At 64.3% G+C, this 53,685-nt stretch carries 61 protein-coding genes, 2 tRNA genes and 1 pseudogene (2 of these 64 only partly in view); 28 read left to right on the plus strand and 36 right to left on the minus strand.

The annotated features are described in order from the left end of the window. The 19 genes in view from NATOC_RS16545 to NATOC_RS16635 are tightly spaced (at most 11 nt apart) and all read right to left on the minus strand, a layout consistent with a single transcriptional unit that may run on beyond the window. Positions 1 to 422, minus strand: partial view of a 50S ribosomal protein L32e gene (locus NATOC_RS16545; protein WP_015322626.1) — the 5' portion only. Its footprint begins 340 nt before the window's first position; 422 of the gene's 762 nt are visible here — the first part of the coding sequence; it begins with the start codon at positions 420 to 422; its stop codon lies beyond the left edge, outside the window. A 3-nt stretch (positions 423 to 425) separates the two neighbouring features. Further along, entirely contained in the window at positions 426 to 959 is a 534-nt protein-coding gene (locus NATOC_RS16550) for a 50S ribosomal protein L6 (RefSeq protein ID WP_015322627.1), read from the minus strand. Positions 960 to 961: 2 nt separating this feature from the next. After that, the gene (locus NATOC_RS16555; protein ID WP_015322628.1) at positions 962 to 1,354 is read right to left on the minus strand and encodes a 30S ribosomal protein S8; all 393 of its coding nucleotides are present in this window, start codon (positions 1,352 to 1,354) and stop codon (positions 962 to 964) included. 1 nt (position 1,355) lies between these two features. Continuing rightward, positions 1,356 to 1,544 (minus strand): 30S ribosomal protein S14, encoded by a 189-nt coding sequence (locus NATOC_RS16560; protein ID WP_015322629.1) that lies wholly within the window; start codon positions 1,542 to 1,544, stop codon positions 1,356 to 1,358. Continuing rightward, a complete protein-coding gene (locus tag NATOC_RS16565) occupies positions 1,537 to 2,076 on the minus strand; it encodes a 50S ribosomal protein L5 (RefSeq protein WP_049888956.1) in 540 nt (179 codons plus the stop codon). Before NATOC_RS16565 ends, NATOC_RS16560 begins: the two co-directional genes overlap by 8 nt. Next, positions 2,069 to 2,806 (minus strand): 30S ribosomal protein S4e, encoded by a 738-nt coding sequence (locus NATOC_RS16570; RefSeq protein WP_015322631.1) that lies wholly within the window; start codon positions 2,804 to 2,806, stop codon positions 2,069 to 2,071. The genes NATOC_RS16565 and NATOC_RS16570 overlap by 8 nt, the downstream gene beginning before the upstream one ends. Then, positions 2,803 to 3,180: a 50S ribosomal protein L24 gene (gene rplX, locus NATOC_RS16575; protein ID WP_015322632.1), complete on the minus strand. Its 378-nt coding sequence runs from the start codon at positions 3,178 to 3,180 to the stop codon at positions 2,803 to 2,805. The genes NATOC_RS16570 and rplX overlap by 4 nt, the downstream gene beginning before the upstream one ends. Before the next feature lie 2 nt (positions 3,181 to 3,182). Next, positions 3,183 to 3,581 carry a 50S ribosomal protein L14 gene (locus NATOC_RS16580; RefSeq protein WP_005559258.1) on the minus strand — a complete coding sequence of 133 codons (399 nt, stop codon included), beginning with the start codon at positions 3,579 to 3,581 and terminating at the stop codon, positions 3,183 to 3,185. Further along, positions 3,581 to 4,030, minus strand: a complete 450-nt coding sequence (locus tag NATOC_RS16585) for a 30S ribosomal protein S17 (protein ID WP_015322633.1) — start codon at positions 4,028 to 4,030, stop codon at positions 3,581 to 3,583. Before NATOC_RS16585 ends, NATOC_RS16580 begins: the two co-directional genes overlap by 1 nt. Further along, on the minus strand, positions 4,021 to 4,536 hold the full coding sequence (locus tag NATOC_RS16590) for a ribonuclease P protein component 1 (protein WP_015322634.1): 516 nt from the start codon (positions 4,534 to 4,536) through the stop codon (positions 4,021 to 4,023). Before NATOC_RS16590 ends, NATOC_RS16585 begins: the two co-directional genes overlap by 10 nt. Positions 4,537 to 4,546: 10 nt before the next feature. After that, positions 4,547 to 4,786, minus strand: coding sequence for a 50S ribosomal protein L29 (gene rpmC / locus NATOC_RS16595; protein WP_015322635.1), 240 nt, complete (start codon positions 4,784 to 4,786; stop codon positions 4,547 to 4,549). Next, complete coding sequence (locus NATOC_RS16600; RefSeq protein ID WP_015322636.1) at positions 4,786 to 5,766, minus strand: 30S ribosomal protein S3; 981 nt, start codon at positions 5,764 to 5,766, stop codon at positions 4,786 to 4,788. Before NATOC_RS16600 ends, rpmC begins: the two co-directional genes overlap by 1 nt. Then, entirely contained in the window at positions 5,766 to 6,245 is a 480-nt protein-coding gene (locus tag NATOC_RS16605; RefSeq protein WP_015322637.1) for a 50S ribosomal protein L22, read from the minus strand. Before NATOC_RS16605 ends, NATOC_RS16600 begins: the two co-directional genes overlap by 1 nt. 7 nt (positions 6,246 to 6,252) lie before the next feature. Next, the gene (locus NATOC_RS16610; RefSeq protein ID WP_015322638.1) at positions 6,253 to 6,675 is read right to left on the minus strand and encodes a 30S ribosomal protein S19; all 423 of its coding nucleotides are present in this window, start codon (positions 6,673 to 6,675) and stop codon (positions 6,253 to 6,255) included. Further along, positions 6,672 to 7,394 carry a 50S ribosomal protein L2 gene (locus NATOC_RS16615; RefSeq protein WP_015322639.1) on the minus strand — a complete coding sequence of 241 codons (723 nt, stop codon included), beginning with the start codon at positions 7,392 to 7,394 and terminating at the stop codon, positions 6,672 to 6,674. Before NATOC_RS16615 ends, NATOC_RS16610 begins: the two co-directional genes overlap by 4 nt. Before the next feature lie 3 nt (positions 7,395 to 7,397). Continuing rightward, positions 7,398 to 7,652: a 50S ribosomal protein L23 gene (locus NATOC_RS16620; RefSeq protein ID WP_015322640.1), complete on the minus strand. Its 255-nt coding sequence runs from the start codon at positions 7,650 to 7,652 to the stop codon at positions 7,398 to 7,400. After that, positions 7,649 to 8,401: a 50S ribosomal protein L4 gene (rpl4p, locus tag NATOC_RS16625; protein WP_015322641.1), complete on the minus strand. Its 753-nt coding sequence runs from the start codon at positions 8,399 to 8,401 to the stop codon at positions 7,649 to 7,651. The genes NATOC_RS16620 and rpl4p overlap by 4 nt, the downstream gene beginning before the upstream one ends. 11 nt (positions 8,402 to 8,412) lie before the next feature. After that, entirely contained in the window at positions 8,413 to 9,432 is a 1,020-nt protein-coding gene (locus NATOC_RS16630; RefSeq protein ID WP_015322642.1) for a 50S ribosomal protein L3, read from the minus strand. A 4-nt stretch (positions 9,433 to 9,436) separates the two neighbouring features. Then, positions 9,437 to 10,312, minus strand: a complete 876-nt coding sequence (locus NATOC_RS16635; RefSeq protein WP_015322643.1) for a putative RNA uridine N3 methyltransferase — start codon at positions 10,310 to 10,312, stop codon at positions 9,437 to 9,439. 277 nt (positions 10,313 to 10,589) lie between these two features. Between NATOC_RS16635 and NATOC_RS16640 the strand changes: the two genes are divergently transcribed. The 6 genes from NATOC_RS16640 (at position 10,590) to NATOC_RS16665 (ending at position 12,896) form a co-directional block, all read left to right on the plus strand. After that, a tRNA-Gly gene (locus NATOC_RS16640) sits at positions 10,590 to 10,660 on the plus strand. A 180-nt stretch (positions 10,661 to 10,840) separates the two neighbouring features. Continuing rightward, the gene (locus tag NATOC_RS16645; RefSeq protein WP_049888821.1) at positions 10,841 to 11,032 is read left to right on the plus strand and encodes a hypothetical protein; all 192 of its coding nucleotides are present in this window, start codon (positions 10,841 to 10,843) and stop codon (positions 11,030 to 11,032) included. Between the two features lie 69 nt (positions 11,033 to 11,101). Further along, a tRNA-Gly gene (locus NATOC_RS16650) sits at positions 11,102 to 11,172 on the plus strand. Between the two features lie 467 nt (positions 11,173 to 11,639). Further along, positions 11,640 to 11,966 (plus strand): DUF5789 family protein, encoded by a 327-nt coding sequence (locus NATOC_RS16655; RefSeq protein ID WP_015322644.1) that lies wholly within the window; start codon positions 11,640 to 11,642, stop codon positions 11,964 to 11,966. Between the two features lie 162 nt (positions 11,967 to 12,128). Then, positions 12,129 to 12,482 carry a HalOD1 output domain-containing protein gene (locus NATOC_RS16660; protein ID WP_015322645.1) on the plus strand — a complete coding sequence of 118 codons (354 nt, stop codon included), beginning with the start codon at positions 12,129 to 12,131 and terminating at the stop codon, positions 12,480 to 12,482. Positions 12,483 to 12,581: 99 nt separating this feature from the next. Next, positions 12,582 to 12,896 (plus strand): MTH1187 family thiamine-binding protein, encoded by a 315-nt coding sequence (locus NATOC_RS16665; protein ID WP_015322646.1) that lies wholly within the window; start codon positions 12,582 to 12,584, stop codon positions 12,894 to 12,896. A 22-nt stretch (positions 12,897 to 12,918) separates the two neighbouring features. Here NATOC_RS16665 and NATOC_RS16670 read toward each other — a convergent pair whose 3' ends face one another. Next, entirely contained in the window at positions 12,919 to 13,353 is a 435-nt protein-coding gene (locus tag NATOC_RS16670; protein ID WP_015322647.1) for a universal stress protein, read from the minus strand. Between the two features lie 99 nt (positions 13,354 to 13,452). Here NATOC_RS16670 and NATOC_RS16675 point away from each other — a divergent pair, with 99 nt between their 5' ends. From NATOC_RS16675 to NATOC_RS16685, 3 genes are all read left to right on the plus strand, one after another. Further along, positions 13,453 to 13,659 (plus strand): heavy-metal-associated domain-containing protein, encoded by a 207-nt coding sequence (locus tag NATOC_RS16675; RefSeq protein WP_015322648.1) that lies wholly within the window; start codon positions 13,453 to 13,455, stop codon positions 13,657 to 13,659. 74 nt (positions 13,660 to 13,733) lie between these two features. Continuing rightward, complete coding sequence (mch, locus tag NATOC_RS16680) at positions 13,734 to 14,666, plus strand: methenyltetrahydromethanopterin cyclohydrolase (RefSeq protein WP_015322649.1); 933 nt, start codon at positions 13,734 to 13,736, stop codon at positions 14,664 to 14,666. After that, positions 14,667 to 15,347, plus strand: a complete 681-nt coding sequence (locus NATOC_RS16685) for an HAD family hydrolase (protein WP_015322650.1) — start codon at positions 14,667 to 14,669, stop codon at positions 15,345 to 15,347. A gap of 11 nt (positions 15,348 to 15,358) precedes the next feature. On the opposite strand, the gene NATOC_RS16690 is transcribed toward NATOC_RS16685, so the two are convergent. Then, positions 15,359 to 16,978, minus strand: a complete 1,620-nt coding sequence (locus tag NATOC_RS16690) for a GTPBP1 family GTP-binding protein (RefSeq protein WP_015322651.1) — start codon at positions 16,976 to 16,978, stop codon at positions 15,359 to 15,361. A gap of 240 nt (positions 16,979 to 17,218) precedes the next feature. Here NATOC_RS16690 and NATOC_RS22480 point away from each other — a divergent pair, with 240 nt between their 5' ends. Next, entirely contained in the window at positions 17,219 to 17,368 is a 150-nt protein-coding gene (locus NATOC_RS22480; RefSeq protein WP_015322652.1) for a DUF7503 family protein, read from the plus strand. 6 nt (positions 17,369 to 17,374) lie between these two features. Here NATOC_RS22480 and NATOC_RS16695 read toward each other — a convergent pair whose 3' ends face one another. Together NATOC_RS16695 and NATOC_RS16700 are read right to left on the minus strand one after the other, a co-directional pair. Next, positions 17,375 to 19,447 (minus strand): hypothetical protein, encoded by a 2,073-nt coding sequence (locus NATOC_RS16695; protein WP_015322653.1) that lies wholly within the window; start codon positions 19,445 to 19,447, stop codon positions 17,375 to 17,377. Continuing rightward, on the minus strand, positions 19,444 to 20,667 hold the full coding sequence (locus NATOC_RS16700) for a DUF7504 family protein (protein WP_015322654.1): 1,224 nt from the start codon (positions 20,665 to 20,667) through the stop codon (positions 19,444 to 19,446). The genes NATOC_RS16695 and NATOC_RS16700 overlap by 4 nt, the downstream gene beginning before the upstream one ends. 186 nt (positions 20,668 to 20,853) lie before the next feature. On the opposite strand from NATOC_RS16700, the gene NATOC_RS16705 reads away from it, so the two are divergent. The 3 genes from NATOC_RS16705 (at position 20,854) to NATOC_RS16715 (ending at position 21,809) form a co-directional block, all read left to right on the plus strand. Continuing rightward, complete coding sequence (locus NATOC_RS16705) at positions 20,854 to 21,264, plus strand: DUF7344 domain-containing protein (protein WP_015322655.1); 411 nt, start codon at positions 20,854 to 20,856, stop codon at positions 21,262 to 21,264. A 79-nt stretch (positions 21,265 to 21,343) separates the two neighbouring features. Further along, the gene (locus NATOC_RS16710; protein ID WP_015322656.1) at positions 21,344 to 21,523 is read left to right on the plus strand and encodes a hypothetical protein; all 180 of its coding nucleotides are present in this window, start codon (positions 21,344 to 21,346) and stop codon (positions 21,521 to 21,523) included. A 1-nt stretch (position 21,524) separates the two neighbouring features. Next, positions 21,525 to 21,809: a hypothetical protein gene (locus NATOC_RS16715; protein WP_049888822.1), complete on the plus strand. Its 285-nt coding sequence runs from the start codon at positions 21,525 to 21,527 to the stop codon at positions 21,807 to 21,809. A gap of 64 nt (positions 21,810 to 21,873) precedes the next feature. Here NATOC_RS16715 and pyrF read toward each other — a convergent pair whose 3' ends face one another. Further along, positions 21,874 to 22,710: an orotidine-5'-phosphate decarboxylase gene (gene pyrF / locus NATOC_RS16720; RefSeq protein ID WP_015322657.1), complete on the minus strand. Its 837-nt coding sequence runs from the start codon at positions 22,708 to 22,710 to the stop codon at positions 21,874 to 21,876. Between the two features lie 163 nt (positions 22,711 to 22,873). Between pyrF and NATOC_RS16725 the strand changes: the two genes are divergently transcribed. Then, complete coding sequence (locus NATOC_RS16725) at positions 22,874 to 23,440, plus strand: DoxX family protein (protein ID WP_015322658.1); 567 nt, start codon at positions 22,874 to 22,876, stop codon at positions 23,438 to 23,440. 11 nt (positions 23,441 to 23,451) lie between these two features. Here NATOC_RS16725 and NATOC_RS16730 read toward each other — a convergent pair whose 3' ends face one another. Continuing rightward, positions 23,452 to 23,871 (minus strand): VOC family protein, encoded by a 420-nt coding sequence (locus NATOC_RS16730; protein ID WP_015322659.1) that lies wholly within the window; start codon positions 23,869 to 23,871, stop codon positions 23,452 to 23,454. Between the two features lie 77 nt (positions 23,872 to 23,948). Here NATOC_RS16730 and NATOC_RS16735 point away from each other — a divergent pair, with 77 nt between their 5' ends. The 3 genes from NATOC_RS16735 to NATOC_RS16745 all read left to right on the plus strand — a co-directional run bounded on the left by NATOC_RS16735 (position 23,949) and on the right by NATOC_RS16745 (position 27,880). Beyond that, positions 23,949 to 24,317, plus strand: coding sequence for a methylglyoxal synthase (locus tag NATOC_RS16735; RefSeq protein ID WP_015322660.1), 369 nt, complete (start codon positions 23,949 to 23,951; stop codon positions 24,315 to 24,317). A gap of 142 nt (positions 24,318 to 24,459) precedes the next feature. Then, a complete protein-coding gene (locus NATOC_RS16740) occupies positions 24,460 to 26,190 on the plus strand; it encodes a cation:proton antiporter (protein WP_015322661.1) in 1,731 nt (576 codons plus the stop codon). Beyond that, positions 26,183 to 27,880, plus strand: coding sequence for a cation:proton antiporter (locus tag NATOC_RS16745; protein ID WP_015322662.1), 1,698 nt, complete (start codon positions 26,183 to 26,185; stop codon positions 27,878 to 27,880). The genes NATOC_RS16740 and NATOC_RS16745 overlap by 8 nt, the downstream gene beginning before the upstream one ends. A 29-nt stretch (positions 27,881 to 27,909) precedes the next feature. Here the strand turns inward: NATOC_RS16745 and NATOC_RS16750 are convergent, their stop codons facing one another. From NATOC_RS16750 to NATOC_RS16760, 3 genes are all read right to left on the minus strand, one after another. Continuing rightward, the gene (locus tag NATOC_RS16750; RefSeq protein ID WP_015322663.1) at positions 27,910 to 28,104 is read right to left on the minus strand and encodes a hypothetical protein; all 195 of its coding nucleotides are present in this window, start codon (positions 28,102 to 28,104) and stop codon (positions 27,910 to 27,912) included. A 91-nt stretch (positions 28,105 to 28,195) separates the two neighbouring features. Continuing rightward, a complete protein-coding gene (locus NATOC_RS16755; RefSeq protein WP_015322664.1) occupies positions 28,196 to 29,887 on the minus strand; it encodes a cation:proton antiporter in 1,692 nt (563 codons plus the stop codon). Then, a complete protein-coding gene (locus tag NATOC_RS16760; RefSeq protein WP_015322665.1) occupies positions 29,880 to 31,634 on the minus strand; it encodes a cation:proton antiporter in 1,755 nt (584 codons plus the stop codon). Before NATOC_RS16760 ends, NATOC_RS16755 begins: the two co-directional genes overlap by 8 nt. A 122-nt stretch (positions 31,635 to 31,756) precedes the next feature. On the opposite strand from NATOC_RS16760, the gene NATOC_RS16765 reads away from it, so the two are divergent. Then, the gene (locus tag NATOC_RS16765) at positions 31,757 to 32,434 is read left to right on the plus strand and encodes an HAD family hydrolase (RefSeq protein ID WP_015322666.1); all 678 of its coding nucleotides are present in this window, start codon (positions 31,757 to 31,759) and stop codon (positions 32,432 to 32,434) included. 100 nt (positions 32,435 to 32,534) lie between these two features. Here NATOC_RS16765 and NATOC_RS16770 read toward each other — a convergent pair whose 3' ends face one another. The 3 genes from NATOC_RS16770 to NATOC_RS16780 are packed head-to-tail and all read right to left on the minus strand — an operon-like array spanning position 32,535 to position 34,072. Then, positions 32,535 to 32,909, minus strand: coding sequence for a hypothetical protein (locus tag NATOC_RS16770; protein ID WP_015322667.1), 375 nt, complete (start codon positions 32,907 to 32,909; stop codon positions 32,535 to 32,537). A gap of 23 nt (positions 32,910 to 32,932) precedes the next feature. Then, complete coding sequence (locus NATOC_RS16775; protein WP_015322668.1) at positions 32,933 to 33,385, minus strand: DUF2240 family protein; 453 nt, start codon at positions 33,383 to 33,385, stop codon at positions 32,933 to 32,935. A 48-nt stretch (positions 33,386 to 33,433) separates the two neighbouring features. Continuing rightward, the gene (locus NATOC_RS16780; protein WP_015322669.1) at positions 33,434 to 34,072 is read right to left on the minus strand and encodes a ribonuclease H family protein; all 639 of its coding nucleotides are present in this window, start codon (positions 34,070 to 34,072) and stop codon (positions 33,434 to 33,436) included. 198 nt (positions 34,073 to 34,270) lie between these two features. On the opposite strand from NATOC_RS16780, the gene NATOC_RS16785 reads away from it, so the two are divergent. The 7 genes from NATOC_RS16785 (at position 34,271) to NATOC_RS16815 (ending at position 42,265) form a co-directional block, all read left to right on the plus strand. Continuing rightward, a complete protein-coding gene (locus NATOC_RS16785; protein WP_015322670.1) occupies positions 34,271 to 35,845 on the plus strand; it encodes an ABC transporter substrate-binding protein in 1,575 nt (524 codons plus the stop codon). Positions 35,846 to 35,957: 112 nt separating this feature from the next. Further along, on the plus strand, positions 35,958 to 36,947 hold the full coding sequence (locus tag NATOC_RS16790; protein WP_015322671.1) for an ABC transporter permease: 990 nt from the start codon (positions 35,958 to 35,960) through the stop codon (positions 36,945 to 36,947). Beyond that, the gene (locus tag NATOC_RS16795; RefSeq protein WP_015322672.1) at positions 36,944 to 37,942 is read left to right on the plus strand and encodes an ABC transporter permease; all 999 of its coding nucleotides are present in this window, start codon (positions 36,944 to 36,946) and stop codon (positions 37,940 to 37,942) included. Before NATOC_RS16790 ends, NATOC_RS16795 begins: the two co-directional genes overlap by 4 nt. Positions 37,943 to 37,944: 2 nt before the next feature. Then, entirely contained in the window at positions 37,945 to 39,222 is a 1,278-nt protein-coding gene (locus tag NATOC_RS16800; protein WP_015322673.1) for an ABC transporter ATP-binding protein, read from the plus strand. Next, the gene (locus tag NATOC_RS16805; protein WP_015322674.1) at positions 39,219 to 40,823 is read left to right on the plus strand and encodes an ABC transporter ATP-binding protein; all 1,605 of its coding nucleotides are present in this window, start codon (positions 39,219 to 39,221) and stop codon (positions 40,821 to 40,823) included. Before NATOC_RS16800 ends, NATOC_RS16805 begins: the two co-directional genes overlap by 4 nt. 123 nt (positions 40,824 to 40,946) lie before the next feature. Continuing rightward, entirely contained in the window at positions 40,947 to 41,285 is a 339-nt protein-coding gene (locus NATOC_RS16810) for a DUF7344 domain-containing protein (protein ID WP_394296427.1), read from the plus strand. A gap of 38 nt (positions 41,286 to 41,323) precedes the next feature. Beyond that, positions 41,324 to 42,265: a DMT family transporter gene (locus tag NATOC_RS16815; protein ID WP_015322676.1), complete on the plus strand. Its 942-nt coding sequence runs from the start codon at positions 41,324 to 41,326 to the stop codon at positions 42,263 to 42,265. Here the strand turns inward: NATOC_RS16815 and NATOC_RS16820 are convergent. Together NATOC_RS16820 and NATOC_RS16825 are read right to left on the minus strand one after the other, a co-directional pair. After that, complete coding sequence (locus NATOC_RS16820) at positions 42,253 to 42,522, minus strand: hypothetical protein (protein WP_015322677.1); 270 nt, start codon at positions 42,520 to 42,522, stop codon at positions 42,253 to 42,255. The two genes, NATOC_RS16815 and NATOC_RS16820, sit on opposite strands and share 13 nt — an antisense overlap. A gap of 342 nt (positions 42,523 to 42,864) precedes the next feature. After that, complete coding sequence (locus NATOC_RS16825; protein WP_015322678.1) at positions 42,865 to 45,093, minus strand: CDC48 family AAA ATPase; 2,229 nt, start codon at positions 45,091 to 45,093, stop codon at positions 42,865 to 42,867. Positions 45,094 to 45,285: 192 nt separating this feature from the next. Between NATOC_RS16825 and larC the strand changes: the two genes are divergently transcribed. Continuing rightward, on the plus strand, positions 45,286 to 46,638 hold the full coding sequence (gene larC / locus NATOC_RS16830; RefSeq protein WP_015322679.1) for a nickel pincer cofactor biosynthesis protein LarC: 1,353 nt from the start codon (positions 45,286 to 45,288) through the stop codon (positions 46,636 to 46,638). A 129-nt stretch (positions 46,639 to 46,767) separates the two neighbouring features. On the opposite strand, the gene NATOC_RS16835 is transcribed toward larC, so the two are convergent. Beyond that, positions 46,768 to 47,313, minus strand: coding sequence for a hypothetical protein (locus NATOC_RS16835; RefSeq protein WP_015322680.1), 546 nt, complete (start codon positions 47,311 to 47,313; stop codon positions 46,768 to 46,770). Between the two features lie 1,647 nt (positions 47,314 to 48,960). Between NATOC_RS16835 and NATOC_RS16840 the strand changes: the two are divergent. Next, positions 48,961 to 49,841 (plus strand): annotated as a pseudogene (locus tag NATOC_RS16840) (IS1595 family transposase). 120 nt (positions 49,842 to 49,961) lie between these two features. Here the strand turns inward: NATOC_RS16840 and NATOC_RS16845 are convergent. Together NATOC_RS16845 and NATOC_RS16850 are read right to left on the minus strand one after the other, a co-directional pair. Beyond that, complete coding sequence (locus NATOC_RS16845; protein ID WP_015322681.1) at positions 49,962 to 50,285, minus strand: hypothetical protein; 324 nt, start codon at positions 50,283 to 50,285, stop codon at positions 49,962 to 49,964. A 1,183-nt stretch (positions 50,286 to 51,468) separates the two neighbouring features. Next, positions 51,469 to 51,792, minus strand: coding sequence for a hypothetical protein (locus tag NATOC_RS16850; protein ID WP_015322682.1), 324 nt, complete (start codon positions 51,790 to 51,792; stop codon positions 51,469 to 51,471). A gap of 1,423 nt (positions 51,793 to 53,215) precedes the next feature. Here NATOC_RS16850 and NATOC_RS16855 point away from each other — a divergent pair. Further along, on the plus strand, positions 53,216 to 53,685 hold the start of the coding sequence (locus NATOC_RS16855; protein WP_015322683.1) for a Gfo/Idh/MocA family protein. 517 nt of this gene lie beyond the right edge of the window; the window shows 470 of its 987 coding nt (coding positions 1-470); its start codon is at positions 53,216 to 53,218; the stop codon falls past the right edge of the window.

A 53,685-nucleotide genomic window follows, 5' to 3' on the forward strand; every position in this document is an offset into this window, starting at 1 on the left:
CGCTTGAACTGCGGCTTGCCCGCCTGCTTGCGTCGGGTGAGCAGGCGCTGTTCCTCCTCGGAGAGCTCGGGCGTCTTCTCGGTCAGCCCGCGGGGCTGCAGTTCGGTCTCGACGTCCTCTTCGGGCTCTTCTTCCGCTTCCTCGACGCCCTCGTCTTCGATCTCGGCCTCGGTCTCCTCGGTTACCTCGAGGTCGCCGACGTCGGCCTTGATACGGGCCGCGAGCGCGTTTCCGACGCCGTCGGCCTCCGCCAGGTCGTCCTGGTCGGCCTCCTTGACGTCGTCGATCGTCTCGAAGCCGGCGTCGCGCAGCGCGTCGGCCTTGCTGGCGCCGACACCGCTGATGTCCTCGAGATCCTGCGGACCCTCTTCGGCTTCGGCTTCGGCCGCGGCGTCCTCGGTCTCTGGTTCGTCGTCAGCCATCTATCAGGCACCTCCTTTCGCGGGTTTCTCGGTGATGTAGACCCCGTCCTGGAAGACGCGGGTGTCCTTGCCGCTGACGCGTGTCAGCTGCTCGATGTCCGCCGCCGTCTGGCCGACGTCCTCCTTGTTTGGACCGGAGAGGACGAGCCGTTCGTCGTCGACGGAGACGTCGGTCTCACCGTGGATAGTCGTTCGTCGCGGTGCCTTTTCGCCGAGGAAGTTCTCGATGACGACCTCCTCGCCTTCCACGCGGACCTGCATCGGGAAGTGAGAGTAGAAGACTTCCATCTTGTACTCCCAGCCCTCGGTGACGCCGTGGAAGGCGTTTTTCAGGTGGCTCTCGAAGGTGCCGACGGTCGCGTTCGTTTTCGCGTCCTCGGCCGCGCTTTCGATGACTACCTGGTCGTCTTCGGTTTCGACGGTCACGTCGGGGTACCAGAGACGCCGGGTCACGGCGCCCTCGGGTCCGTCGACGGTCACGTCGAGATGATCGACCTCGACAGATACGTTTTCGGGTATTTCCAGTTCGACTCGCATTGTTAGTAGACGTATGCGATCACCTGGCCGCCGATCCCCTGCTCGCGCGCTTCGTAGTGGCTCATGATGCCACTGCTCGTCGTGACGACGAGCGCGCCGAAGTCTCGAGCCGGGAGATAGCGCTTCTCCCACTTCTCGAACTCGTCGGCGCCGGCTGCGTAGCGGGGCTTAACGGGGCCACACTCGTTGATCGCTCCTTTCAGTTCGACTTCGAACTGACCGGCCTTACCGTCGTCGACGAACTCGAAGCCGTCGATGTACCCGCGGTCGTAGAAGACCTCGAGTACGCTGCCGATCTCGTTCGAAGCGGGCGTTACCTCGTGGCTCAGTTTCCCGACGCTCTCGGCGTTGTCGATCCCCGAGAGCGCGTTGCTGAGTGGGTCGTTTCCGGTCATGTTATCGGTACTTCCTGAATCCCATGTCGCGGGCGATCTCTCGGAAACACTGTCGACAGAGGTTGATGTCGTACTTGCCGACCAGTCCCTGTTTGCGGCCACAGCGCTGGCACTCCTCGATCTGGCCGGTGCGCTTTGCCGCGTGCTCGCCCGTTCGGTCGTTTTCTACGTCGCTTTCGCTTTCACTCATCCGTGGCCTCCGATACGGTGACGTCGAAGTTCGCCTCGAGGAACTGAATCGCGTCCTCGGGGGTGAGTCGGTGCTTCGACGGGATCGATCGGGTCACCTTATCGCGCTTGGCGATGCGGTAGCCCGGTCGCACCAGGTTAACGGTGACGTCCATCCCGTAGATACCGACGTTCGGGTCGTACTCCTGGCTCGGGAACTCCGTGTGTTCCTCGATTCCGAAGCTGAAGTTGCCCGTGTCGTCGAACTGGTTTTCAGCCAGCGACGCAAGCGGGAGTGCGGTCTCGAGGAACTCGGCTGCGTCCTCGCCCCGGAGGGTGACCTTCGTACCGATCGGGTCGCCCTGTCGGATCCCGAAGTCGGGCTCGGTCCGTTTGGCCTGGGTCCGGACGCTCTGCTGGTCCGTGACCTCCTCGATGATGTCCTCGGCCTTGCCGAGCTCGCGGCCACCGCGACCGACGCCCATGTGGACGACGACCTTCTCGACGTGGGGCTCGCGCATCTCGTGGAACTCGCTTTCGGCTTCACTACTCATCGTCATCACCTTCGCTCACGGCCTCACCGTTCTCCGAGTCCTCGCTGGTGAAGTTCTCGTCGATCACGACGACGTACTCCTCGACGGTCTCGAACAGCTCGTCGTCGGTTTCGACCGTGACGATGTTCGAACCGCTGCCGGGCGTGACGTCGATCTCGGTGACCTCGCCGATCTTACCGCCGTGATTACCACGGACGGCTGTGACGAGTGCTCCCTCCTCGTAGGGGAAGTGTGCAACGACCGACTTGTCGTCGTTGTCGACGACGATCGAGTCGTTCGTGTCGTACTCGTCGTCCTCGGCGAGGATGTTCGTCCCGTCGTGCAGCGTCAGCTGCGTATCGCCGCCGGGAACCTGGCGTTTGCCCTCGATCTTGCCGAGGCGGCTATCGGCCGCGTCGGCGTCGATCGCGGTCAGCGCGAGGCGGCCACCCTCGTCGGGGAAGACCCGGTAGTACTCCTCGCGACCGGGGAACGCGACGATGTCGAACATGCCGATGGGACGCTGTTCGTCGTTGATCGGCTCCCCGTTGACGAGGATCGAATCCTGCGAGAGGGCGTACCGCGCTTCTTTCTTCGAGTCGACGTAACCAAGTACGTCCCGGAGCAGGACGACGAGCGGGACGCCGTCCTCACCGTGCGGGCCGGCGTCGGCCTTGACGGTAAAGACGTCGGTCTTGCGCTCGACCGGCCAGGACTTCGGGACTGACAGTCGTTTCTGGTGTTTCGTCATTCGCTATCACCTTCGGTGTCGTCTGCGTCGCCTTCGAGGCGTGCCTCGCGACGCTCGTCCTCGAGGTCCAGCTCCGTGATCCGGACGTTCGAGGGCTCGAGGGCCCGGGGAACCTCCTCCCCGTCGGCCGTCTCGACGGTCACGTCCTCGACGTGGATCGTGCCGTCCTCGAGGATCGCGCGAACGACCTCGCCAGTTTCGCCGGCGTGATCGCCACGCATGACCTCGACGGTGTCGCCCGCGTTGACGCGGGTCCGTCGCGTGTCGTACTCCTCGCGGAGCTCGTCGGAGAGCGTCGCGTGAAGCTGCTTCTGTCGCTTGTGCAGCGGCGCACGCTCCGTCTGGTTTCGCTGTTTGTGTGGTTGCTTGCTCATACTCAGACGATCATCGTTGCGGTCGAGGCGATCGCGCCGAAGCGTTCGGCAACTTCGCGCGCGATCGGGCCCTTGATCTCCGTCCCGCGGGGCTCTTCGTTCTCGTCGATGATGACCGCCGCGTTGTCCTCGAACTTCACGCGCGTCCCGTCGGGCCGGCGGATCGACTTCCGCTGGCGGACGATGACGGCTTCGAGGACCTGGCGGCGCATCTCCGGGGTACCCTTGGTGACCGAGACGGTCACCTTGTCACCCAGACCCGCCTTCGGCTGACGGTTCTTGGTGCCCTGGTAGCCCGAAACGCTGATGACCTTCAGCTCGCGGGCGCCGGTGTTGTCGGCGCACGTGACCAGCGACCCCTTCTTGAGTCCCTGGGTGACGTCGGCTTTCATCGCCTCCATCACTGATCACCCTGCGTCGCTTCGGGTTCGGCATCCTCGGTGACGTCGCCGCTGGAAAGCTCCCGGTCAGGTTCGGACTGACGGGTGAGCGCAGCGATGTCCTCCGCGGTTGCCTCCTCGGTTACTTCGACGACCACGTGCGATTTCGTCTTCGACAGTGGTCGGGTCTCTGCGATCTTGACCGTGTCACCGACCGAGAGCGGCTCGAGCACGCCCGGTACGTGGGCCGGGATGCGCGAGCGACGCTTCATGTGGCGATCGTACTTCGGAACCGCCACGTCGTACTCTCGTTCGACGACCACGGTCTTGTCCATGTCCGTCGAAATGACGGTCCCCTCGAGGATCTGACCTCGAACGGAGAGCTCGCCGTAGAACGGACACTTCTCGTAGTCGTATTCCTCCGGGTTCTCTGGTTCCGGAGGGGTTTCAACGTCTAATCCTATTGCCATGGTGAGTCACCATTCGTTTCCGTGCGTCGGGCGGGTTGTGAGAGCAGTCGCGAGCCATCGACCGTAACGTAGGCCACGTCCTCGCCGGCAGCGTGGCGGCGATTCCGTGAAGAATCGTCGCCACGACAGTCGGCGGCATCGCCGCCGACTCGGTCTGCGAGGACGGACGAATCGTCCGCCCCTGCAGGTTGAGTGTCGGCCAGTTTGGACGCGGTCCCCGACTCCTTCGCGAAGTCGGCGGCGTCATCTGTGATCGCGAACTCGAACGTCGAGCCCGACTTCGGCACCATCACGACCCGAGACGTGCCCTCGCCGCACTCGGCGGCGTCGCCGCCTCGGTCACGTTCCGCCTCCGGCGGAACGCAAACCTCTACGGAGAGCGTGTTGGTCGTCTCGATGACGACCCGTCCCTCGAGACCGACCCGCGAGGCGTCGTCACTCTCGACGACGCGGACGGGCAGGCCGTTGAGTTCGTGTCGGGGCAGCGTTTCGGGTGTCAGTGCCATTGTCTGTCTGTTATTCGTCGTCTCGAGACGTCTCCGACGTCTCGTTCTCGAAGTCGCCTTCCTCTCGCTGGATCGTCTTGATCCGGGCGATGGTGCGACTCAGTTCGCCGATACGACCCGGGTTCTCCGGGGCGCCACCGGCCGCGAGGACGGACTTCTGGTTGAGCAGCTCTGTCTCGAGCTCCTCGAGTTCGGCCTCGCGCTCGGCGGCGGTCATGTCGCGGATCTCTTCGACGTGGAGGATCGCCATCAGGCGTCACCTCCCTCGTCGTCTTCGTCGTCAGCTCGCGGCTCGTCGCCGCTCGCGTCTTCCGAGGCGCCTTGCGCCTCGCTGTCCATCTCGGCCATCAGCTCTTCGGCTTCGGCCTCGACGTCCTCCTCGAGCTCGTCGAGATCCTCTTCGATCGGGGCCTCGTCGGGGACGTCGACGTCGTCGTCCTCGGCGGCGTCGACTTCCTCTTCGATGACCTCCTCGATGTCTTCTTCCTCGGGCTCGGGCTCGACGGCGTCGTCGGCGGGGGCTTCGGCACCCTCCTCGGCGGCTTCGGCCGCTTCGGGCTCGCCCTCGAGCAGCTCCTCGACACCCTCGGCCTCGTTGGCTTCGACGGCGTCGGGGACGACCTCTTCGGGGTCCATCTCGTCGTGGACCTGGAAGTCGTCGGGGAGTTCGGCTCCCGGCGGGATGATCTTGACGTCAACGCCGATCGTCCCGAGCTTCATGACGGCCGTCGCCTGGCCGTGGTCGACGACCTCCTCGGCGGGCTGACCGTTGTGCTTGATGTAGCCGCGGTTGAACTTCTCGACGCGCGAGCGGGCACCGGTGACCTTCCCGGAGAGGACGATCTCGGCACCCAGTGCGCCCGACTCCATGATCCGGTCGATCGTCGTGTGACCGGCCTTCCGGAAGTACCAGCCCCGTTCGAGGGCGTTGGCCAGACGGTCTGCGACGATCCGTGCGTTGAGGTCGGGTTCGTCGACCTCCTGGACGTCGATTTGGGGGTCCTCGAGGTTGAACTTCTCCTCGAGGGCCGTCGTGACCTTCCGGATGTTCTCGCCGCCCTTACCGATGACCATCCCGGGCTTCTCGGCCTTGAGAACGATCTGGGTGCCCATCGGCGTCTTGGCGACGTCCATACCACCGTAGCCCGCGCGGCCGAGCTCTTCTTCGAAGAACTCGTCGATCTGAGACCGCTGCAGGCCGTTTTCGATGAATTGATGTTCGTCAGCCATTAGTTCTCACCCTCCTCGTTCTCGTCGACTTCCTCGACGACGATCTCGACGTCCACTTCCGGCGTGTTCCAGGCGGTCGCACGCCCCATCGCGCGGGGTTTGCGACCGACGGACTCGCCGACCTTGTGTGCGGCGATGTGGACGATCTCCATCGAGGCACCGTCGAAGCCCTGGTGGTCGGCGTTGGACTCGACGTTCTCGAGCAGGTCGAGGTACTCCTCCGAGACCTTCTCGGGGTACTTGCCGGCGTCCCAGCCCTCGACGTCGGAGCGGTGGCCCGCTCCAGTGTTGTGGGACTTGAACGGCACGGACTGTTCCTCGTCGATTACGTCCTGGAGGTACGCCCGGGCGTCCGCGACGGTACGGCCCTTGATCTCGCGGGCGACCTCCTTGCTGTGCTTGTGGCTCATGTGACGCTCCCGGAGCATCGCTTTCGCGGTCGTGTCCGGATCCGCGTCGACTGAGTAGTTGATTCCCATGCGGTGATCACTTCAGTGGGACGAACTTCGAGGATCGAGTCGCACCGATCCCGGCCTGTCCGTGCTCGACGGACGTTCGGGTCAGCTGGAACTCGCCGAGATAGTGTCCGATCATCTCGGGTTCGACGCGAACGCGCTCGAAGGACTGTCCGTTGTACACGGAGAAGGTCAGTCCGACGAACTCCGGCAGCACCGGCATGTCTCGCAGGTGCGTTCGGATCGGCGCGTTGGCGGTCTCTTCCTCGCCTTTCTCGCGGGCCTTCTCGAGCAGTTTCTCCTGCTCGACGGAGAGGCCGCGCGTGATACTTCGCCGCTTGCGAGCGGGCAGCAGTTCCGCAACTTCCTCGAGCTCCATCTCCTGCAGCTCGTCGAGCGTGTAGCCGCGGTAGGTGAACTCACCTTCGCGACCGGTTCTGTACTCCTGACTCATTTGTTTCCACCTCGTCCGGTTCGGCGCGAGGAGATGTCACCGACCTTCCGTCCCGGCGGGGCGTCCCGCGAGACGGACTTCGGTTTACCCGGGTGCTGTCGGCCGCCGCCACCGAACGGGTGATCGACGGCGTTCATCGCAACACCGCGGACGCGGGGCCACTTGCCACCGCGAGCTTTCATCTTGTGGTGCTTGTTCCCTGCCTTGACCATCGGCTTCTCGGTGCGACCGCCACCGGCAACGACGCCGATGGTGGCACGGCACTGCGGATCGAGGCGCTTGACCTCGCCGCTTGGCAGCTGGATGACCGCAGCGTTGCGGTCGTGGGTGATCAGATCGGCGTTGACGCCCGACGCGCGGGCGAATCGGCCGCCGTCACCGGGGTTGGCCTCGATGTTACAGACCGGAACACCCTCCGGAATCTCCGCGAGCGGGAGCGTGTTCCCCGGCTTGATCTCGGCGCTGACGCCGACCTGGATCTCCTCGCCGACGGCGACGCCTTCCGGCACGAGGACGAGACGCTGGTCGCCGTCCTCGAACTCGACGGCCGCGACGGGCGCCGAGCGGGCAGGGTCGTGCTCGATGTCGACGACCTCTCCGCGGACGACGTCGTCGTCCTCCTCTTTCTTGTGGTCGAGCTTCGCCTTGTATCGGTGCGACGGGGCACGGAACGTGGAGGTCCCGCGACCGCGTCGTTGTCCGAGAATGCGTCGTCCCATCGGTTAGAACACCCCGATACGCGAGGCGACTTCCTGGGCGTCGTCGTCCTCGGACAGCTTGACGGTTGCTTTCTTCTTCCCTTTCATGGTCACTTGCGTGTTGACGTCGTCGACCGTGACCTCGAAGCGCTCCTCGACCTCGTCGCGAATCTCGGGTTTGGTCGCGTCGGGATTGACGACGAACTGGAGCTTGTTCTCGAAGTCCATGTCGTTCATCGCCTTCTCGGTGACGAGCGGGTGCTCGATCTGGTGGCTCATCGGTCGGCCACCTCCTCGAGTGCGCTCTCGGTCCAGACGGTCAGTCGACCGGGCTGGGCGCCCGGCGCGAGATCCTCGGCGTTGACCTCCGCGGCCGTCGTGACGTCCGCGCCGGCGAGGTTTCGGGCCGCACGCGACGGGCCGGTCTCGCTCGAGGTCACGAAGAGGATCGACTTGGGCTGTTTGTACTTCCGTCCGCGGGTCGTCCCGCGACCCGAACGGACGCTTCGGCCCTCGTCAGCGCGCTCGACGTCGGCCGCGAGGCCAGCGTCCTCGAGGAACTCGACGACCTCCTTGGTCTTCTGGAGTTCCTCGAACTCGTCGCTGACGACGACCGGCGTCTCGACGTCCTCGTCGAACTCGTGGCCGCGCTCGGCGACGAGTTCGGGGTCGGTCGTCGCAGCGATCGCGCTGCGGACGGCCAGCTTCTTCTCTTTCGTGTTGATCGATTCGGTCCAGTCCTTCTCGGCTTTCGGCGGGTGTGCCTTGCGTCCCGAAACCGTCTGGGGAACGCGTCGACCGCGTCCGTTCTGTCGGGGGACGTGGGCCATCCCGCGGCCGCTACCGAACGATTCGGCCGGCGTTCGAAGGCCGGCGAACTCGTCGGCGCCGTAGTCCTGTTTTCGGTTGGCCTGGGCGGCGCGGACGGCGCGTGCGATCAGGTCCGGACGGTACTGGGTCTCGAAGACCGCCGGAAGCTCGATCGAGTCTGCGTCCGAGCCGTCCAGGTTGCGTACTGTTGCTTCCATCGTTAGCTAGTTCAACCCTGGTTGGATGCGGTGGAGACGAACCGAACCTCGGGATCGAGGCGCGGCTGGTCTCCGGGTCGGATCGCCGGGCGGAAGCGCAGCAGGCGCTTGTCCGGCCCGGGGAGCGAGCCCTTGATCAGCGCGTGCGGTCCGTCGACCTCGCCGTAGTTGACGAAGCCACCGTCGACCGTCGCGTCTGCGCCGTCGCCGATGTCGACGAGGCGCTTGTTCAGTTCCGTCCGCTGGTGGTAGCCGGTCTGGCCCTGTTGGGGGACCGTCGAGCGGACGCGGGAGGGGTTCCAGGGGCCGAGGTTGCCGATGCGGCGTCGCCAGCCCTGTCGGGCGTGTTTGCCCTTGCGCTTCTGGACGCCCCAGCGCTTGACGGGACCCTGGGTCCCTTTCCCTTTCGTGACGCCGCTCGCGTCGAGATACTCGCCGGCGCGGAACACGTCGTTCATGACGTGCTCGCCGCCGTCGGCCAGCAGCTCGAGAGCGAAGTCGACGCGCTCCTCGACGGAGCCACCGCCGACGCGGGTCTCCATCACGTCCGGTTTCTTCTTCGGGATCGAAGGGACCTCCGAAGGGACCGTGTGCGTGATGACCCGAACGTCAGCGATGCGGCCGTCCTCGAGGTAGCCTCGAAGTTCGTCTTCGGCCGCGTCGGCGTCGTAGTCGTCACCGGGCAGGTCCAGCACGCGATCGAGTTCGGGAACGAACTCGCCGGTCCAGACCTCGGTGAGCGGTTTCTTTCCGTACGGTGTGTCCTCGTACGCACGCAGGGCAACGGCGCGCATCGGCGGCGTCTCCACGATCGTGACGGGGACGGTCTCCTCCATCCCCTCGGTCGGCGAGTTCGCTTCGTCGTCGACCATCACGACGTGGGTCATGCCGGCCTTGTAGCCCGCGAAACCCTGGAGCGTCGGCTGTCCGTCGTCGTCCGGCCACGAGTTAAAGCGCGGAACCTCCGAGGAGGCGCGCTGTCGTGGGCCGAACCCGAGTGAGCCTTTGCGTGGTGCGTTTGGTTGTGGCATGCTTTCACTCTTTGAGCGAGAGGGAAGCGAGCGTGGCGAACAGAGCCTCTTCCGTTCGCACGACGTCGCTTCCCTGGTCCGGAACCGTATTCAGCCAGAGGTCGAACCCCGGATCGCTCGTGGGTTCGACTCCGCCACCGTCGACGCCGTCCCAGCGGGACAGCGCGTCGACGGTCTCCTCGTCCATTCCGAGGATGGCCGGCAGCCCTCTCTCGGGTGCCCCGAAGGCGACGGTCATCCCGTCGCGCTCGCGGCGTCCGGCCAGCGTCCCCAGCCGCCCGACGGTGAGTTCGGCACCGAATCGGGAGGCCGCAATGCGGACGCCGGCGTCCTCACGGCCGAGCGCTGCCTCGAGGTCCGTCCACTCGACGTCGATCCCCGGGAGGGAGTCGTCGACGAGCTTCGCCCGGACCGGTCGTCGCGAAGAGATCCTGACGGTCACGCGCTCCCCCTCTTCGAGCTCCATCGAGGGAGGCACGTTGAGGGAGATCGGGTGTTGCAAGCCGCAATTGACCCGCACGCGTTGATCAGGTCCGACCTCGGTCACGATTCCTTGTCTTGACGACCCCGAATCGTTCGATTCGGAGCCGGTCCGTGACACGGCACGGAGCGGGGGCAGGATGCCCGCGTACTCGAGTTCGTCGCGCATCCCCCAGACCTCGTTTCGGAGGTACGGGGGCGTCGTCGCGTACCGCAAGACGGTGTCGACGAACTCGCCGTCGAATCGCCCGCGTTCGCCCTCCCGGTCGGGGAAGACGACGAGCCGATCCGCCCGAAACACGGTCGCCGCGCGGGCGACGTATCCGAGCTTGCGAGTTGCCTCGCGTTTGTCCTCGGCTTCGCGGGTGAGCGACGACGGCACGAGCACGCTAGCGGTCATGCCCACGCTTCGGCGCCGCGTCACTAGACTGTAGCGATGTCTTGCCGACAAAGTCTTAAAAGGGTAGCGGATTCGATTCCGGCTGTGAACGGCTCACAGGTGAGAATTCGACGCATACGGCTCCCCGAACGGAACTGTCGTCACTACTAACGTGTTTCCCCCGAGGACGGACGGGAACCGACGAAAAGGATCGGGACGTGGTACGGCTGAACGGCCCATACACGCCCCGATTCGCAATCCTTATACAGCTACCAGAGATAGGTGGAACTGTAACGGGGCGCTGGTAGTGTAGTGGTATCACGTGACCTTGCCATGGTCACAACCTGGGTTCAAATCCCAGCCAGCGCATTGCTGTCGCGAACAAATCCGTGAGCGGAAGCAATCGTTCTGGGTTTGAAGCAGGCCAGTCACGCGCAGCGCTGCGAGCATGTCTGGCCGTGGTTCAAATCCCAGCCAGCGCAGTTCTCGCGGGACCGATCCACGAGGACGCCCCCTTTCTGAAACCGAGTCCGAAGGGTCGCGCCGGCGGTGGTCGTCGCTCGTGGGACGTCCCGGCAGCCGTACTCGACGGTGACCGGCGTCCAGAAGGGCGATCGCTGTGGCGTCCGGAACGGTCGGCGAACGTTCCCGGCCGAGGACGCCGACCGCGATCGCAAGAACGCCGTGGACGGGGAACGCCCGGTCGCGTCCTCGTGGTCAGTGCTCGCAAGCAGACCGTGAGCGTTCCACTCGGATCGACCGATTCGTAACCCTTATCAATTCACTCGAGAGACGTAGAACTGTAACGGGGCGCTGGTAGTGTAGTGGTATCACGTGACCTTGCCATGGTCACAACCTGGGTTCAAATCCCAGCCAGCGCATTGCTGTCACGAACAAATTCGTGAGCGACAGCAATCGACTCTGGGTTTGAAGCAGGCCAGTCACGCGCAGCCCTGTGAGCATGTCTGGCCGTGGTTCAAATCCCAGCCAGCGCATTCCTATCACGAACAAATTCGTGAGCGACAGCAATCGATTCTGGAGTTGAATGAGAGACAGCCCGCGAAGCGAACGACGCGAGCGAGCAGGACCGTCTTCGCGTGGTTCAAATCCCAGCCAGCGCAGTTCTACGGCAAGGTGCTTCGATGACCACCACGAGGACGCGAACACGAACCCATTGTTCGTGGGGGAGCCGCGAGCGACCGCGGTCCGAACGGAGTGTCGACGCCTCGGGTGCGGATCCCAACCAGGAGTTGACTCGAGTAACGCGGGGTAAACCGGGTTCGCACGCAGCGCCACCGCGAAACCACTGTCGGGCTTTATCCGGCTCGGCGGCGGCGCAGTACTCACAATGACCGACTCAGCACCCGACCGAACCCGAGAGCTCGGTGTCGATTTCGGTTCGCTCGCTCGCGACCTCGAGGCCCACCAGTATCCGGCGACGAGCGACGAGCTGATCGAGCAGTACGGGGACGCGGTGCTCACCCTCCCGAACGGGCAACAGCGGCTCCGCGACCTGCTCGAGCTGGTTCCAGACGAGGAGTTCGACTCCGCTGCGGACGCCCGCGCTGCGATCTTCAACACCGTCGGTGACGCCGCGATCGGGCGCAAGGGGTACAGCGATCGGACCCCGCCAGCGCTGGGCGAGCGCGAGGAGTGGCCCCACGAGTCGTTCTGAGGAGGGCGTCCTCGGGGCTCTCGGCTGGAGCGACCGGTTTCCCGGCCACGGCCCGGCGGATCGCCGAGGACGGCTATCGGTCGCATGCAGTAGTGCCGCCTGCGAGGAGCTTATATACTCCGGAGCGATACCCACCAGCGAACAGTCGATCGAACAGCTCCCATGCAACCCCAGTCTACATCCAGAGACGAGGCGGACGAACTCCAGTACGACCAGGACAACGACCGATACGTCTTCCACCACGAGGACGACGACACCGCGACGCTGACCGCGACGATCGTTCACGCGCTCGCGGAGATCGCCGACACGGACGTCTCGCAGGGCGAGTTCTCCCTGTACGACAGCATCGATCCCGACGCGCTCGATCGGATCTTCCGGCCGAAGGCCGACGGCACCGAGCGCACCGGCGGCCACATCGCGTTTACGGCCCTCGAACACGAGGTCTACGTCTACGCCGACGGCGAGATCATCATCTACCCGCCCGGCGCCGCCCCCGATCCGCGCTCCGTCCGGTGAGGACGGGACGGCCGTTCTGTCGCGGGGGTCCAAACGGCGCCGTCGGGAAGTCGAGTGCAGGGTTCGGATTTAGGTGCGACGATCCCGACAGTGACTCCCATGACAGTCGTCGCGCTACTCAGCGTCGCACCGATGACCGAGAAAAGCATGGCCGAGGAGGTCGCGACAGCCGTCGAGGCTCTCGAGGAGTACGACGTCGCCTACGAGACGAATCCGATGGGGACGGTGATCGAGGCCGACTCGACCGACGAGCTGTTCGCAGCCGCGCAGGCGGCCCACGACGCCGTCGACGGCGACCGCGTGAGCACCGTGTTGAAAATCGACGACAAGCGGGACCGCGAGACGGCCGCCGACGAGAAGGTCGAGGCCGTCGAGGAGGCGCTGGGTCGACCGCCCTCGAGCGACCGGGAGTAACGAGCGTGCGATCGAGACGTTCTCAGACGATCATTACCGGGCGCTCTGCCTCGAGGAGCACCGACTGAGCGACGCTGCCGAAGACGGCCTTTCCCACGGGCGACCGGCGGCGCGCACCCAGCACGAGCTGGTCCGCGTCGAACCGGTCGGCCGCGTCGAGGATCGCCGGCTCGGGTCGGCCGGTCGCCGCGTGGACGCTCGTTTCGACGCCCGCACTCCGGAGCTCGGCGACGAGCGTCGCGGCCGTTTCAGGGAGTGTCGCGAGATCGTCGAGTTCCTCTTCGAACGTGCCGACCGCGACGTCGTCGACGTCCTCGGCCGAGAAGTCGAGCTCCTCCCTGGCGTGTACCACGTCGACGGCGATAGGGTCGTCTCCCGCCGCGAGCTCGAGGACGACCTCGAGCTGGGCGGCGACGCGGTCGTCGTCGCCGTCGATCGGAACCAGAACCCTGTACATACCCGAACCGAGCGCGGGAACACATATCAAACCCCGAGTCGGTCCGGGCCGGCCGATCCAGGCGGAAGACCGAACACCCTCGAGTCGGTACGGGCGCGTATGGAACGAACGACGCTCGACGTTACCGGGATGTCCTGTGGCGGCTGCGAGGAGAACGTCACCGACGCCCTCGAGGCGCTCGAGGGCGTCTCGTCGGCGACGGCGAACCACGAAGCCGACGAGGTCCGGGTCGAACACGACGAGGGAACGTCCGTCGAGGGGATCCGTAGCGCGGTCGAAAACGCGGGCTACGAACCCCGCGCCTGAGCCGGTCGCAAAGCGTCGACGCCCGAACGGCGCCGACTGACAAACTGTTTTACGCGGGACGCTAGAGGAGGGGTATGGAGAGTCTCAACCGAATGGCGATCGAGCTGGTCGACGAAGCCCTCGACTACGCGGAGGAGCTCAACGTCGGCGGGTTCGATCTCGAGAACGAGGCAACCGTGCTGGACTTCGGCGTCGAGTTCGACGGCGGCATCGAGGCCGGCCTACTGCTGACCGAGATCCAGACCGCGGGAATGGCCACGCCGAGCCACCAGCTCGGCGAGATCGACGGGACGCCGATCCCCTACGTCGAACTGAGCTCCGATCAGCCGGCGCTGTCGCTGCTTTGCTCCCAGAAGGCGGGCTGGGAGCTGGCGACGGAGGACTTCGAGGGGCTCGGCAGCGGTCCCGCACGCGCGCTCGTCGCGCGCGAAGAGGAATTCAGACAGGTCGGCTACACCGACGCGTTCGATCTGACCGCGCTGGCCGTCGAGAGCGACGAGCTGCCGACGGCAGCGGCCGCAGAGCAGGTCGCGGAGCTCGCGGAGGTCGAGCCCAGCAGCGTCTTTCTGCTTGCCTACCGGACGGCGAGTCTCGCGGGCAGCATCACGTCTGCGGCGCGGGCGGCCGAGCTCGCGACCTACCGGCTGACGGAGCTGGGGTACGATCCCAACGATATCGTCTCGGCGACGGGTCGGGCCCCGGTCGCGCCGGTCGCGGCCGACGAGGACGACGCGATCGCCCGGACGAACGACGCGCTGGCCTACGGCGGCCGCGCCCACCTGACGGTCCGCGAGGACGCGGACGTCTTCGACTCGATCCCCTCGACGGCGGCCGAGGCCCACGGCCGTCCGTTCGCGGCGATCTTCGACGACCTGGACTGGCAGTTCGAGGAGGTGCCCGCAGACCTGTTCGCGCCCGCAGCGGTCACCGTCGACGTCCTCGGCGGACCGACCGAGAGCTACGGGGAGACCGACGAGGAGCTGCTCGCGGAGTCGTTCGACCTCTAGATGGCCGCCCCGATTGACACCGTGCTCTTCGATCTCGACGACACGCTCTGTCGGTACCGCCGCAGCGCGGCCGACGTCCTCGAGATCGCGTTCGAGCGCGCCGGCGTCGGCTCCGTCTTCGAGCCGGGCGCCTACTACGATCGCTACCGGGAGTACCTCGAGCGAGCCACGAGACCCGTTGACCTCCACGAGCAGTGTTTCGGCGATCTGGCGGTCGAGTCGGGGTACGATCGTGCCGACGGCCTCGCGGTCGCGCGTGCGTTCCGCGAGGAGCGCGACCAGCGAAACGTCGAGGCGCTGCCGGGGGCGACGGCGACGGTGGAGGCGCTGGCCGAGGAGTACACGCTCGGACTGGTCACGAACGGCCTCTCGGCGATGCAACGCCAGAAACTCGAGGCGACGGGACTCGAGGACGCCTTCGAGACGACCGTCTACGCGGGCGAGGACGCCGCGCCCAAGCCCGATCCGGAGCCGTTCGATCTCGCCCTCGACGAACTCGGCTCGGTGGCCGAGCGGACGGTGTACGTCGGCAACTCCCTCTCTGCTGACATTGCGGGTGCCCGGGCCGCGGGGCTTGCGTCGGCGTGGCTCCCGGCGGAGACGGCCCCGGTGGAGCCGGAGCCGAGCCCGGACTACGTCCTCGAGTCGCTGGCCGACCTGCGGTCTCCGCCATGGCGCTGACGCCGGGAGTGTTACTCGGCGGGGCGGACGTCGGTGACGGTGCCGACGCCCTTGCTTCGCCCTTCCCGGAAGACGAACTTCTGTCCCTCCTCGACGAGGTACGGACGGAATTTGAACCGGACGGTGGTTCGTCCCGTATCGCCCGGCAGCAGTCGACCGTTCTCCGGGGAGAAGGCTGCGGCCTCGCCGATCGTCTCGAGATGGACGACGGGCTCGTAGCCGTCCCCGATCCGGGTGGGATGGTTGAGCACCATTACCTCGGCCTCGAACTCCCGGACCGGTTCGGGATCGGCGTCGCGGGGAACCAACACCATTCCGCGCTCGATGGCGCTTTCCTTGACGCCCTTGAGCGCGATGCCGACGATACGGCCGGCCCGGGCGCGATCGACCCGGTGGTAGTGCATCTCGATCGACCGGACCTCGACCTCCTGGAACCGGCCGTCGGGCATTGGCCCGAGCAGGAGTTCGTCGCCGGCCTCGACCTCACCGGCCATGATGGTTCCCGAGGCGACCGCGCCGACGCCGGTGACCGAGTAGCTGCGATCGACGTACATCCGGAACTCGCCGGCGTCCCGGGAGGTCTTCGGGAGTCGATCGAATAGCTCGTCGAGCGTGTCGAGCCCCTCCATCGTGAGTGCGCTCGTCGTCACGATCGGGACGACGCGGTCGCCGATCTCTTCGACTGCGGCGTCGACTCCGTGTCTGGCGACCCGCAGCGGGGATTTCTCGACGTCCCGGAGCAGTCGCTCGACCTCGCGTTCGACCTCCTGAACCCGCTCGTCGGAGACGGCGTCGCGTTTCGTGATCGCGACGATCGTCGGCAGCTCCGTCGCCAGCAACACGCCGAGGTGTTCGCGGGTGGTTCGGGTCGGGCCGTCGTCGGCGGCGACGACGAGCAGCCCGTAGTCGAGTTTCTGTCCGACGAGTCCGCGGATCGTCGTCCGTAACCACGGCTCGTGGCCGACGGTGTCGACGAACGAGACGAGTCGGTCGGCCTCCTCGACGACCTCGGCGCGGTCGGCCTTGCGATCCGGGTTCCGAACCCGGACGGGTCCGTCGTCGTCGAACCCGTAGACGGCGTAGGAGAGATCGGCGGAGAGTCCGCGTTCGACCTCGTGGGGCTGGACGTCGAGATACGCCCGCGTCGCGCCGTCGCCGTCGTCGGCGGTTCCGGTGACGAGCGATCCGATGAGGGTGCTTTTTCCGTGGTCGACGTGGCCGGCCGTCCCGACAACGAGGTGTTCGTCGTCGGTCTCGAGCATCGAACCGTCACGAACCTGCGCGACCCCGACCAGCCCTCTCGAAGAGCTGTCCTCGTCCCCGACGCCCCAGGTCTGGACGTCCTCGATGTGGGCGTCGGCCTCCTCGGCCAGCAGGGAGAGGACGTCCATCGACTCGGAGAAGGTGTCGTGATCGATACCGGCGAGGCCGCCGTCGTCGGTGACGCCGACGACGTAGGTCGCTTCCCCGTCGCCGGACAGCAGTCGGTGACGGAGCTGGGCGGCCAGACTCTCCCGGCGTCCGCCCTCGAGGTGAACGTCCCGGAGCAGTCGTTCCTTGAACTCGACGCTTCCGCCGTCCTGTTCGCCACGTTCCAGGGCCCGGTCGAGGAGGGCCCGGTCACGGCTCATGGCAGGCAGTAACTGGCGAACCGATAAAAGCTTCCCGGCAGAGGATGTTGTTAGCATGGAACAGGAGCGTTCGGCGGTCACGAGGACGTCGTCACTCGCCGATCGCAATCGTCCATTACCGGCGGTCCCGATCCAGTAATGGTTTCCTACGGTCGGATCAGTCGCGGGAATAGCCGATTACTCTGCTGTCGTATTTCTTGAGAAAATGATATTACCGTCGGTCGTGTTACTCCAAGCGCCATGTCATCGAACGACAAGACACTACGAACGTTCCTCACGGAGCATCCGCGGCTGCTGGGCGTCCTGTTCGCTGGCTGTCTCCTGCTGTCGCAGGTCGGGACGGCCGCGGCCGACCTCGGCATCGCGGGCAACGGCGGAGGAACCTGGTAATCGACCCTACAGCTCGGTGAACCGGTCGTCGGTCGACCAGTATCTATCGCCGTCGTAGCGAACGGGAATCTCCGCGAGGCGGAGGAATCGGGCGAGCGAACCACCCGAGAGCTCGATCGGCGGGAGCTCGGTCCCCGCGAGGAAGTGTCGGTCGACGCCGTCGATGTAGGGGATGTACTGGGCCCCGACCCCGCTGTCGACGTGGTAGAGCTGCAGGTGAAGCCGGTAGCGACCGTCGTCGAGGGGTTCGATCCGGCAGCCGTTGGGAACGCCGCTTCCAGCCTGTCCGACCGTAACGCTCCCGTCGCCGACGACGAGATACTGGTTGCCGACGAGGTGGGTCTCCCGGGCGAGTGCGGCCGCGTCCCGGATCGTGAACCCGTTGTTCAACAGCCGCACGACGAACCGTCCGACGGCGATCGCGTCGCGGTTGCCGACGTCGCTGAGCGTGACGATTCCGCTCACTCCGCCCTGCTCGATCACGCGGCGGCCGACGTCGTACGACCGACAGCCGTTGATCAGAACGGCGTCGACTCCGACTGCCGGCAGCTTGCCGGCCTCGAGGACGTCCTCCTTACAGACGAACGCGCCGTCCTCGACGTGGCCGACGTAGTGGAGGAAATCGAGATCGGCCGCGAACAGCTCACGGAGCCGATCGGTCGTGACGTTTCTGTGGACCGCGACCTCGAAGGGGAGCTTCTCGCGTTCGCCGTAGAGAGTGCTGTCGCCAGCGTCGAACTCCGCCGCCATCGCTGGATCGTTACAGACGACCGCTACCTCGGCGGTGCCGTCGGACGGCGAGCGCTCGAGTCCGTTCTCGTAGGCGGTTCGGAACAGCTTGTTCGCTCCGATCGGAACACCGCTCCCGAGCCACGCCTGTCCGAACGCGTCGGCGTCCGGCGGAGAGACGTACGACCTGTCGTCCTCGGAGTCCGGCGCCCCGGTCGATCGGGTAAACTCGTCGATCGCGAGCGCGGTCAGCGGTGCCGGCTCGTCGTCGGTCCGTGCTTCGGGTGCGGGACGAACGATCGACAGCTCGTTGACGAGGAAGGGAAGGACCGTCGCGTTCGTCGGTTCGTCGGTCGCGTGCGTCACGAGGTTCCACCGCGGGAGGAGATCCGCGATCCGTTCGTGCGGGATCGAAAGCGCCGTTTCGATCCGCTCGCCGAGCTCGGCCTCGTAGAACTCGTCGATGGCGAAATCGAGACGAGCATCGAGTTCGTCGCGCTCGTGGAGTTCGACGGGGTAGAGCCCCTCCGTTCGGGCCACACAATCGAAAAAGAACGCGTGCTCGAGGACGCGCCCGATGGTCCTGGCGACCGACTCCTCGTCGTTCCCGAGAGGGTACGCGAACCCGCTGTCGGTTTCGAGACGAGGATCCGAGCCGACTTCGACGCTCGCCGCGAGGTAGTGTGCGAGGGGGCTGGCGGCGTAGATCGTCGCTCTGTCCGGGGGGACGACGAGCCGGACGCCGGTGTCAGGCGGCGTGGCGGCGTCGGGGATCTGCAGCTCGGAGCCGAGCTCGAGACACGGTGGGTGGCCCCGAAACGACGGGAGCGAGCGATCACACTCGCGGGTCTTCAGCGCCGAGCCGAACGTCGAGACAGCTCTGGCCAGATCCGCCGGTTCGGCGGTCGTCGTAACCGTTGTGGCGGGGCGTTCGTGCCGGGAGCGGGCCCCAAGCCGAATCTCCGTCGACTCGCCGAAATCGAACGCCAGGCGGTCGTCGGCCGACGCGATCGTCACCGCGCTCGTCGCGCGCACGTAGAGTTTGATCGGTGCCATCAGCTCGAACACGTACTCTCCCGCCGGGAGCCGCTCGTAAGCGCAGTGTTCGGCCTCGAGGACGACCTCACCGCTCGGATCGCGCGCGTACACCGGGACGACGTACGGGAAGATCAGCTCCGCGACCGTCAGCTCGACGGCGCCGTCGACGGGAAAGGAAAAGCCGGTGGGCTCGACCGGTCGAAGCGAGATCCGTCGATCGGTCCGGAACGGACACCGTCTGTTCTCGATCGGGTCGACGACGGTGAGCCCGTGTCCGTCGTCGAGCGGTTCGAATCTCGGTTCGGCGGTCATCGCTCGTCGGATCGGCCGAGTCCGATCCAGTCGGTCGTGTACCCGCTCTCGTGGAGGTGCCACCGCTGCTGGGGGCCACAGTCGCCGGCGCGAAGCTCGACCGTCGCGTCGAACGACGGTTCGAGACGCTCCACGACCGGGCTCTCGCGACCGACTGGAAGCACGAAGTGGCCCAGCCCCGAGACGTCCCGTACCGCCTCACGGATCGGTTCGAGGAGAGCGACGGTCCCCTCGGCTCCCCGCTCGTCGATGATCGGGCGCAGCGAGTCGACACAGAGCCGCAGATCCCCGGGCTCCGAGAGGGACGCCCCGGTTTCGAACGCGCGGACACGAGTGGCGACGGTCGCGGCGAACTCGTCGAGATCCGTCGGCTCGTCGACCACGTGCCCTCCCTCGCCGACGGGCGTTCCCGTCGTGGCGACCGAGCGCGCGCTTATCGCGTAGTCGACGATCCGGGCCGATCCGGCGCTCGTCGGTCCGAGCCGATCGGTAACGACGCCGGGGTTGCGATCGAGCAACGCGAAAAGGCGTCGCCGGTTCCGGTCGGGATCGCCGAGGAGGTTCGTGCTGGCGACGTCGACCAGGTCGTCGGGCACGCCACCAACGATCAACACGTTTCCGCCAGTGCGTTTCAGCCGACCGAGCGTGGAACCGAGGCTGATCGTCCCTCCGGCGTCGACGACGACGTCGTAGCCGAGAACGGAGAACAACACCGTCGCACCGGGTCGTGGCACGCCGTTCTCGCGCCGTCGGTTCAGCTGGGTCAGCGCGTCCGGATCAGCGATCTCCGCGAGGGCCGTCCGAACTCGGCTTCGTTCCCACCCCGAGCGGTCGGCGATCGCCGAGACGAGCCGCACCGCGAGAGGGCGATCGTCGGGCTCCTCGACGACCGAGACGTGTGTCCACTCGTCGACGACCGAGATGCCGTCCTCGTCCGGATCCGTGACCTCGATCTCCCCGTCGGCTCCGACCCGTACCCGGTAGTCGACGTACCGAAAGACGAGCGTCGGCCACGGACGGTCCGGATCGCCGTCCTCGAGGAGTCGGTCGAGGGCGTCGACGTCGACCGTCTCGTTGAGTGGCGGCAACTCGAGCGGGGAGATTCCGGTCTCGTTCGCGACCCGTTTGATAATCGCAATGCTCGGACGCGACCGAATCCCGGCGGCTGTCCCGTCGCTCTCGTCGACTCCGGTCTCGTCCCGGGATCGGTCGGTCGTCATCCGTCACGGGGTACGACCGACGCTTAGGAAAAGCTCGCGGATACCATACGTCTCACCTGTATAAAAATAACTCCGAAAGTAACAAATATATTCACTCTTCCTGAACGATCTCTGTATTGCTTTCGGACGCGCCGTGGTAGTACCGCCCTAGCAAGCTTATTAACAGGGATCGTGAGCCTACAGTATATGGCCGATTACCGCTCGGAAGATACGGAAGACCACGTCACGGCGACTGAACAGGGAGTCGAGCGACCCGTCATCGGCGGGCGACGGGCGACGATCGACGAGTCCCTCTCCCTTCTCAGCAACCGCCGACGCCGGGACGTACTCTACCGGCTCTCCGAAGCGGACGTCACGAGCGTCGACTCGCTGGCGGCGACGATCGCCGCCCGCGAGGCGTCGGTTCCCGCCGAACAGCTCTCCGCGGACGACCGAGAGCGCGTTCGGATCGAGCTCTATCACACGCACCTGCCGAAGCTGGCGGATCGGGGACTGATCGAGTACGACGACCGCAGCGGAACCGTCCGATGGACGGCGCCGACCGACGTCCTCGAGTCGCTGCTGGAGTGTTGCTACGAACTCGAGACCGAGACGTAGTTCGGACCGCGACGCACCGGTCGGACGGGCGGGCGCTGCCGGGATCCCTTTCAAGCCACTCGAGATCGTATGCGTTCCTATGAGTGTCAGCGGCCTCTGTCAGATCTGTGAGTCCAAGCCCGCCCAGGAGCGGTGTGCGAACTGCGGGACGCTCGCGTGTGAACAGCACTACGAGCCGGGTCCGGGGCTGTGTACCGACTGCGTCGCGCAGGGCCAGCCCGACCGCGGGTCCGACGACGTCGACATCAACCGGTTCTGAGATGACCACGATCCGTGATCTGCTGGGCGAATCGCTCGCGGTCGGCGAGCGGTTCTGTCTCGAACTCGAGCAACGAGACGAGATCCTCGTCGCCGCCCACCCCCACGACGCCAGTCCGATGGACATCGCCGTCGTTGAGGGACTGGACGTCCTCGAGGACCGACCGCCCCGGGAGCCCGTCGAGATCGAGATCGTCGGCCAGGTCGTCAACGGACTGGTCGCGGGACGGGTCGTCTCGCCGATCTGCGAGGACGGCGAGGCCGGCGGGCGAACGGAGTACGTATAGTAACCACTGAAAGTCAGTGCGCACCCGATCGCACGACTGCTGGGCGATCGGTGTGCGAACCGTTTCAGTTGTTACTACAGCTGTCGCGGTACCGGTTCAGCCGCTTTTTGAGCTGCTTTGCCGCCTGGCCGCTGGCTTTCGCGAACTCGTCGTCTCCGTTTCGCGACTGGGCCCCGACGTCCTCGCCCGCGAAGATGATCCCCCGCGAGGAGTTGACCAGGCCGACGCCGTCGGCGAGCCCGTACTCGACGGCGGCCTCGGCGTCCCCGCCCTGGGCGCCGATCCCTGGAACGAGAAACGGGAGGTCGGGAACCTGCTCGCGCAGCTCCGCGAGCTCCTCGGGCTTGGTTGCGCCGACGACCAGTCCGACGTTGTCGTTCTCGTTCCACAGCTCCGCGAGCGCGGCCACCCGCTCGTAGACGGCCTCGCCGCTCGCCAGTTCGAGATCCTGGAGGTCCGCGCCGCCGGGGTTGGAGGTCCGACAGAGGACGAAGACGCCCGCCTCCTCGTCGTCGAGAAACGGCTGTAGCGAGTCTCGGCCCATGTAAGGGTTGACGGTGATCGCGTCGGCCTGCTCGAGCAACTGGGCGTACTGGCGGGTCGTGTTGCCGATGTCGGCTCGTTTGGCGTCGAGCAGTACTGGAACGTCCTTTCCATGAGCGTAGGCGATCGTTTCCGCCAGGGCGCGCCAGCCGTCCGCGTCCTCGTAGAAGGCGGCGTTCGGCTTGTAGACCGCGGCGTGTTCGTGGGTGGCGTCGATGATCCGGCGGTTGAACGCCCACCGCGGGAGCTCGCGGTCCTGCAGGTGGTCGGGAATCCGAGCGGGGTCGGGGTCGAGTCCGACCGAGACGACGCTGTCGACCGTTCGAATGCGGTCGCGCAGGCGATCGAAGAAGTTCATGCCGGGACGTGGTTCGGGTCGGTCGAAAAGGTTGCTATCCGGTCACTGGCGAGGCGAATCTGAAAACAACTCCAAACTCTCGGTTCGTTTCCTGCGCGGTAGGAACCGAGTTCCCAATATATGAGGGTCGGGGGTCTACGATCAACTGTAACGGTGACCGACAATGTCTACAACAACTCGAAACCGGCTCGAAAGCCGATACGGGGGGATCGACCTCGTCGGCGAACCCCACGCGCTTAGCGCGTGGTTCGTCGTCGCACTACGAGCCGTCATGGGGGGAATGATGCTGTTTGCCGGACTCGGGAAGTTCGCGGTCGTCAGCGGCGAGGCGTTCGACGCCAGCGGCTTCCTGCTCCACGGCGTCGACCCCGCCAGCCCCGTCAGCGGCCTGTACGCCGCGATGGCGGGCAACGCGATGTTGCTCGAGGTTATCAACGTCGTCGTCCCGGTCACGCAGGTGCTGATCGGTGTGGCCCTGATCGCCGGCGCGTTCGTCCGGCTGGCCGCTCTGGGCGGTGCCATCCAGATGAGCATGTTCTTCCTCGGCGGCTGGGAGGGCGCCTGGCTCGCGCTGTTCGACTACACGCTGATCTACGCCGTCGTCTTCCTGGCGCTGGCGGCCTTCGGCGCGGGGCGGATCCTCGGGCTGGACCGCTACATCGCGCAGCTCCAGGTCGGCGGGCAGGCGCTCGTCGAGCGCTTCCCGAAGCTCCGGTACCTGCTGAGCTAACCCCTTTTTCACTACGGTTCCAGTATTTCGACGAGATTCCCCTCCGGATCCCGCAAGAAACAGATCGACGTCCCGCTCTCGGTGGTCCGAGGCTCGCTGATTGTCGGCACCTCGTCGGGCAGGTCGGCGTAGAACGCATCGAGGTCCGCGACCGCGAGCCCGACGTGGGTCGCGCCGGGCTCGTTGAGCCCCGGCGTCGGTCGGGGATCGGCTTCGGGGTCGTACTCGACGAGTTCGAGGCGAACGCCGTTCGCGTCGAGATGTACGAAGCTGGCGCCCGCGCCGTCGACGCCGACGGCGTCGGCGAAGTCCTCTCCCTCGACGGAGAACCGATCGAGGACGTCGAGCCCCAGCCTGTCACGGTAGAACGGCAGGATGTCCTCGAGGTCCTCGACGGTGATCCCGACGTGGTGTGCGCTGTGTTCGGTCATGCTATCGTTCGCGCGATCGGGTTCCAAAAGCGCTTCCGTTCGGCCACCGTTATGAGCCCCTGCGACGATATCGACCTATGACGCGCGTCGCGCTTATCGCCCACGACGAGAAGAAGGACGACCTGATCGAGTTCGCACAGACCCACGAGGCCCAGCTCCGGGAGTACGAGCTGATCGCGACCGGAACGACCGGAAAGCGCCTGATGGAAGAGACCGACCTCGAGATCGAGCGCAAGCAGTCGGGTCCGCTCGGCGGGGACCTGATGATCGGCTCGGAGGTCGCCGAGGACAGGCTCGACGGGATCGTCTTTCTCCGTGATCCGCTCCGGGCCCAGCCCCACGAACCCGACATCTCCGCGCTGTTGCGGATCTGTGACGTCCACGACACGGCGCTGGCGACGAACCTCGCGTCGGCGGAGTTTCTCATCGAGGGGCTCGCCGACTGAGACGATCCTGACGAGCGAGTAGTGAGCGGACCCACTTGACTCCGAGGACGTCTCGGTCGCCCGTCCGTGCTTCGGCGATCACAGGAACACAAACGTATTTAGATCGAATCCCCAAACCGCTCGATATGATCCGGGTTCACCGATGAGTCAGATCGCCCTCGCCGCCGATTTCGCGATTATTATCGTCGTCGCGACAGTTATCGGTATCATCATTAGACAGCTGGGGCAGCCAACGATCATCGCCTACATCGCCGCAGGGGTCATCCTCGGCCCGGTCGCGTTCGACATCGTCACCGACGAAGGGCTGGTCTATCTAATGTCCGAGCTCGGACTTGGGTTCCTGCTGTTTCTGCTCGGGATGAAGATGCGGTTTTCGGATATCAGAGAGATCCTTCGCCCGGTGACGAACGTCGCCGTCGGCCAGACGGTGCTCCAGACGGCACTTGCCTTCCTGGTCGCGCTGGCGCTCGGGTTCGGGACGATGGAGGTCATCGTCATCTCGCTGGCGACGGTGTTCGGCGCGACACCGATCATCGTCAAGGTCCTCTCTGACAAGGACGAGATCACCACGCTTCCTGGCAAGATCGACGTCGGCGTCCTCATCGTTCAGGACATCTATCTCGTCGTCGTCCTCGCGATGTTCAGCGCGGAGTCGCTCGACAACGCGGGCGAGATCCTCCAGACACTGGGTGTCGTGTTCGCGATGATGGCCTTTATCGGTATCTTCTCGATCGCGTCCTCGAAGTATCTCCTCCCACGGCTGTTCCGTCGCGTCGCGGACAACAAGGACGTGTTCCTCATCGTCGCGATCGCCTGGGCGTTCCTGTTTATCGCCGCCGCTGAGAGTCAGTTCGACGGCGGCATCGAGATCGGGGCGTTCCTGGCGGGACTCAGCCTCGCACAGCTGCCCTACAGCAAGGAACTCGAGGATCGGATCACGCCGATCACTGACTTCTTCATCCTCGTTTTCTTCGCGAGTATCGGGCTCCAGATCGAGGGCGGTGCCGCGAGCCTCTTTGCCTACTGGCAGGAAGCAATCATCGCCTCGATCGTCCTGATGGTCGGGAACTTCTGGATCATGTTCTATCTCATCGACCGGGAAGGGTTCGGCGTCGAACCGACGTTTCTCGCCTCGATCAACATGGTTCAGGTCAGCGAGTTCTCACTGATCGTCGGCGCGCTGGCCATCCAGCAGGGCTACATCGGTCCCGAGATCCTCGGCTATCTCACTCTGATGGCGCTGCTGACGATGACCGTCTCGACGTACATCGTCGCCAACAACCACGCGATTTACGACCGCGTCGAGCCGTGGTTCCGCCGATTCGAGTCTGCAGACGAACGCGACGCGGAGATCGCCACGTACGACGATCACGCGATCGCGATCGGCCGGGACGACATCACCGAGCGACTCCTGCCGCTGTTGGCCGACCGGTACGACGACGTCGTTCTCATCGATCGCAAGGCAGGACACGTCGAGGACGACACTGACGAACCGTACGACTATATCTTCGGAGACTTTCGCCACTCCGAGATCCGAAAGGAGGCGAATCTCGCGGAGGCGAGCTTCGTATTGAGCTCGAGCGTCGAGCGCGAAGTTAACGAGGCACTGCTCGAGGAGGTCGACGCCGACGCCGACGTCTTCGTCGAAGCCGAGCGGATCGACGACGCCCGCGCACTCTACGACCGCGGTGCGACCTACGTTATCATGAGCACGCACCTAACCGCAGAAATGCTCGCCGAGTACCTCGAACGGTATCTCGAGGACCGCTCGGCGTTCGACGAGACGGTCAACGACGACCTCGAGCGACTCAGACGGCGTGGCCACGATCCGATCGACGAGATGGTCGGCGACGGGGGTGAGACCGATGGTTGAGGCGCTGATCGTCGACCTCGGCATCATCTTCGTTGCAGCCGGCGCACTACTGTTCGTCGCCAACCAGTTCCGACTTCCGACGATCCCGTTTTATCTTCTCGCCGGGCTCGCCGTCGGGTGGACTATTGGGCTCGACGAGCTGCTGGTGTTGGCCCAGTGGGGGATCGCGTTTCTCGTCTTCGTCTTCGGAATCCGACTCGATTTCGGCGACGTCCAGTCGGTACTCAGAGACGGCGAGATCGCCGCGATCACCCAGCTGGTGGTCGTCGCACCGATCGCGTTCGGCGCCGGGTACGTCCTCAGTACTCTCTTTGGCTTCGTCGATCCGCTCAGACACGCCGTCTACTTCAGCGCCGCCGTCACCCTGAGTTCGACGCTGGTGGGCGCCGGAATGCTCGAGACCGAGATCCGCGACAACCTCGTCCACGGCCGACTCGCGTCCTCGATTCACTTCTTCGACGATCTGGTCGCAATCGCGCTGCTCTTGATCCTCAGTACGGAGGTCGTGACCGCCGACGCCGTCGCGTCGAAGATCGGATACGGCGTCGTACTGATCGTCGCCGGACTCGTGATCTACCGCCACGGCTTTCCGCTGTTGGTTCGGGCCGCCGACGGCTCGGACGAGCTCGTGTTGATGGGGAGCGTCTCTATTCTGGTTGCGTTTCTCGCGGCCGCCGAGTATGTCGGCATCTCGATCGTCGTCGGCGCCTTCGCCGCCGGGCTCGCGATCAGAAACGACGGGACGCAGTCGCTGGCGGTCGGGAACGGAATCGACTCGATCAGGGACTTCTTCGTCACCATCTTCTTTGTCACCGTCGGTGCGCTGGTCTCGATCCCGACCCTCGAGACGGCGACGATCGCACTGGTACTCGTGACACTGGTGTCGGTTGTCAACCCAGTCGTCTTGCTGCTGGCGTTCGTCTACGAAGGGTACGACGTCCGAACAGCGTTTTTCGCCACGACCGGCCTCAACCAGGTCAGCGAATTCTCGCTGGTTATTGCAATCCAAGCATTTCTTATGGGGACGATCAGCGAAGCGATGTTCGATGCGATCATCCTCGCCGCGGCGGTGACGATGCTGCTCACTGCGACTGCCAGACGCACCGAGGAGGAGATGTATTCGGCGGTAGTCTCACGGTTCTTTACCGAGCAGCGAACGCGGAAGGTCGACCAGTACAGCCGTGTCGAGGGCGATCTTTCCGATCACGTCGTGATCGTCGGCTACGGTCGCCAGGGTCGCCGTCTCGTCGAGACCCTCGAGGACCTCGATCGGAGCTACGTCGTCGTCGAGAACGATCCCGCGCTGTACGACCGGCTCGAGGCCGAATGTCGAAACTACGTCTTCGGTGACGCGATGTCGACCTACCCGTGGCAGAAGGCAGGCCTCGAGGACGCCGCACTCGTCGTCTCGACGGTCGACCACCCCCCGGTCTCCGAGCACCTGCTCGAACTCGAGACCGACGCCGATATCGTCCTTCGATCCAATGACCCCGAGCGGGCCACCGAACTCGTCGAGGCCGGCGCGACGTATGTCACCGTGCCGGACATCCTGGCTGGCAAACAGCTGACCGAAGTCGTCGACGTGTTGCTCGAGGACGAGACGGATGCGGAGACGCTCGCCACGAACCACCTCGATCGGCTGAGCGAGCTCGAACGGTACGGGTTCACTGTCCAGCGTGAGCAGTACTGATCACACCGAAGTTTCGCAGCCGTCGCTGCTCAGAATGGCCCACCGAGATACTCGTGGACCGCCAGAACGGCTGCAAGCCCGAGAACGAGCAACGATCCGGCGAGGACGACCGGAAGGTCGATCACGTCGATCAGCCCGATCGCGCCTGCGATCGCAGCGAGAACCGCCACGGTGTAGATGCCCAGGTTTCGAAGGAGACGACCCGGCTCGGCTGAGTCGAACATCGGTATCGGGACCGTAGCGAGGGCAGCGGCAAAACAGTTGTGTGCTACTCTCGTCCGGTCTCGAAACCGGAAGAACCGCTCGGACGCCTCGTTAGCGGAGCGGTTTGTAGACGGGGTCGGCGCGGCTCTTCAGTTCGGCTCGCTGTTGGTCCCGAAGCTCCGCAGGCGTTACCTCGTCGTCGAACAGCGCCCGAAGCTGCTGGGCGAGTCGCTGTCCGGCGAGCAGCTCCGAATGGCTGACGTACAGCGCACCCGCGTCGAGCAGTTCCAGTGCGCTCTCCCGGTCGCCCGATCGGAGGGTGAGGTCGGCCTCGAACTCGAACGAGAGGAGCCGCCTGGAGACGAGTTCGGACTTCACTGTCGAGACGACGATCCGTGCGTCCTCGACGTTTGCCTTCTGCCAAGTGTACCGTTCCATCGCATCGCCGAAGACGTAGGCGTCACACTCGGCGGCAACCGAATCCCTGCGGGACGGGTCGTTCTCGATGACGACGTACGGCCGGTCGAGCTCCTCGCAGGTCTCGACCAGCCGCTGACCCTGGCGACCGTAGCCGACGATCACGACGTGATCGGAGCAGTCGGCCGGAACCGCGCTCAACTCGTCGATCTTCTCGTGTCTGCTGCCGAGGACGCCACGATCGGCCAGCGTCCGGTAGATCTCCTCGTCGTAGCGCTGGGTGAGACTCGAGGTCACCATCGTCACCGCCGCGGCGAGGATGATCGCGTCGAACACCGACTGGGAGAGGAGGCCAAGCACCAGCGCCTCGATCGCGATGATGAGCGCGAACTCGCTGACCTGGTCGGTGTTGAGGCTGGTCAGTGTGGCCGTTCGGGGCTCGTACCCCTGGTAAATCAGGATCGTCGTGGTGATCGCTGGCTTCACTACCGCAGTCAGGATCACGAGTCCGCCAGCCAGGACGACCTTCTCGACGGACTCGGTCCATCCGAGTTCGACGAACGGGACGACGACTAGCGCGCCGATCGTGACGAAGAAGATGGCGACGAAGAAGTCCCTGATCGACCCGAGACCGTTGAACAGCCCCAGGTAGTCGACGGGGTCGTGCCGAACCGCGAGCCCGGCGGCGAAGGCGCCGACGACGATCGAGATGCCGACGTACTCGGCTGCGCCGACGAACACGACCAGCAGCGAGACGACCGCGAGGATCATGAGCTCGTCCGAATCCCCTGCGAACTCGCCGACTGCGTCGAACAGGGACTGGTTGACGACGATGGCGGCGACGAGCAATGCGACGCCGTAGCCGACGGCCGCCGCGACCGGTTCTGCCGCAAGCGTCGCGGCGCTCAACACGAGCACGAACAGGATCGCGAGCAGGTCCTGTACGAAGTGGATGGATCTGGCGAGCCGACCGCGGACGAGATTCGTGTCGTACTCTCGCTGTAACAGCGCTGCTCCGACGATCGTCGAGGACAGAGCCGCCGCGGCACCGAGATAGATCGCGTCCCCGGGCGGAACGCCGAGGACGACGCCGAATCCGAACCCGAGCGAGCCGGCGACGGGAATCTGTCCGACGGCGGCGAGTTCGCTGTCGACGAGTACCGTCCGCACGGCCGAGAGGTCGATCTCGACCCCGAACGAGAACACGAGCAACGCGATCCCGTACTGGGCGAGTTCGAGCGTGAGCTCCGGCTCGACGAAGAAGCCGACGACGATCCCCGCGAGGACGAAGAACGGAACGGTCGGGAGCTGGAACCGGTTGGCCGCCAGCAGAAACGGTCCCATAACGATGAAGATGATCGAGACCGCGGTGAGCAGATCAGTCATCCAGCCCACCCCCGAGTCGATCGGCAGTCTCCGGGAACGGCTCCGGATTCGCCAGCAGTTCGGCGTCCGCGTCGAGTGTCTCCTCCAGCACCGCCTCCTCCTCGAGGTATGCCTGCAGGTACTCCGCGAGCCTGTCGGCGGCGAAGTACGGCGGGACGATGACACAGTGTGCGCCCCTGTCGTAGAGGTTGTGTGCGTCCTCGAGCCGTTCGGCCTCGGCGAAGACGACGGCGTCGTCGTCGGTCTCTCTGAGCAGAGCCTTGTTGACCTCGGACTGGACCGACGAGGAGAGGGCAAACGCCGCCTTCGCTACGGCTGCGTCTTTCCGGATCGTAGCGTTCCGGAAGTCACCGTAGATCACGTCGTACCCCTCCTGTTCGAGGGCTTCGATGTGCTCGACCGTCCGATCGATGACGACGACGTCCTCGAAGTGATCCGCGAGTACCGGGAGAGCGTTGCGCGTCACCTCGTCGTAGCCAATGACGACTGCGTGGTCGCGGTATTCCCGTTTGCCGCCCTCGAAGGTCCCGTCGCCGGTCCAGTTCGAAAGCGTCGGTTCGAGCCGCTCGAACAGCGGATGACTGAACTCGATGAAGTAGACCGAGACGGCCATCGTGAAGATCGCGAGCAGGGTCATGAAGCCGAGCACTTCCGCCTCGATGAAGCCGCCCTCGAACGCGACGGCGGCGACGATGATTCCGAACTCGCTGACCTGAATCATGTTGATACTCCCGAGAAACGTCGTTTCCGTGCCGAACCCCTGCCAGTCGAGCAGGTAGAAGAAGATCGCGAACTTGACCGGCATCAACACCAGGGCGGCGACGACCGCTTCCTGCCAGTATGCCAAGAGCTGGCTCGCCTGGAGATCAAGTGCGACCGAGACGAAAAACACCATGACGAACAGGTCGGTCAAGGGGTTGATCCGGTCCTGGAGTTCCTTACTGTAGGGGAGCTGTGCGATGGCGAGCCCGGCCATGAACGCCCCCATCTCGATCGAGAGGTACGCCTCGATCCCCAGCGGGGCCAAGAAGAGGTTGATGTTGTCAGAGACGAACACGAACAGGAACGCCCACGAGATCGCCAGCAGGAAGAATACCTCTTTGTTGTCGGCAACTCGGCGGAAGACGACCGGCAACACTGTCTGGGACGCACCGACTGCGGCGACGGTGATGAGAGCGACGAGGACGAGTACGACGGCCAGGGTCGTCGCGACCTCGGCGACGCCGTCGGGCCGGCCCGCCGCCAGCACCGCGAGGATGATGACGACGACGACGTCCTGGACGAGCAGGACGCCGACGTCGAGCTTGCCGTGCAGCGAGGTCGCCTCATCCTTGTCCGTAAGCATCTTGATGACGACCGCGGTGGAGCTGTACATCACCGCGAGCCCGATCAGCAGCGACTCGAGCGCGGAGAAACCGAGCAGCAACGAGAGCCCCGCGCCCGCGACGAAGACTGCCGCCATCTGTGGGATCGAGATCTTGACGATCGGCGAGAGGACGTGTTGGATCTCGTCGAGACGCATCTTGATCCCGAGCAGAAACAGCAGGAAGGCGAGTCCGAGTTCGGAGAGCAGATCCGTGAGCTCGCCCACCTCGACGACGCCGAGAGCCGCCGGCCCTAACAAGACGCCCGCCAGGATGTAGGCGATGATCGTCGGCTGTCCGGTTCGCTTCGCGAGAAAGCCGGCAAACGTCGCACCAAGAACGATAATCGCGAGATCGACGGTGAGAGCCACCTCGGAGATCATTATGTACGAACGACCGAGAAATCGTATTAACGGTGTCGGAACCAGCCCAGAACTCGGCAGGTAACTCCTTCTGTGATGTCCGAAACAATAAGTTCAAACGCACTCGTTTCCTTCCTGCGACCATGTTACAGGCGGTCGTCTTCGACCTCGATTACACGCTCGCGGTTCCACAGCGGGATCGGACGACGATTCTCGAGGCGGCAACCGACGCCGCCGACGCCCCCGACCTGTCGCGAGCCGACTACCTCGAGGCTCACCGCCGGAACCTCACTCGCGAGACGCGGGAGCCGATCTTCGCGGAGCTGCTCGAGGGCCGGGAGACCGGCACCGAGCCGGCCGATCTCGCCGCTGCGTACCGCGAGGAGATCGCGTCCGATCTGGAGCCCCTTCCGGGCGTCGAGTCGATGCTCGCCGAACTCGGCGAGCAGTATCGGATCGGGCTGCTCACCAACGGCCCCGTTCGCGCCCAGCGGGACAAACTCGAGACGCTGGGCTGGGAGGACGCCTTCGACGCGGCGCTTGTTACCGGCGAGCTCGAAGCCGGGAAACCCGACGCCCGCGCCTTCGAGGCGATCACCGACGAGCTCGGCGTCGACCCCGAGGACGCGGTGTACGTCGGCGACGAGGTCGAGGCCGACATCGAGGGTGCGACCGGCGCCGGGATGACCGCGATCCAGATTCTCCTCGAGGACGGCGCCGACCCCGACCCCCGAGCCGCCGCACACGTCAGCCAGGACGACGTCGCGACGGCGGTTCCAGCGGCGATCGCCGGGCTCGACGAGTCGATGGCCGACGCCTGAAAACGACGGCGACGGAGTCAGACGGGTTCCTGTCCGTCAGCTCCGGCGCAACCGCCGCCCGGGTCGCGGTCGTGCCGGGAACTCGGTACAGCAATCCGTATCAGTCCTCGACGACGACCTCGACGACGTCGCTCGCCCGCTTGACCGCCGCGCCGCTCTCGACGAATACGAGCGTCCGTGGCGGGGTCGTCGCCTTCGGCCGAACGCGAAGCTCCCTCTCGGCGGCAGCGTCGGCCGCACGCTCCTGGCCGCGCTCGAACTCCAGACGGAGCCGATCGGGGTGGACGAACGCCGTCGCCAGCGGGTCATCGTTCGCGACGACGTCGTACGCCCGCGCGCCGTCGGCCGACGGCTCGACGTCGCGGTCGGCGTCGACGACGGCGACGGCCGCGAGCGCTCCGTCCTCACGGCCGTCGAGTTCCGAGGCGAGCAGTTCGGCGATCCGCCGACCGTCGGTGATCCGGTCTTCGACCATACCCGCGATCGGTCATCGCCGACCTAACGCTCTTCGATCAGCGCCGAGCGGGCAACGGGAACGAGTTCGTCGACGTCGAGCCCCTGTCGACGGGCGTAGACGACCGCTGCGGCCTCGATGGTCACACCCAGCTCGCCCTGGAGCCCGTTTATCGCGCCGACGGCCTCGTGTTTCTCGGCCCCTTCGGCGACCAGCGCGTCGAGGACGCGTTCGAACGCCGAGCGCTCCCGGAGCACATCCTCGTCGGGGGTAAACTCCTCGGGGATCCGGACGTCGGTCGGGTCGAAGGTGGCGACAAGCTCGCCGTCCTCGCGAGCGACCAGTCCCTCGCGGGTCGCGACGTCGATCAGGCGTTTGGCCTGGTCGGGCGAGAACCAGTCCCGATCCAGCGAGAGGGCGACGACGACGGCGTTTTCCTGCAACCGGTCGGTTCCGTGCTGGACGAACGGGGCCGCGACGGCGACGCGAAGGCTCATCGCACACGACTCTCTGGGGCGACGGAAAAACGGTGACGGTTCCAGCCGTCAGTCCGAGGCGCGCCCGCCGCCATTGCGGTCGGCGCGAGACGGTGGCGGGAACTCGGCTGGCGCGGTCGGCTCGGGGGGGTCTGGAAGCACGCAGCGATCGGCCTCGCGGTTGACGTGCTGGTACCGGGCCGGCGCGTTCGCGAGCGGGTGAGCGGGGTTCTGATCGCTGTCGATCCGGGCGGCCCGGAGCTCGCCGAACCCGTTGAGCCGGGCCTGGATCCCGCGCCAGTGGTACCGGGTCGCCGTCGGTACCGAGATCGGTTGGGGCGGTTTCCGGTCCGGATGATCGGTGGCGAGGACGGCGTTGTTGACGTTGCTGGCGAGCGCGTCGTGGTCGACGAGGACGCCGACGCGGGCGTCCGGCGGTGCCCGAGCTGCCAGTACGTCGAGGCCGAGATGCAACGCCCGATACTCGGCGACGTTGTTGTCAGGCGGTGTGTCCGCGGTCGCGATCCGAGCGACGCGGGTGCCGTCGCGCGTTTCGATGACGGCGCCCAGACCGCCCCCCGACTCCCGGAACGAGCCGTCGGTAGCGACGTAGAAGTCCCGGTGGTGGGTCCGCGGAGGATGGGCGATGTGGGGGGTGGGCGACTCGTCGAACAGGTCCCGCAGGGCAGACCGGCCGTGAGCGGCCATACTCGGTGTAGGTGATCTAGCTCACTTAAACTTGTGGGCGGTATCGCCCGGAGAGAACGGACGAGCGTCCTCGAACTCGGGTTCAGTTGTAAATAGTTGTCCAGCAGCGCCGATCGCTGTCGATACCTGAACGGATTCGACGCAGAACCGCGTAACAAACAACCAACCTTTATATTGCCTACACCTATTTCATAGGGTATGAAGGGTGCTGACAACCTGTGTTCCGGTCGCCGATCCGTACTGAAGGCTACCGGAATTATCGGTGCAACGGCCGGTCTGGGAGCCATCGCGGGCTGTCTCGACGACCCCGAGGGCGACGATGACGACCTAGACGAGATCGTGATCACGCAGGGGGAGATCATCGAGAACCCGGACCCCAACGACCACATCACGGGGCCGTACTTCAACGTCCTCGATCCGGTCTACGAACCGCTGTTCAACGTGACGCCCGACTTCGAGTTCGAACCCCGCGTCGTCGAGGAGTGGGAGGACACCGACGAGGGCGCCGAGCTCACGCTCCGGGACGACGTCGTCTTCCACAACGGCGACGAGATGACCGCCGAGGACGTCGCCTACACGTTCAACCGGATGATCGACCCCGAGCTCGGTATCGAGAGCGACCAGGCCGCCGGGCTGGGCGCGATCGACAACGCGGAGGCACTCGACGAGACGACCGTCCTCCTGGAACACGACGTCGCGCCGTCGCTGGCGGAGTTCGAGTACGCCAACTACGGCCGCGTCGTCAACCAGGAGTGGATCGAGGATCAGGAACAGCCCGTCGCCGGCGACGACGCCGACGCGTTCAACGGCACCGGTCCCTACGAGGTCGTCGAGTACGAGCCGGACGTCCAGGTCGTCCTCGAGCCGTTCGAGGACTACTGGGGTGACGAAGCGACCCTCGAACGGGTCGTCTTCAACCAGGACGGCGAGTCCAGCGGTCGCGCGAACGCGCTGGAAACCGGCGAGAGCGACATCGTCGACAACATCATTCCCGAGGACGTGCCGGGCGTCGACGACGCCGACGGCGTCGAGATTCGCGAGGAGACCAGCCTCCGGAACGTCTTCCTCGTGATGAAATCGGGCGTCGAGCCGTTCGACAGCACCGAGTTCCGCCAGGCGATGAACTACGCCGTCGACAACGAGGGAATCATCTCCGATGCGCTGGGCGGGTACGGCGAGGCGATGACCCAGCCGATTCCCGACGGTGTGTTCGGCCACAACCCGGACCTCGACACCTACGAGCAGGACATAGAGCAGGCCGAGGAGCTGGTCGAGGAGAGCGGCTACGCGGGCGAGGAGATCACGCTGTACTCTCCGGAGGGCCGGTACCTCAACGACGCCGACGTCGCCCAGATGGCCGCCGACCAGATCGACCAGCTCGACAACGTCGACTGTACCTTCGACACCGCGCCGTTTCCGGACATCTCCGACGCCAACAGCGCCGGCTACGACGACGAGGAGATGCCGTTCTTCCTGATCGGCTGGGGCGTCATCACGGGCGACTCCGACTACGGGCTCGCACCGTTCTTCGTCGAGGAGGCACCACAGGAGACGCTTCGCAACGAGGAGATCTCCGAGGCGATCCTCGAGAGCCAGACGATCGAGGACGAGGACGAACGCGAACAGCAGCTCCAGGAGATCAACGAGGAGCTCCGGGAGGAGGCGCCGTGGGTGTTTCTCCACTCCCAGGACAGCGTCTACGGAGTCCGCGAGGACCTCGACTGGGAGCCCCGGACCGACGAGAGCATCTACCTCTGGGAGCTCGATAGCTGAGACTCCGAAGGGAGGGGTGGAAACGTTTCAGATCGCTGTTCCGGAAGAACCACATACTCCTGGCAAAAAATTCGGCTACCGACACGTCTAACGGCGTTCGATCGACACACCAATGGCTTTTGGAAAATTCTTGCTCAAGCGGACCTTGCAGGGGATCCTCGTCGTCTGGGGGGTCGTGACGGTGTTGTTCGGGCTCCGGGCAGTGACGCCCGGCGACCCGGTCAACCTGATCGTCGACCCGGCCGTCGACCAGGCAACCCGTGAACGGATCCGACAGGAACTCGGACTGGATCAACCGATCTACGTACAGTACGCCGACTACTTGCAGGACCTACTAGTTGGAGATCTGGGCTACTCCTACCAGGCGAGCCGACCGGTCTCGACGATGGTCATAGAGCGCGTTCCCGCGACCCTAGAGCTTGCGATCGCAGCGACGATCGTCGCACTCGTGATCGCGATCCCGCTCGGGGTCATCAGCGGGACCCGTCGCAACGAGCCCGCCGACTACGGTGCGACGTCGTTCTCGCTTCTGGGGATCAGTACGCCGAACTTCTGGCTGGGGATCATGTTGATCCTGCTGCTGGCCGTTCAGCTGGACGTGTTCCCGACGGGCCGTCGTCCGGTGGCGTTCCACGACGCCTTGTGGACGTTCCTGACGACGTTTTACGTCGGCGATCTGCTCACCTGGCTCCATCACATCATCCTCCCGGCGGTCACCCTGGGAACGTACTTCACCGCGTTGATCACCCGGCTGACCAGAAGCGGTATGCTCGACGAGTACGGGAAGCCGTACGTGACCGCGACCGAGGCCAAGGGGATCCCCGAGACCCTGGTCCGGTACAAACACGTCCTCCGGAACACGATGATTCCGATTATCACCGTGCTGGGACTGCAGCTCGGCCAGCTGATCGGCGGCGCGGTCGTCACGGAGACCGTCTTCTCCTGGCCCGGCCTCGGGCTGCGGCTCATCAACGCGATACACAACCTGGACTGGCCACTCATTCAGGGCATCATCATCTTCATCGGTGTTAGCTTCGTGGTCATCAATATCGGCGTCGACGCGATCTACGCGAAACTCAACCCGCGGGTGCTAGACGAATGATTTCGGATCGAATCAAATCTAACCTCAGACAGGAGTTCCGGCAAAACCTGCTTCCGAAAATCGGACTCGCGATCCTCGTCGTTGTCGTGTTGATGGCGCTTTTCGCTCCCGTCCTCGCAACGCACAACCCTAACACGACGGGCCACTTCGACGACGGCAACTCCTACCCACCGATGGGGATCAGTTACGACTCCTACGAGGTCGTCGACGGCGAGCGCGAGCCCTACTCCGTCGAGTACTCGACCGAACACTACCTCGGGACGAACAACGTCGGACAGGACGTCTTCTCGCGGCTCCTGTACGGCGCCCGTACCTCCCTACTCGTGGGCATACTCGGCACCGGGCTCGCGGTGGCGATGGGCGTCCCGTTCGGGCTGGTGTCGGGATACTACGGCGGACGGGTCGACGACGCGATGATGCGGGTCGCCGACGTCATGCTCGCGTTCCCGTCGCTGGTGTTGGCGCTCGCGCTGATCGGCGTCTTCGGCTCGCTGTCGATACCGATCCCCGATCCGATCGTCGCAGCCGGCTTCGCCGAGGGGATGCCCTCGGCGACGATACTACCCGGGACGATAACCGTCGTGGTCGGGCTCGTCACCTGGGTGTGGTTCGCCCGGGTCGCCCGCGGGGAGGCGATGGCGATCCGCAACGAGGAGTACGTCAAGGCCGCCCGCAGCCTCGGGGCGAGCAACGCGACGATCCTGCTCAAACACGTGCTACCGAACAGTCTCACGCCGGTGATCGTCCTCGCGACGATCCAGGTCGCGGCGGTCATCATCCTCGAGAGTTCGCTGTCGTACCTCGGCTTCTCGGGGACGACCCTCTCGTGGGGGTACGAGATCCAGCAGGGCCAGGACTACCTCCGGACGGCCTGGTGGGTTTCGACGGTTCCCGGGATCGGGATCGTGCTGTCGGTGATCAGTATCAACCTCCTCGGTGACTGGCTTCGGGACTCGCTCGATCCAAACATCGAGGGCGAAGGAGGAGGTGCCTAACAATGAGCGAAGACATTCTCCGCGTAAACGGACTCTCGACGCGATTCTTTACGGAACAGGGACAGGTGAACGCGGTCTCGGATCTCGACCTGCGGATCGAACGGGGCGAGGTGTTCGGGATCGTCGGCGAAAGCGGTAGCGGAAAGAGCGTCACGGCCAGGTCGGTTATCGACCTGATCGAGTCGCCAGGGGAGATCACGGACGGCGAGATCTGGTTCAACGACGGCGACCTCGCCGAGGCCGTCGTCGACGACCACCCTGAGGCCGTCGACGGCTCGTTCGTGAACCTGCTTGCGGTTCCCGAACGGGTGCGTCGCTCGCTCCGAGGCTCGTCGTTCAGCATGATCTTCCAGGATCCCGAGAGCAGCTTCAACCCGAGCCTCACGGTCGGCGAGCAGATCGCCGAGGCCGTCGAGGTCCAGCGCCGGGCCAGCGCGAACCCGCGCTCGACGCGGGCGAAAACCCAGGAGTACTCGCTTGGCTCGCTCGTGCTCTCGTCGGTGTTTCCCTCGAAGAAGTACGTCAGCGAGGCCAGCCGCGAGCGGGCGATCGAGCTGCTCGAACTGGTCGGCATTCCCGACCCCGTCGAGCGCGTCGACGAGTATCCCCACGAGTACTCCGGCGGGATGCTCCAGCGGGCGATGATCGCCCAGGCGCTTGCGGGCGAGCCGGACGTGCTCGTCGCCGACGAGCCGACGACGGCCCTGGACGTGACGATCCAGGCCCAGGTGCTCGACCTGCTCGACGAGCTCCAGGAGGAGACGGGTATGACGATCCTGCTGATCACGCACAACCTGGGTGTCGTCGCCCGGATGTGCGATCGGGTCGGCGTGATGTACGCCGGCGAGATCGTCGAACGGGGCACCCTCGAGGACGTCTTCGACGACCACGTTCATCCGTACACCGCGGGGCTGCTGGGGTCGATTCCGGACCTCGAAGGGGCAGGGGGGCGACTCGAGCCGATCCCGGGCAACGTCCCGAGCCTGCTCGACCACGAGATGGGCGACCGGTGTTACTTCGCGGACCGGTGTCCGAAGGCGATGGAGGACTGTCTCTCCCACCCCCCGGAGTACGACGGGACCGGAAGCGAGGAACACGAGGTCCGGTGTGTCCTCGCGACCCAGGAGTACACCGAGGCGCGCGCACTGCCGGCCGACCACTTCGGAACGGACGACCGGACGGCGGTCGACAAACACGCCGACCCCGACGGGTTCGAGGACGACGTCCAGCCCGAACGAGCGGAGTCAACCGTCGAGGGGTCGGGAGGTGAGAGCCGATGAGCGCCGACGAGCCGCTCGTTCGCGTCGAGGAGCTCCAGAAGTACTTCTGGGAGAACGACTCCGTTCTCGATCGGTTGCTCGGCGACGACCCGGTCCCGGTTCGGGCCGTCGACGGGGTGAGCTTCGACATCCAGCCCGGCGAGACGCTCGGACTGGTCGGGGAATCCGGCTGCGGGAAATCGACCACCGGCGAGACCCTCCTCCGGCTCCAGGAGCCGACCGACGGCGAGGTAGCCTTCGACGGGGAGAACGTGTACGACTTCGATAGCGAGTCGCTGACCGAGTTCCGTCGAAACGCCCAGGTCGTCTTTCAGGATCCGTTCTCGAGTCTCGATCCCCGGATGACGATCGGTGGGATCGTCACCCAGCCCCTCGAGATCCACGACTGGCCCTGGACCGATCCCGAGGTCGAGAGCCGTGCGGAGCTCCGGACCGACGGAATCTCGGCCGATATCGTCTCGGTGACCGTCGACGACGACGTCGACAAGGTCATCGGGCCCGCCGACGGCGTCGCGACGGTCCACGTCACCGTCCGCTCGAGCGACGTCGCCGGGGACGTCGACCCCGACGAACGAGGCGTTGACGTCGCCGACGGCGTCGTCGCCGAGGTCGCGGAGGAGCTCTCGGTTACGGTCGAGCGCGACGACGGGATCGACGTTCGGGTCTCGGTCGGCCGCTCGACGAAACAGCTCCGGCGCGATCACGCCCGGAACTTGCTCGAGCGGGTCGGGCTCTCGGTCGACCAGCTCGATCGCTACCCCCACGAGTTCTCCGGCGGGCAACGCCAGCGTATCGGAATCGCCCGCGCGCTGGCGCTCGAGCCGGAGTTCATCGTTCTCGACGAGCCGACCTCCGCACTCGACGTCTCGGTCCAGGCGCAGGTGCTGAACCTGCTCGACGATCTGCAGACGGAGTTCGATCTCACCTACCTGCTGATCAGCCACGACCTCTCGGTGATCCGCCACGTCTGCGATCGGGTCGCCGTAATGTACCTCGGCGAGATCATCGAGATCGGTCCCGTCGAGGAGCTGTTCGAGGACCCGAAACATCCCTACACACAGGCGTTGCTCGACAGCGTCCCCCGGGCCTCGACCGACGAGCGCGACCGCGACCGGGAGACGCTCTCGGGGGACGTCCCGTCGCCGCGGGATCCGCCAAGCGGCTGTCGGTTCCGGACCCGGTGTCCGAAGGTGATCCCGCCCGCGGACCTCGAGATCGATCAGGAGCGCTACCGAGCGCTGATGACGCTTCGCGAGCGCGTCGAGAGCCGCGACATCTCCCTCGAGACCGTCGGCGACGACGGCCAGTTCGAGTTCGAGGACGGAGCCGTCGCCGCGGCCGACGCCGACGCGTTCGCGAGGGCGCTGAAAGAGCGGCTCCTCGAGACCGAGCTTCCGGCGCGCCACGACGCGATCGTCGAGGACGCGCTGGCGTCGGTCGCCGTCGGCGACTGGGAGGATGCGGCCGAACGGCTCCGCGAGGAGTACGAGAGCGTCTGCGAGCGGCAAAACCCCGCTCTCGAGGCCGACGCCCACCCCGTCGCCTGTCACCTCTACGACGAGGACGCCGAGCGACGCGAGGCGCCTGCGCCGGAGCGGTAGCCGGCCGTCCACTTTTTTGGGAGTCGAATGCGAGAGAACCACTCGCTCGGCCCAAACCGTTTTGGCAGCAGGTGTAATTACAAACGGCGGCTTTCCTCAGGTATGACAGAGACGTCATCTCGTATGGAGGCTGCCTGTTCGCTGCTGGCCGAGTCCGAGCGCCGATACCTCCTCTACCAGCTGGCCGAGACGCGGCGAGGGAACCTCGAGGACGTCGTCTCCGAGATCGCTGCCTGGGAGCGCGGTGAGGACGGGACCGTCGACTCGGAGTACCGCCAGCGGATCTACGTCTCGCTGATTCACAACCACCTGCCGCGGCTCGCGGACTACGACATCATCGACTACGATCTGCGCAGCGGCGACATCGTCCTCGAGGAGGGGTTCGACGAGATCCGCCCGCTGCTCGAGCAGTTCAAACAGACGGAGTCGAAACCGGAGATCCGCGAGACGCCGCTGCTCTGATTCGAAACGCATAGCAGGTCGCCAGCGAAACGGCGACCGTGACCCGCTATCGCAATCTCGCTCTCTTTCTGGTGCTGGCGGCCGCCTGGGGGAGTTCCTTCGTCGCGATCAGCGCGGGGCTCGACCACCTCCCGCCGGTGTTGTTCGCGGCCGTTCGGTACGACGTCGCAGGCGTGTGTATGCTCGCGTACGCGAGCTACGCCGCCGACCGCTGGCGTCCCGTCGGTCGCGAGGAGTGGGCGACCGTCGCCGTCGGCGCCGCGCTACTGATCGGCGCCTACCACGTCTTTCTCTTTATCGGCCAGCAACACACCACCGCCGCGGCCGCGGCCGTCCTGGTGAGCCTCTCGCCGGTGTTGACCACCGGGTTCGCACGGGCGCTCGTCCCCTCGGACGCGCTGTCGGCCGTCGGTGTCGGCGGCGTCTGTCTCGGACTCGTCGGCGTCGCCGTCGTCGTCCAGCCCGATCCATCGAACCTGTTCGCGACCGACGCCGTCGCGAAGCTGCTGGTCTTCTGTGCGGCCGCGGCGTTCGCGCTCGGGAGCGTCCTCACGCGACGGATCGACGCTACGCTTCCGATCGAGACGATGGAGGCGTGGTCGATGCTCGGTGGCGCCGCCCTGATGCACCTCGTGAGCCTCGGGCTCGGCGAGCCGATCGAGCCCGCAGCCTGGACCCATCCCGAGGCGCTGGCCGCGCTCGCGTACCTCTCGCTTATCGCGAGCGCACTCGGCTTTCTGCTCTACTTCGACCTGCTCGAGCGGCTGGGCGCCGTCGAGATCAACATGGTTTCCTACGTCGCGCCGGTGTTTACCGCGCTGGTCGGCTGGCTATACTTGGGCGAGACGATCGACGCGGCGACCGTCGCCGGCTTCGCCCTGATCGCCTGCGGGTTCGTCCTCGTCAAGCGACGGGCGATCGGCCGGGAGGTCGCCGCGGTCGGACGGTGGCGCTCGAGTCGGGAGGATCACCGGCGATAGGCGTGGCCGACGTAGAGCGCGACGAGATTGACCCCGAGCAGGGCCAGAAACGTGGCGGTCTCGCTCGCGGTCGACAGTCCAGTCGCGAGCAGTGGCACGTACAGAAAGGGAAGCACGATCGCCGTCCAGAAGCTGGCCCGTCGGATCGAGTCGGCCAGGGTGGGGACGAGTCGGTCGAGGACTCCCCCGCGGTCCTGACGCTCGGTACTCTCGGTCGACGCCGTGGCGCGGGAGTCACGAGTTGTTGAGTTAGCCATCGAAACACCTGACGACACGTCGAACCCCCACTCCGGAGCACATATATCGGCGCAACCGTTTCGACCGGTTCGATACAGTTCATCCGAATAAGGATCGAGCTGAATCGAACCGATCGGTGTCGTGAACGCTCTCGTGTCGGGAACGGGCCGTGTCACTCGCTCGCACAGAGCGTTCGAGAACACACCGGGTAGGTGACGATTGATCCCGTTCGAGCGAGCGAACGAACGGTTTGGCGTCGCGTATCGGCAATCGGCGTCTCTCGGTCGACGGCGGCTTCTGGCCCGAAACCGACGCAAAACAGTAAATCTCACCCTAGCGCCGAAAAGCCAGGGGCGACCGGGCTACTGGAAGCCGATCCGGCTCCCGCGACGACCCGTCGGATCGGGACCGCTCGAGCCGCCCTGGAACTCCTCTTCGATGCGCTCGTAGTAGTCGAGGATGTCGTCGGTGATCGTCGGCCGGACGTTCTCCATGGCCTGTCGGAAGTGACGCATCTCGACGACGTTGGCCTCCTCGTCCTCGCGCAGGGCCTCGATTGCGGCCTCGCGGGCGATCGACTCGAGATCGCTGCCGACGTAGCCGTCGGTGATCTCGGCGATCTCCTGGAGGTTGACGTCCGCGGCCATCGGCGTTCCCTGGGTGTGGATGTCGAGGATCCGCTCGCGGCCCTCGACGTCGGGTTCGCCGATCATCACCAGCCGATCGAACCGCCCCGAGCGCAACAGTGCGGGGTCGATCATGTCCGGTCGGTTCGTCGCGCCGATGACCATCACGTTCTCCATCTCCTCGAGCCCGTCCAGTTCGGTCAGCAGCTGGTTGACGACCCGTTCGGAGACGTTCGAGCCGGTCTCGCCGCCCCGGCCGGGCGCCAGCGCGTCGAGTTCGTCGAAGAAGATCACCGTCGGCGAGACCTGCCGCGCCTTGCGGAAGGTCTGACGGATCGCCTTCTCGGACTCGCCGACCCACTTGCTGAGCAGCTGGGGTCCTCGCACCGAGATGAAGTTCGCGTTGGTCTCGTTGGCGACGGCTTTTGCCATCAGCGTCTTCCCCGTCCCGGGCGGACCGTACAACAGGACACCCGCCGGCGGATCGATCCCGAGGCGATCGAACCGTTCGGGGTTGTTCAGCGGCCACTCGACGGACTCCTGGACCTGATCCTTGGCGGTCTGGAGTCCGCCGACGTCGTCCCAGGAGATCTTCGGCAGCTCGACCAGCACCTCCCGCATCGCCGAGGGCTCGACCTCGTTCAAAGCGCCCCGGAAGTCCTCCCGTTTGACGATCATCCGATCGATGAGGCTCGGCGGGATGTCCTCCTCGTCGAGGTCGATCTCCGGGAGGTATCGGCGCAGCGCCTTCATCGCGGCCTCCTTGGTCAGGGACTCGATGTCGGCGCCGACGAACCCGTGGGTCTCGTCGGCCATGTGGGCCAGATCGACGTCGTCCGAGAGCGGCATTCCCCGGGTGTGGATCTGGAGGATCTCCTCACGACCCACCTCGTCGGGGACGCCGATCTCGATCTCGCGGTCGAACCGGCCCGGACGGCGAAGCGCGGGGTCGACGCTGTCGACCCGGTTGGTCGCGGCGATGACGATCACCTGGCCGCGGGCCTCGAGCCCGTCCATCATCGTCAGCAGCTGGGCGACGACGCGGCGCTCGACCTCGCCGGTGACGTCTTCCCGTTTGGGTGCGATGGAGTCGAGCTCGTCGATGAAGATGATCGCGGGCGACTCCTCGCTTGCGTCCTCGAAGATCTCCCTGAGTTGCTGTTCGCTTTCCCCGTAGTACTTCGAGATGATCTCGGGGCCCGCGATCGAGAAGAAGCTCGCGGAGGTCTCGTTGGCCACGGCCTTCGCGAGCAGGGTCTTCCCGGTTCCCGGCGGACCGTGCAACAGGACGCCCTGCGGGGGCTCGATCCCCAGCTTCTTGAAGATCTGGGGGTGTTTCATCGGCAGTTCGACCATCTCGCGAACCCGCTGGATCTCGTCTTGCAGGCCGCCGATGTCCTCGTAAGTGATCCCGCCGCCGGTCTTCTCGAAGCCGCTGATTGGCTCCTCGCGGAGCTCGACGTCGGTGTCCTCGGTGATGAGGACGACCCCCTCGGGTTCGGTCTCGACGGCGATCAGCGGGATCGCCTGTCCCGGCGAGCGCATGAACGGGTGGTTGGTCGAGCTCATCACGGGCACGATGTCGCGGCCGACGACCGGACGCTTGAGGATCTGGCGTTTGACCATGCCCGCGGCGTCGGAGCCGAACTGCACCGACGCCTCCTCGGGCGGTGCGAGGACGAGCTCGTCGGCCTTGGTCGCCTCGGCCTTCCGGATCGTTACCCGTTCGCCGATACCGACGTCGGCGTTCTGCCGGGTGAAGCCGTCGATCCGGACGGTGTCAGTGTTCCAGTCCTGTCGGTCCGCCCGCCACACCTTCGCGGCGGTCGTATCCGCACCTTCGATCTCGATGATGTCGCCCGGACTCAGCTTCAGATGTAACAGCGTGTCCGGGTCGAGTCGGGCGATACCACGACCCGAGTCGTTCGGGTACGCTTTCGCAACCTCCAGTTGGACTTCGTTCATGATTCGGGATGGACGGCGATGTCAGTGATTCCGATTCGGGACCGGATAGGCTTTTTGCTACCGTGAATGCACACCGTGCTAATTGGCACCATATCTAACTCAGGTGGCAAGACACATAGAGGTACCGGCTTCGGTGGGTTTTGGCGACATCGAGAGCGTGGCTTTTTGGCTTTGCCGGCCGCCAGTCGAGGTATGCGAACGCTCGCGTTCGACGGCCGAATGGGTGCAAGCGGCGATATGATCCTCGCCGCGTTGCTCGACGCCGGCGCCGACCGGGACGTCCTCGAGCCCGTCGAGACGGCGCTCGACCTCGAGTACCGGATCGACGAGACGGTCAAGTGTGGCATCGCGTCGACGACCGTCGACGTGATCCTGACCGACGAGGACGCGGCCCGGACGGAGGGCGATCACGGCCACGTCCACGACCACGGCGATCCGGACCACCACGACCGCGGCGATCCGGACCACGGTCACGTCGACGACCGCGGGGACGACGACCACGATCACGGCCACGTTCACGACCACGAGGACGCCCCGGGCGTTCCCGCGGAGGGACACGGGCCCCACCGCAGCTACCTCGAGGTCCGCGAGATCGTCGAGGGGATGGAGCTCGACCCCGCAGTCGAGCGCGACGCGCTCGCGATCTTCGAGCTGCTCGGCGAGGCCGAGGCCAGCGTCCACGGCGAGGATCTCGCGGAGATTCACTTCCACGAGGTCGGCGCCGACGACGCGATCGCCGACGTGGTCGGGGCTGCCGCGCTCGTCGACGACCTCGAGGTCGAACGGGTCGTTACCACTCCGCTGGCAACCGGCGGCGGGACGGTCGGAATGAGCCACGGCGAGTACCCCGTGCCGACGCCCGCGGTCGTCGAGATCGCCGAGCGCGCGAGCTGGTCGCTGCGGGGCGGTCCCGTCGACACCGAGCTGCTGACACCGACGGGGGCAGCTATTCTGGGTCGTCTCGCCGACGGCGTGGAGTCGCTGCCCGCACTGGAGCTCGAGGCGTCGGGGTACGGCGCCGGTGGCTACGACCTCGATCCGCACCCAAACGTGCTCCGGACCCTCGTCGGCGACGGCGGCCGCGAATTCCTGAAAGACGACATCGCCGTCCTCGAGACGAACCTCGACGACGCGACGCCGGAAGTCCTCGGCGGGCTCCAAGAGACCCTTTCGGACGCGGGCGCGCGCGACGTTTCGATAGTTCCTGCGACGATGAAGAAGTCCCGTCCCGGCCACCTCGTGAAGGTGATCTGCAAGCCCGAGGACCGAGAGCGGGTCGCCCGGGCCCTCGCCGAGGAGACCGGCACGCTCGGAATCCGGGAGGCCGGCGCGACCCATCGCTGGATCGCCGACCGGGAGTTCGAGACCGTGGAACTCGAGGTTGACGGCGAGAGCTACGAGGTGACGGTGAAGATCGCCAGCGACGCCGGCGGCGACGTCTACGACGTCAGCGCGGAGTACGACGACGCCGCGAGGACGGCCCGAGAGAGTGGCCTTCCGGTTCGGGAGGTGCTACGACGCGCCGAGACGGCGATCGAGCAGTAGCTCCCGCACCGAGGTATCGGTACTGGTCACGGACTCGACGACACCAGATCGATCGGCGACGCGGTCGCTCGAACGGTGATCGTCGAACGTCACGGCGGAAAAAACGAAGCGACTGCTAGTTGCGGATCGTTACTTGCCGGTGACGGCGGCGAAGTTACCGGAGACGCTCGCGCCAGCCTGGACGTTGTTGTTGGACTGGTCGGCGAAGTTACCGGCGTTAGCCGTACCCTTGTAGGCGGTGGCGACGTTGTCACCCTGCTTCAGGTCGTTGTGCTGGGAGACGGCCTGGAACTGGTTGGTTTCAGCGTAGGAGTGCTGGCCGATGGCGACGACGTCGTCAGCGTGCTTGCGGTCGTCGTCCTTCTTGTCGTCAGCGTGCTTGCGGTCGTCGTCCTTCTTGTCGTCAGCGTGCTTGCGGTCGTCGTCCTTCTTGTCGTCAGCGTGCTTGCGGTCGTCGTCCTTCTTGTCGTCAGCGTGCTTACGGTCGTCGTCCTTCTTGTCGTCCTTCGGTGCGTCCTTCTTGTCCTTGTCGTTCTTGTCGTTGTACTTATCGTTATGTTTGTCCTTGTCGTGTTTGTCGTCGTAGCTTCCCGCTGCTGCGGTTCCGGCGAAGCCCATGAACATCAGGCTGCCGAGCAGCGCGATCGTCATCGTGAGTGCGAGTGCGCGTTTCATTGTTGGTGTAGGGACGATGTCGGCTCAACGAGCAGGCGGGACCGACCGCGACCGAGAACGATAGCCGCGGCTCCTCGTGATCCTGCCGTCTCGTCGCCACCTGACACGTTGCCCGTCTGAGACTCACCACGGAGTGGCATATGAACTGAGGGTACAGTTTCGCGATGTATCCCCGTCCTAGTACCGGTAGGCCCTGTTCACAGCTAACGGTGATGAACGTCATCGCGAGCCGAATGTCGTTTTGCTGTCGCTACAGAGCAGGTAAGATAGGCCGTGTGTTTCTCGGCTGAGGTGCCGAGAAACGAACCGGCCAGGTCGCGATCGCCCCGGTTGGATTCGACCGTGACTACCCTTCACCACACTATGCGAATTACAAATATCATCACATTCGTCCGCTCAAATGTTACAGAGTTATCCGATAAAATTGTCGCTTCAGACCTCGTGTAATAGTATACGAAGAAGAGCCGGCTGAATAAGAGTTTGCGTCGTCCGTCGGCTCAGTCTCCCTCGTCGCCGTCAGCATCGTCGTCGATCGGAATCGAGATCGCATCATCTCAGTCGCTCGTAGACGATGTCGTTGACTGCGAGACGCTCGTTGAACTGACACTCGACGAACTGTTGACAGTCGACTGGATAACGTTCGTGTTCTCTGTAATACTAACGCTGGTACCGGATCCGCCCGCCGTCCAGACGATCGACACTGATGTCGACCGAGTCCCGCCGTCTTTGGCGTCGATGTGTATTTCGACGTCCGCTACACCTGAGTCGAGCGTATAGATTATGCGCCCCAGGGGAACGTCTCGATTTCGGCATCCTGGTCGGGTCGATCTCGTTCGCTTCGTCCGTCGCGTCGGAAACGACCTTCGTCGAAACGGAGACGTCGTCTTCGGTATCGACGGACACATCGACGTGCGTTTGCCCGGTCTCGCGGGTTACCGTTCCCCAGGGAAATTCGGTTTCGGTCATTGGTTCGGTAGTGCTCGTATGGTCGTCTGTGGCTCTCGAATCAGCTACGAACAAGGCGGAACGCTCCGAAGTTCCCGCAGCGTCCTCGTACTGAGTGCCGGTCCGCGTGGGAGGCGCGTTCCGCTCGTCGTCGGTCGGTCCGTGTTGAGAGTCCGCCGTTGCCCTCTTTCTCTCTCATCTGCTCGATTCGTTTTGAACGACGGGAATCGTTCAACCGATAGGGCTCGCCTAATCGATCTCCGATATTAGCCCGGGAACACAATGACTTGTTACTGACCGGTCAACTGGTTCGGAGTCAAGCCCGAGGCTTCACCGTTAAGGTCGGCCGTCCGAAAGCCGAACGAGTGGTCGCGTGCGAGTGTAACTCCCTTGGGTTTTCTTGTGCGTCAGCTGGAATTCCCATCCGTGTTGTGTCCGTGAGGATCGGTCGCTCTACCCGATCCGACAACCCCCGAGACTCTCGAGGAACTCGGCCTGCTCGAAGTTTCACCGCACCCTCGACACGGTTTTGAGGGGGCCGCATTTCCAAACCAACGACCGCTTCACGTCAGGGTTCAATATTCGCCACGACCGTTCTTGATTAATGGAGTACGCTCTTCCGTAGGAGATTGTTGATACTACTGAACGGTCACTGGCGAGTCGAAGAGGACAAGGGCACCGCATCAGCGGTGCCCGCTACGGATGATTCCGCTCGATGTGTTTGGCCCGGAATCAGTCGCAGCGGACCTGCTCCAACAGGTTCGCTGGCGTAATGGTGTGAGTTGTCCTCACTGCCGTTCTAAGCGAACGGTTAGAAACAGTAGCTATGGGTGCTTCAGTGGTATCTCTGTAAGGATTGCGAACGCACGTTTAATGACAAGACGGGCACGATCTTCTCTCGCTCGAAAATCGCACTTCGCCGGTGGCTGTTCTCCATCTACGCGTTTCTCCGGTTTAACACGAGTCTCCGACAGCTGCAGTACGAAACTGGGGTGAATCACAAGACGATCCACCGGCGTATCGAGCGCTTCACCAGAGCGCTCGATGCGCCTTCCCTCGATCTTCTCGGACCAATCGAAATCGACGAAGTGTATGTCTCTGCTCGGAAGAAAGGCCACGAGTGCGACTCCTGATCGCGCTCGTATGGCTTGTCCACACGTGGGCGCAGAGCATATGATGGCGAAAGCCACCCGTGTTCATCCTCGCTGATCGCGGTACGGGACAGCGATACGTGATTCTAGCGAAAGCCGCTGACGAATTGACGATTCGACTCCTCTTGACCGACCGTCAAGAGGAGTCGCTGACTGCCTATACGGATGGCTTTCGCACGTACGAATCGCTCGAAGAAGACGAAGCATACGACCGTGAATACGTCGTCCATGGTGGCGGTGAATACGCCGACGACGAGGTACACGTTAATACCTGGCGAGCCACGCGTCGCTGACGCGACGGTGGCTCTCGCCCCATTGAGGTATCTCAAAGGACAAGCTCACGCAATATCTCAGAGCGTTCTAACTGCGGCGAGAATTATATGGAAAAGGGGACGAAAAGCACTCAAACGCGCTATCCGAGCACCGCTCTAAAATCAACAATGTGCTACGCAAGAGCGTTATTTTGAAACGGCGTAAACACGGTCCGGTATCCAAAAAAGACGAAATAACGGTTACAATCACCGAGCTGGTCTATATTAGCGGCGATCGAGATTACGTGTCAGCGTAGTTGACGCTGGTAGTGACGCCAAGCTGTGCGTTGAGGTTCGCTTGATTCTGAGTCTGGTCTGCAACAGCCGTATTCCCTATGCCGGCGGCGATGGCGGTGTTGTCACCCTGGGCTGCGTAGTTCGACTGGCTCACATACTGCACCTGGTTCGTCTCCGCATGCGCGTCCTGCGTGACCTTATCACCCTTTTTGTCTTTATCCTTGTCGTTGTTATCGTAGTGAGATGCCGCTGCCGTTCCGGCGAACCCCATGAACATGAGGCTGCCGACCAGTGCGATCGTCATCATCAGCGCGAGTGCGCGTTTCATTGGTAGATCACCAGGTACGTCCCACGCAGGCGACCACCTGTCGTCTCCCGCTAACAGCAGTAGTCACCATCCACCGTGGAGCGGTACCCAGTCCAGTCTTATGACGAAGTCTCACTTGAACCCAGAGAACAGTTTCACACCGAAGTAGTGAGTTGGCGTTTCGAACGCGAGAATCGGAGCGATACGTGACGCGCCAATCGCTACGGACGTCTTTCTGTCGGCGGTACAGTAACGCTATTGTCCATTCTATCGGAAGTTTCTATAACCGACACATCTCGTTCCTGTCCCCGAAATAACCGATAAAAACGATTCAACGAACACTAACAGGGGAACATCATAGAAATAAGAATCCACCTCTTCGAATATTCCCTAATTGTTTCATGAGAATCATCACCAAATATTAACATACAAGAATTCGTTTTGTTCACGTATCGTTAGCTCGGCTTGGTTTCGAAACGGACACCGAGGCATCTCTTTTCTGGAATGAATGTAATCACATACATTTCAACTATCAGGTCGTTCTCTCCGTGATTGGCGTCATAACATCCTCCCGAACCTATCAGGAGAGAGACTATTGCGCCAGAGCGGAACAGAATAACAGGACGTGACCGTTCCGCTTCTGATTGTGTCGATACTGGTCGTCGGCGCGCCGACAGGACCCTCAGCAATGGTCCCGTGACGGTCTCGAGTCGAACGCCGTATCTTTGAGCGGAGAGTATCGTCTTCCAGTTTGGTGACCGATCGCTCGAGGAGACACCTAACTGTGACCTCGAGCGGCGACAAAGCGGTCGCTGAGAGTATCCAGTTCTACGACGTGAGCGCAGAGTACGACGACGCGGATGGCTCAAGAGAGCGAGCTGCCGCTTCGAAGGTAATTCGGCGAGTCGAGGCACCCGTCAGTCACTGAGGAGTACGGTCCAGCTCAATCGCGATTCAGGAGATATACGCTGATCGCGACACTGAGATGCTGCAGGCGCCGAACGCTGTGAGATAGAACCCAGACAGTCTATTTCTCGGCGGACTGTGGTCGGAAAGTTCGGTCCGGTTCGCGCAAACGGCAACTTACCGAGTACCCGCGGTCCGGTTTCTTTGCCTTGAAACGGCGTAAACCGCGATCTGGTATCAAAAAAGCCGAAATACCGGTTGTAACTTCGGAGCTTATCGATATCAGTGGCGACCGAGATTACGTGTTAGCGATGTTCGCGCTGGTAGTGATGCCAACCTGCGCGTTGGCGTTCACTTGATTCTGAGTCTGGTCTGCAACAGCCGTATTCCCTATGCCGGAGGCGACGGCGGTGTTGTCACCCTGGGATGCGAAGTTCGCCTGACTCACCGACTGCCACTGATTCGTCTCCGCGTGCGCGTCCTGAGTGACCTTATCACCCTTTTTGTCTTTATCCTTGTCGTTTTTATCGTAGTGGGATGCCGCTGCCGTTCCGGCGAACCCCATGAACATGAGGCTGCCGACCAGTGCGATCGCCATCATCAGCGTGAGTGCGCGTTTCATTGGTAGATCTCTGGGTACGTCCCACGCAGGCGACCACCTTCCTGCTGGCATCGGTAGTCACCACCCACTGTGGAGCGTTACCCAGTCCGGTCTCATGACCGAGTATCACTTGAATCCGGAGAACGGTTTCACACCGAAGTAGTAGGTTAGCGTTTCGAACACGAGAACTCGAGCGAGACGCTACATATAAATATACTTAGATACCTTTTTGTCGACAGTATAGCAACGCTATTGTCCACTCTATCGGAAGTTACTATAACCGACACATATCGTTTCTGTCCCCGAAATAACCGATGAGAAACAGTTCAACGAACACTGACAGAGGAACATCATAGAAATAAGAATTCACCTATTCGAGTAGCTTTCCAGTCATTTTATGAAGATTGTTACTAAATACCAATACACAAGAGTTCCGTTCTGTTCGCGCATCGTTACGCTCGGCTTGGTTTCGAAACGGACACCGAGATATCGATTTCCAAATTGAATTCTCCTTTTTGGGAACGGAATGCGTTTCACATACGTTTCAACTATCAGGTTGTTATATCCGTAATCAAAGTCAGAACGTCCTTCCGAATCTATCAGGAGAGCAATCATCGCGTCAGAGCCGAATAGAATAACGGAACGTGATCGTCCCTCTTCTCATTGTATCGATGCTGATCGTCGGCGCGCCAACAGGCTCCTCAGAAATGGTATCACGATGGTCTCGGGTCGGGATATCGGTACCGCTGATCGAAGAGGATCGTCTTCCAGTTCGGGGACCAATCGCTCGAGGAAACATACCTAGCTGTGACCTCAAGCGGCGACAAACGGTCGAAAAGCCCCTTCAATACCACGTGTCTATCGGTTAAATCGACGAGCAGGGTGACAGCGTCTCGATCGGTATTGACGGCAGCGAGACGAGGACCGCTCGAGAAGCTGAGCGAATGAGTGATAAATGCGGTCCGAGGACGTCGCGAGAACCGACTGCTGCTGGGTAGTCACTTCTGAGTGGTCAACGCCCTCGATCGCCACAAGAGTTCTTTCCATCGACACTCGCCAACGGCACTGTTTCGTCCCCATGGAACGGAAGTAATTCGCATATATGACGGCTCGACTGTCGTCGTTCTCGGACTGGATCGATTGCGTGACCTGAAGTACGTCTCGACCAGGAGCCGATGGCAACTGTCGACGTTTCGGTGTAACGGCACAAGAAAGAGTTGCCCGTTCGCTTCCTCGTGGTTCGGAAGCTGTCCGCGGCGGAACTATTCCGGATCGGACCGGACCGACGGGCTGAGGGGAAACCCTCTCCCCGGGCGGAACGGAGGCTCGTTAACGGCCGTAACGATCTCTTCGGCTTTTGAAATCACCCTCGATTGAGAGCAAATATGAGTAAAAGGAGGAGAGAACGACGACGCCGATCACATAACGGAGGAGATCACCGGCTATGACGGGTAACAGTCGGCTCGCGGTCGGCGTGATCGGCGTCGGCACGATGGGCCAACACCACGCCCGTGTGTACGACGACCTCGAGGACGCCACGCTCGCTGGCGTCTTCGACGTCGACGCCGACCGAGCGAACGCCGTCGCCGATCGTCACGGAACCGCGGCGGTGGGTCTCGAGACGCTACTCGGCCGGGCTGACGCCGTTTCGGTCGCCGTCCCGACGGCCCACCACCTCGAGGTCGCGAGGAGCTGTCTGGAGGCCGGCGTTCCGATCCTTGTCGAGAAACCGATCGTTGGCGACCTCGCGGACGGACGGACGCTGCGACGGCTCGCCGAGGCGGCCGGGGTCACGGTTCAGGTCGGACACGTCGAGCGGTTCAACCCGGCGGTCGAGACCCTCGCGGGGCTCCTCGAGGACCTGTCAGTTATCGACATTACCGCGCGGCGGCTCGGGCCGCCCCCCGAACGGCC

The organism is Natronococcus occultus SP4, assembly GCF_000328685.1.
Taxonomy (GTDB): domain Archaea; phylum Halobacteriota; class Halobacteria; order Halobacteriales; family Natrialbaceae; genus Natronococcus; species Natronococcus occultus.

Coding starts and splice junctions, on each gene's coding strand:
- NATOC_RS16675 (WP_015322648.1), top strand. CDS start 13,453: ATGGAACGAACGACGCTCGACGTTACCGGGATGTCCTGTGGCGGCTGC.
- NATOC_RS16665 (WP_015322646.1), top strand. CDS start 12,582: ATGACAGTCGTCGCGCTACTCAGCGTCGCACCGATGACCGAGAAAAGC.
- NATOC_RS16745 (WP_015322662.1), top strand. CDS start 26,183: ATGGTTGAGGCGCTGATCGTCGACCTCGGCATCATCTTCGTTGCAGCC.
- NATOC_RS16825 (WP_015322678.1), bottom strand. CDS start 45,093: ATGAACGAAGTCCAACTGGAGGTTGCGAAAGCGTACCCGAACGACTCG.
- NATOC_RS16690 (WP_015322651.1), bottom strand. CDS start 16,978: ATGAGCCGTGACCGGGCCCTCCTCGACCGGGCCCTGGAACGTGGCGAA.
- rpl4p (WP_015322641.1), bottom strand. CDS start 8,401: ATGGAAGCAACAGTACGCAACCTGGACGGCTCGGACGCAGACTCGATC.
- NATOC_RS16605 (WP_015322637.1), bottom strand. CDS start 6,245: ATGGGAATCAACTACTCAGTCGACGCGGATCCGGACACGACCGCGAAA.
- NATOC_RS16820 (WP_015322677.1), bottom strand. CDS start 42,522: ATGGCTAACTCAACAACTCGTGACTCCCGCGCCACGGCGTCGACCGAG.
- NATOC_RS16590 (WP_015322634.1), bottom strand. CDS start 4,536: ATGGCACTGACACCCGAAACGCTGCCCCGACACGAACTCAACGGCCTG.
- NATOC_RS16810 (WP_394296427.1), top strand. CDS start 40,947: ATGGAGGCTGCCTGTTCGCTGCTGGCCGAGTCCGAGCGCCGATACCTC.
- NATOC_RS16565 (WP_049888956.1), bottom strand. CDS start 2,076: ATGAGTAGTGAAGCCGAAAGCGAGTTCCACGAGATGCGCGAGCCCCAC.
- NATOC_RS16835 (WP_015322680.1), bottom strand. CDS start 47,313: ATGAAACGCGCACTCGCACTCACGATGACGATCGCGCTGCTCGGCAGC.
- NATOC_RS16685 (WP_015322650.1), top strand. CDS start 14,667: ATGGCCGCCCCGATTGACACCGTGCTCTTCGATCTCGACGACACGCTC.
- NATOC_RS16655 (WP_015322644.1), top strand. CDS start 11,640: ATGACCGACTCAGCACCCGACCGAACCCGAGAGCTCGGTGTCGATTTC.
- NATOC_RS16785 (WP_015322670.1), top strand. CDS start 34,271: ATGAAGGGTGCTGACAACCTGTGTTCCGGTCGCCGATCCGTACTGAAG.
- NATOC_RS16795 (WP_015322672.1), top strand. CDS start 36,944: ATGATTTCGGATCGAATCAAATCTAACCTCAGACAGGAGTTCCGGCAA.
- NATOC_RS16570 (WP_015322631.1), bottom strand. CDS start 2,806: ATGACGAAACACCAGAAACGACTGTCAGTCCCGAAGTCCTGGCCGGTC.
- NATOC_RS16560 (WP_015322629.1), bottom strand. CDS start 1,544: ATGAGTGAAAGCGAAAGCGACGTAGAAAACGACCGAACGGGCGAGCAC.
- NATOC_RS16700 (WP_015322654.1), bottom strand. CDS start 20,667: ATGACGACCGACCGATCCCGGGACGAGACCGGAGTCGACGAGAGCGAC.
- NATOC_RS16580 (WP_005559258.1), bottom strand. CDS start 3,581: ATGGAGGCGATGAAAGCCGACGTCACCCAGGGACTCAAGAAGGGGTCG.
- NATOC_RS16660 (WP_015322645.1), top strand. CDS start 12,129: ATGCAACCCCAGTCTACATCCAGAGACGAGGCGGACGAACTCCAGTAC.
- mch (WP_015322649.1), top strand. CDS start 13,734: ATGGAGAGTCTCAACCGAATGGCGATCGAGCTGGTCGACGAAGCCCTC.
- NATOC_RS16800 (WP_015322673.1), top strand. CDS start 37,945: ATGAGCGAAGACATTCTCCGCGTAAACGGACTCTCGACGCGATTCTTT.
- NATOC_RS16615 (WP_015322639.1), bottom strand. CDS start 7,394: ATGGGACGACGCATTCTCGGACAACGACGCGGTCGCGGGACCTCCACG.
- NATOC_RS16610 (WP_015322638.1), bottom strand. CDS start 6,675: ATGAGTCAGGAGTACAGAACCGGTCGCGAAGGTGAGTTCACCTACCGC.
- NATOC_RS16740 (WP_015322661.1), top strand. CDS start 24,460: ATGAGTCAGATCGCCCTCGCCGCCGATTTCGCGATTATTATCGTCGTC.
- NATOC_RS16790 (WP_015322671.1), top strand. CDS start 35,958: ATGGCTTTTGGAAAATTCTTGCTCAAGCGGACCTTGCAGGGGATCCTC.
- NATOC_RS16585 (WP_015322633.1), bottom strand. CDS start 4,030: ATGGCAATAGGATTAGACGTTGAAACCCCTCCGGAACCAGAGAACCCG.
- rplX (WP_015322632.1), bottom strand. CDS start 3,180: ATGAGCAAGCAACCACACAAACAGCGAAACCAGACGGAGCGTGCGCCG.
- NATOC_RS16600 (WP_015322636.1), bottom strand. CDS start 5,766: ATGGCTGACGAACATCAATTCATCGAAAACGGCCTGCAGCGGTCTCAG.
- NATOC_RS16730 (WP_015322659.1), bottom strand. CDS start 23,871: ATGACCGAACACAGCGCACACCACGTCGGGATCACCGTCGAGGACCTC.
- larC (WP_015322679.1), top strand. CDS start 45,286: ATGCGAACGCTCGCGTTCGACGGCCGAATGGGTGCAAGCGGCGATATG.
- NATOC_RS16630 (WP_015322642.1), bottom strand. CDS start 9,432: ATGCCACAACCAAACGCACCACGCAAAGGCTCACTCGGGTTCGGCCCA.
- NATOC_RS16775 (WP_015322668.1), bottom strand. CDS start 33,385: ATGAGCCTTCGCGTCGCCGTCGCGGCCCCGTTCGTCCAGCACGGAACC.
- NATOC_RS16750 (WP_015322663.1), bottom strand. CDS start 28,104: ATGTTCGACTCAGCCGAGCCGGGTCGTCTCCTTCGAAACCTGGGCATC.
- NATOC_RS16805 (WP_015322674.1), top strand. CDS start 39,219: ATGAGCGCCGACGAGCCGCTCGTTCGCGTCGAGGAGCTCCAGAAGTAC.
- pyrF (WP_015322657.1), bottom strand. CDS start 22,710: ATGAACTTCTTCGATCGCCTGCGCGACCGCATTCGAACGGTCGACAGC.
- NATOC_RS16850 (WP_015322682.1), bottom strand. CDS start 51,792: ATGAAACGCGCACTCACGCTGATGATGGCGATCGCACTGGTCGGCAGC.
- NATOC_RS16770 (WP_015322667.1), bottom strand. CDS start 32,909: ATGGTCGAAGACCGGATCACCGACGGTCGGCGGATCGCCGAACTGCTC.
- NATOC_RS16760 (WP_015322665.1), bottom strand. CDS start 31,634: ATGATCTCCGAGGTGGCTCTCACCGTCGATCTCGCGATTATCGTTCTT.
- rpmC (WP_015322635.1), bottom strand. CDS start 4,786: ATGGCGATCCTCCACGTCGAAGAGATCCGCGACATGACCGCCGCCGAG.
- NATOC_RS16620 (WP_015322640.1), bottom strand. CDS start 7,652: ATGAGCCACCAGATCGAGCACCCGCTCGTCACCGAGAAGGCGATGAAC.
- NATOC_RS16765 (WP_015322666.1), top strand. CDS start 31,757: ATGTTACAGGCGGTCGTCTTCGACCTCGATTACACGCTCGCGGTTCCA.
- NATOC_RS16845 (WP_015322681.1), bottom strand. CDS start 50,285: ATGAAACGCGCACTCGCGCTGATGATGACGATCGCACTGGTCGGCAGC.
- NATOC_RS16670 (WP_015322647.1), bottom strand. CDS start 13,353: ATGTACAGGGTTCTGGTTCCGATCGACGGCGACGACGACCGCGTCGCC.
- NATOC_RS16550 (WP_015322627.1), bottom strand. CDS start 959: ATGCGAGTCGAACTGGAAATACCCGAAAACGTATCTGTCGAGGTCGAT.
- NATOC_RS22480 (WP_015322652.1), top strand. CDS start 17,219: ATGTCATCGAACGACAAGACACTACGAACGTTCCTCACGGAGCATCCG.
- NATOC_RS16715 (WP_049888822.1), top strand. CDS start 21,525: ATGACCACGATCCGTGATCTGCTGGGCGAATCGCTCGCGGTCGGCGAG.
- NATOC_RS16735 (WP_015322660.1), top strand. CDS start 23,949: ATGACGCGCGTCGCGCTTATCGCCCACGACGAGAAGAAGGACGACCTG.
- NATOC_RS16695 (WP_015322653.1), bottom strand. CDS start 19,447: ATGACCGCCGAACCGAGATTCGAACCGCTCGACGACGGACACGGGCTC.
- NATOC_RS16755 (WP_015322664.1), bottom strand. CDS start 29,887: ATGACTGATCTGCTCACCGCGGTCTCGATCATCTTCATCGTTATGGGA.
- NATOC_RS16555 (WP_015322628.1), bottom strand. CDS start 1,354: ATGACCGGAAACGACCCACTCAGCAACGCGCTCTCGGGGATCGACAAC.
- NATOC_RS16705 (WP_015322655.1), top strand. CDS start 20,854: ATGGCCGATTACCGCTCGGAAGATACGGAAGACCACGTCACGGCGACT.
- NATOC_RS16780 (WP_015322669.1), bottom strand. CDS start 34,072: ATGGCCGCTCACGGCCGGTCTGCCCTGCGGGACCTGTTCGACGAGTCG.
- NATOC_RS16635 (WP_015322643.1), bottom strand. CDS start 10,312: ATGACCGCTAGCGTGCTCGTGCCGTCGTCGCTCACCCGCGAAGCCGAG.
- NATOC_RS16725 (WP_015322658.1), top strand. CDS start 22,874: ATGTCTACAACAACTCGAAACCGGCTCGAAAGCCGATACGGGGGGATC.
- NATOC_RS16710 (WP_015322656.1), top strand. CDS start 21,344: ATGAGTGTCAGCGGCCTCTGTCAGATCTGTGAGTCCAAGCCCGCCCAG.